We start from the raw sequence: 57,671 nt of genomic DNA on the forward strand, positions 1-57,671 counted from the left end.
TTATTGTAATTTTTGATGTGTTCTCCACCATAAATCAGGCATTTCACCTGCCACTGCCAATTGATAATCTTCGTAACGGCAAGGCACTAAATAAAAACGTTCATTAACTGATTTCGTGCCAAAATAAGGCACCTGCATCCACCAACGGTCTGATTTTTTACTTTTCACAAAAACCAATTCGTGATCTTCGTTTTCTAAAGTCGTACGGTATATAATATACGCTGATTTAGGAATCAAAGGTGCATCGTTTTTGCGATTATAGTATCCATCAATAAAACACCAAATCATCTGCGAAACCAACATTGCTGTTTGTTCCATTGGGTCGAATGTGGGATTAAATTCATAAAATCCAATCGAACTACATTTATCCGACATCCCCGCATAACGCGCGAGTTGACATGCTTCATCTCCAAATAAACCATTGGGAACCGCATTAGCATTTCCTGGTGCTTCCGAAGCACGGATTGCACCGATATCAAAACTAACCATATCTGCTGCGCGAATTATCGGTTCTGCCTGATCTAGTTTTCCTGCTATCATCCCAACACGCTGCGCGTTGAAAAACAGCTTATTGTACATATTGATAGATTCTTTGCTGACTAAAAAAGTCTGATAAGCAACATTATTCAGATTGAATAAATAATCTGGCTGATGCAAAATCAAATGATTCAGATAGGTCTGTGAGTTCAAAGGCATATCTTCTGTATGCTCTTGATCCAGATCAAATTTCGAATCAATTATTGCCACTTCTACCCGTTGCTCCAAATCTTGATACCCACGATATTGCGCATAGGTCAGGTCTTGCCCCCCACCAATGATAATAGGCAGGATATCTTTCTTTACCAACTCCTCTACTACCAATTTTAATGCAGCATAGGTATCATTAATAGATTCACCAGCTTTGATATTTCCAAAATCGACTATTCTAGTTTTATAATCCCCTTGATACAGATCATATAGATGTTTACGTACAGCATTGGGAGCTTTTGCAGTACCTTTATTATTTACTGCAGCACGATCTTCTTCCACTCCAATAATTGCAAGATTAGGACGATTCTCTTCGTCTTCCCAATTCGGAAATTCATCTTCATATCTTTGTATAATCTGTCCCAATTGAGAATTTAAATACTCTTCTTTGGACGTGAAATCCGACAGCTTTATTGGTGAAAAAAAATCTGCTAATGACATATGTATAAATTCTTAATAACGAAAAAACTCTTTTTGGTATATCGCTATGCAAATATGCATTTATTCATTCAAATGATAAAACATTCCCTACAATCAAATGATATAAATACAGTATAACTTTTGCTTTCCATGACCTAAAAATCTATATTTGAATGGCTAAAAACATTATAAAAGAAAGCAAGTGATATTAGTAACTGGAGGTACAGGTTTTTTAGGATCAACGCTCATAAAATTGTTAATCGAACAAGGTCACGCTGTGGTGGCTACAAAGCGTGCATCTTCCTTCATTCCGGACTCGCTCAAGGCATCATCACTGATTCAATGGGTAGATGCAGACATCACTGATTACTTTGCTTTAGCGGATATTTTCAAAAATATTACGCATGTTTATCATTGCGCGGCCAAAGTTTCTTATCAAAAGGAAGATGCGCAAGAATTATATTTAGTCAATGTTGAAGGCACTTCCCATATTGTTAATCTTTGTGTGGAAAACAATGTTAGGCTGGTTCATGTAAGTTCTATCGCAGCATTAGGAACAAGCAAAAACAACAAACCAGTCAATGAACTGGACAAATGGGAATACGATCCAAAAATGTCTAATTACGCCTTATCAAAGTACAAAGCAGAATTAGAAGTTTGGAGAGGAATAAATGAGGGTCTTGATGCTGTTATTGTAAATCCCTCTGTCATCATGGGTATTGGATCTTACAAAAAAGGTTCAGGTGCCATCTTCGAATTGGTCAATAATGGAATTAAAATATTTACAGGAGGATCTGTAGGTATAGTGGATGTGGATGATGTGAGCAAGATCATGGTACAACTTATGAACAGTGAATCCATTTCTGGAGAACGATTTATCTTGAATGCAGAAAACATTAGCAATAAAGAATTATTGTACCGCATCGCGAAATTAATTGATAAAAAACCTCCAACGATCAAAGCCAACAACTTTATGTTGTCTGCCGCGTGGAGATTATCCAAACTCTTATCCAAAATCACAGGAAAAAAACCAGTCATAACCGAAGAATCAGCTCGTGCTGCATCCGAACTTTTGGCTTATTCTAACGAAAAAATAACACAAGAGTTAAATTATTCATTCAAACCACTGAATAAAACGCTTCAAGAAATAGCAAACGCATATTATAACAACAACTGTACACAAACAATCTAAACATCGTGAAAAATTATTACATCATTGATTTCGACAGTACGTTCACACAAGTGGAGGCATTGGACGAGCTAGCTCGTATATCATTAGAAGGTAGTCCAGATCAAGAGCAGGTATATAAAGAAATCGAACGTTTTACCAACTTAGCGATGGAAGGTAAAATCTCTTTTCGCGAAGCTTTAGCAGGTCGTGTCGCTTTATTGCGCGCCAATAAAGAACATTTGCAAAAGCTTATTAAACACTTAAAGAAAAAAGTTTCTAAATCATTTGACCGCAACCGCGAATTTTTCAAGCAAAATGCTGATACAGCCTGGATTGTATCCGGAGGATTCAAGGAATTCATTGTTCCCGTAGTATCACCTTACGGCATTAGAGAAGAAAACATTTATGCCAACACCTTCAAATTTGATGATAATGGCTACATTATTGGTTTTGATGATACCAATCCATTATCCAATGAAGGCGGTAAAGTACAACTTCTAAAAGATCTTAATATCCAAGGCAAAATCTATGGTATTGGCGATGGATATTCTGATTTTCAATTGAAAGAATCCGGATTAATTGAGAAGTTTTTCGCTTTTACGGAAAATATTTCGCGCAAAAGCGTTACCGATAAAGCGGATCACGTTACGCCAAGTTTTGATGAATTTTTGTACGTAAATCAATTGCCTTCTGCAATTTCTTACCCTAAAAACCGTATTCTTTGTTTAATCGTGGGCGATGTGCCAGAAATCTCTGCACATATTCTAAAACGTGATGGATTTTCCATCCGCGTGAAAGAAACATTTGAAGATAAATACACAAAAGATGTAGGTATGCTTTTGTTGGGTAATGGCGTTGAAATTTCAGATGAACAACTATCACGCTGTGATAAATTGAAAACCTTAGGTTACTTGGGCGATGTAAAAGGTCGTGTAAGTAGAAGAATCTGTAATGAAAAAGGTATTGTTGTTTTCGATGATAAAAAGGAGAAACCTACAAATGCGGAATTCGTTCCTCGTCGTATGGCTGATTTTATCAACAATGGCGATACTGATCAAAGCCGTAACTTTCCACACCTGATTTTACCAAAAAAATTAAAAGGTCACCGTTTATTACATATCCACAAAAACGTACCTGGTATCTTAGCACGTATAAACAATATTTATGCTGATAATGAAATCAATATTTTATCACAGTTCTTGATGACTCGCGGAGAAATTGGGTATGTGGTAACCGATATAGATTCGAATTACGATAAATCATTGATCAAACAACTGAAACAAATCGAAAACACGATTAAATTCAGAATCTTATATAAAAACTAATGATAAAGGCTTTCGAAGGAAAGCCTTTTCTGTTTAAGATGATTTTATTTCGTATTTTCAGCGTCAAATTATATACCATGGAAAGACTATTTATCTTGATGCTGAATTTTATCTGTGTGACTAGCTTTGCACAATTTAAAGAGCCTGCTGATCCTAAAAAAAAATTAGCTAACAATGGAGCTTGGGAAAAATTATCGACAGGAATTCAATTTGTGTTCATCGATCCCGACTACAGCTTATCCAAACATAATGTACCTACACAGGAGACTAGCAAAACTTGGAAAACAGATGCTTGGGCAGGAGAAACAGTCAGTACGCAATTAGCTGTTTTCAGTAAAGATGCTAACGTAGATAATTCATCTTTAGAACTATCTTTCTCTAATTTAAAATCTAATAAGAACATTATTTACAAACAAAATATTCACTTCTCTCCTATTGCTTATGTGATCAGCGATGATCCATCCAAATTGGGATCAGCATGTGGTATTAATATCATCTTGGATTCCACATTGGTAGCAGATAGAATACTAAACGCTACGACAATAGAATTTAATTCCAAAGAGACAAGACCTTTATGGTTGAGTATTGATATTCCTAAAAATACTAAACCCGGTCTTTATAATGGAACTATTACAGTCAGCATAAAATCTGCCAAACGAACGAAAAAACTTAATCTTCCTTTTACCATAAATGTGCTTTCGTATAAATTAGCAGATGCAAAAGATTGGTCCTTTTATCTTGACCTGTGGCAAAACCCGTATTCTTCGGCTCGTTATTATAATTTAGAACCTCTTTCTAAAGCGCACTTAGATAAAATCAAGCCGATAATGAAACGTCTAGCAAATGCTGGGCAAAAGAATATCACGACCACGTTGATATATGACCCGTGGAACAGCCAAACTTTCGACAAATATGACGCTATGATTCGTTGGATTAAGAAAAAAGATGGAAGCTGGGAATATGATTATAGCCTATTCGATAAATGGAATGAATATATGCAGAAAGAAATAGGTATTTCTGCATATATCAACTGTTACAGTATGATTCCTTGGAACTTATCTTTTTATTATTTCGACGAAGCAACTCAACAGCGTGAAGTACTGAAAGCAAAACCAAGCGAACAAGCTTATGAAGACCATTGGCTACCTTTCTTAAAAGATTTTGCAGCACACCTAAAGCAAAAAGGTTGGTTCAATAAAACGACGATTGCTATGGATGAAAGGCCGATGAAAGATATGCAAGCTGCTACAAACATTATTAAGAAAGCAGATCCTAATTTTAAAATCTCCTTAGCAGGATATTATCATCCAGAATTGTCAGATGATATTATCGACTATACCATCCCATTCTACGAAACCATGACTCCTGAGGTGTTAGCAGTACGTAAAGCCAAAGGTTATATCACAAGAGCATACACTTGTTGTACGGAGACATACCCGAATACTTTTACAAGTTCTGGATACTATGAGCCGATTTATATGATCGTAAACACTCTTCAACGTGGTTTTGATGGCTATTTACGCTGGGCTTATGATTGTTGGAATGAACAACCTTTAGAAGACACAAGATTTGGTTCTTGGGCAGCAGGAGATACTTACTTAGTTTATCCTGATAATGAAACGAGCATTCGTTTTGAAAGACTGCGTGAAGGTATTCAGACTGTAGAAAAAATCAAGGCACTAAGATTATCATTAACTCAAAAGGGCAAAACTGAACAGCTTAAAAATTTAGAAGAGCAAATACAACAATTCACCAACAAAAATATAAATCGCGATTTGATTCCCTCACAAGTCAAAAGCTTAAAAAATTTATTAAATTCACTTTAAGATATAAGAAAAAGAAACTATGAGAAAGACAATTTTGTCACTAGCTACTGTGGCTATGATGTTTTTAGGAACAGAATTAAGCCAAGCGCAGGTACAATTACCTCCTGCTAGTAGTACGACCACCATTATCCAAGGTCTAGGTATCAAAAATATTATTTTATCGTACCAACGTCCCAATGCAAAAGGTCGTAAAATATTTGGAGATCTAGTGCCTTATAATGAAGTATGGCGTACTGGTGCTAATAATATTCCTACGCTAACATTGGATGAAGAAGTAGAAATTGAAGGCAACAAAGTTCCTGCAGGGACTTATGGTCTTTTTACTATTCCAACTCCTTCAGAATGGACGATTATCTTGAGTAAAAATCCTAAACAATGGGGAGCTTATCAATACAAACAAGAAGATGATTTTTTGCGCTTCAAAGTTAAGCCACAAAAGTTGGCACATAAGGTAGAAACATTTACGATTTTATTTGAAGATGTGACGATAAATTCCACAAAAGTTACTTTGGCTTGGGAAAATACACAAGTAGCTTTCTCTATCAAAACAGATCAAAGCAAAGAAATTATGGAAAGCATCGAGCATGCCATGCAAGGTGAACGTAAGCCTTACTTCCAAGCTGCTCAATATTACTACACTAGTAATTTAGACATCACTAAAGCTGCGGAATGGGTAAAATTAGCAGATCAAGGAAATACAGGAGCTCCACATATCAAATATTGGAAATCATTGATTTTGAATAAAGCTGGAGATAAGGCTGGAGCGCGAAAAGCCGCTGAAGAAGGTATCGAAATGGCTAAAAAAGCGAACAATCCAGAATACGTTAAGTTAAATACACAAGCTTTAAAAGAAGCGAAGTAGTAAAATAGTATTCCTCACAACAATAAAGCCTTCTCTAGTAGGCTTTATTGTTTTAATGCGTTATATAATATCTCTACGGGATGGAGGGCAGTTTCTTTTGTGCCATCGTGAATTTGGTGGCGACAACTTCCACCGGTAGCGACCACAATTGCTTCAGCTTCCTTGGCTCTAACTTTTGGAAATAGGACCAATTCTCCAATTTGCATGGAGATATCGTAATGTTCTTTTTCATACCCAAAAGCCCCAGCCATACCACAGCAACCCGAAGGAATTATCTCTACTTCATTTCCCGCGGGAAATGACAATAAATTAGCTGTACATTGCTGCAGTTTCCAAGCTTTTTGCTGACAATGGGTATGTAATAATATATTCTGATTTAGCTTAGTAAAAGATTCTTTCTTAATATTACCCTTTTGAATTTCCTTCCAAAGAAATTCTTCCATCACCATAGCAAATGCCCCAATACGCTGTGCCTCCTCTTCTAATTCCTCATCTACCAAATCCACATATTCATCCCGAAAACACAAAATTGCCGAAGGCTCAACACCGACTAAAGCTATTTCGTCTGTAAGACGGGGAGCAAATGTTTTGACATTTTTATTCGCTAATTTGCGAGCGTCTCGTAGCATACCTTTGGATATTAATGCTCTTCCGCTAAAAGGATGATCAATTACCAACACTTCATAACCTAAAGCTTCCAACAACAAGATAGCTTTTTTGCCCAAGTCTACATCGTTGAAATTTGTAAATTCATCACAAAAGAAATACACTTCCTTTATCGGTCTTCTATCTGTCCAAAGTGGTTTTTCGCGTTCTAAAAACCATTTTCTAAGCGATTTTTTTGCTATCGCCGGAATGGTTCTTCGGTAATCAAAACCAACAATGTCTTTTACAATTTTGCTTATTACTGAGTTGGAAGTTATCCAATTATAGACTCCCGGAATATAAGACATCAATGCTGTCAGCTGATCTACCTGACCAACCATGCGCGTACGTAGCGGAAGCCCGTTTGCATCGTGGTAAGCCTGCAAAAAGTCAGCTTTGACTTTCGCCATATCGACACTCGACGGACACTCTATTTTACATCCTTTACAGCTCAGACACAGATCCATGACCTCTTTGATTTCTGGATGATCAAAGGGATTTTTTTTATGGGAATTGGTTAGAAACTCCCGCAAGATATTCGCTCGAGCACGTGTTGTATCATGTTCATTACGCGTTGCCATATAAGAAGGGCACATTGTTCCTTTGGACAATTCTGTCTTACGACAGTCCCCAGATCCATTACATTGTTCTACGTGCTGCAGTATATTCTGTCCTTTATAACGAAATGTAGAATTAATGTTTCTAGGGGAAGCATCAGGCGAATAGCGTAAGAATGTATTCATTGCAGGAGTATCCACGATTTTTCCTGGATTAAAAATTCCATTTGGATCCCAAGTAGTTTTTATCTGCTTAAGCAATTGGTAATTGTGTTCTCCAATCATGTAAGCAATGAATTCCCCACGTAGACGGCCGTCACCATGCTCACCACTCAGCGAACCTTTGTACTTTTTAACCAACTTCGCTATTTCAAATGCTATATCACGAAATAACTGGTTTCCCTCTTGAGTTTTTAGGTTGATAATAGGTCGTAAATGTAGTTCACCAGTTGCTGCATGCGCATAATGCACCGAATACAGATTATACTTCGAAAGAATCTGATTAAATTCTGCGATATACGCGGGTAAATCTTCTACATCGACAGCGGTATCCTCAATTACTGCAACTGGCTTTTCATCTGATGGCGTATTGCTCAACAATCCAAGCCCTGCTTTACGCAAATCCCAAACCTTCTTTTTATCTGCGCCAACAATTAAGGGGAAATAATAACCATACCCCGATGCACGCATATCTTTCTCAACAGCTTCAACTTTCTCCAGAATATCAGCCTCATTCTCGCCATCGTATTCTACAATCAGAATAGCTTTTGGATTTCCTTTGACAAAGAAACGATTTTGCTGTTGCTCTAAATTATTTTCAGTACAAGCCAAAATATAATCGTCCATCAACTCGCTTACCAAAGGTTTATGCTTCAAAGCAATTAGATTCGCTCGCAAAGCATCATCCAGAGACGCAAAATGAACACAAAGCAAGCCTGTTGGCTTCTTGGAAAGCTGATTAACGTGAAGTTTTATCGAAGTAATAAATAAAAGTGTGCCTTCCGATCCACAGATTAATTTAGAAAAATTGAATTTTTCACTACCTGATGTAAAAGGATCAGTTTCCAAAAGCATATCAATTGCATAGCCTGTGTTGCGACGCTCAACTGATTTCTTTGGAAACTCCCGACGAATTTCTTCCTGATTACGGTAATCACTCAAAACAGATCGTATTTGCGCATACACTTTACCTTCTAAGGTTGGAAGTTCACATTTAGCTAGAAATTCATCGAAAGTCAAATCCGAAAAAATAACTTTCGAACCATCAGACAAATAGCCTTCTACTTCCAAAGTATGCTCTCTGGTACTTTTATAAACCAAAGAATTGGAGCCGCAAGAATTATTTCCAACCATTCCGCCAATCATGGCACGATTTGCCGTAGAAGTTTCGGGGCCGAAATACAATTCATAAGGACGTAAAAACATATTCAGTTCATCACGAATTACTCCAGGCTGTACACGTACCCATTGCTCCTCTTTATTGACTTCCAATATTTGGGTAAAATGTTTTGAAACATCCACTACAATACCGTTTCCAACAACTTGACCCGCAAGTGAAGTACCAGCAGTACGAGGAATTAAGGAAGTTTTATTTTCTAGCGCAAAAGTGATTAATAGCTGAATATCCGCTTCCGTTTTTGGAATGGCAACAGCCAAAGGTATTTCTCTATACGCAGAAGCATCTGTTGCATACAACAAACGCATTTTTGTATCGAAAAAAAGATCGCCCGAAAGCGATTCCTTTAATACCTGCAACTTTTCTTCCACCTTACGAACCTTTTATTTGTGTGGTATATGTACTTTCAAAAATCTTGTCTGCATTATTGGTTTCAAAACCATCACGACGATGTTTTGGACGGAGTTCTTCTTTGGGTAGGTGCGCAAATTCGGGCAACACCGAGCGTTCTGCAAATTCTACATAACTTCCCGCTATTTTTAGGGTCTTACCATCGGAAAAAGTAGCGTCATATAAAGCCGAAACAGTACTACTTTGACGCAACAACTTGTCATCACTCGTCTTGATTACACCACCCGAATTATTCAATTTTACCCCGATACTTAGTAAGAAATCATTGAATTCTTCTAAGGTATTATAACCATCCTTCAACTCATGAATACTTATAGTATAGTGATTCAAATAATAGCGATTGTAAATCACCCAAGCCGCATATTCACTTTCATTCAGTAAAGTTTGGTATTCTTCGGAAGTAGGTAAGCCCCATAGAGGTTTTTGCAAAAATGCAGCAGCTTCCTGTCCATTACTTAAATCTAAATCATCCACAGGATCCGAAGTAATAGGTGATGTATATTTATAAATAATATCTTGTGCTGCTTGACTTAGCTCTTTGACACGCAATTCTGAAACGAAAATACGAGGATAGCCCTCTGCAGGTGGCGAAAACCAATACGCGTCCAATTTTTTACCTTCGAAATAATAATAATCTCGTTTCACATAACCATAGGCTTTAAAAATCTTTTCAAAAGAAGCGATACCAAGATTTGGAATCCCCAACGTTCGAAAAGCAATATGGTCATTGACAATATCATCTTGGGATTGAACGACACCTTTATCCAATAGGGCTTTTGAGATTTTATCTACATCCGCAACATTTTTACGATAATGCTCGAATAAATCATTCAAAACAATATCTAAAGGATTATTTTCTTCAAAATGCATGGCACCAAAATTTAGCGTTTATACTAAGGTAAATTTAATAAAAACATTTTGATATTCGTACGGACTAAATATAAAAAAAGAGAATATTATTCGGGTTAATTCGCAATTGTAAAAATTTAATTCACTAAAAATTTATAGTTCGTCCTTCAAGAGTTCTTCTAATTCTTCAGCGCTAAGATTCATATTTATATTTCCATCTTTTGCAAAAGAAATCTCGCCAGTCTCTTCCGAAACGATAACAGCAACAGCTTCCGAGACTTCGGTAACACCGATGGCTGCGCGATGACGCAAACCAAACTGAGGAGGTAAATCTTCACTATCCGACAATGGAAGCACACAACTAGCTGTCATTACCCGAAAATCTACAATCACAACAGCCCCATCATGCAAAGGACTATTCTTGAAAAATATACTTTCTAATAAGCGTTTGGATAAAGGCGCATCAATATATTCTCCACTAGATTGGTAATATTCTTCATCAAAATATCTAGAAAACACAAGCAATGCTCCTGTCTTCGCTTTAGACATACTTCGACAAGCGTCTACTATGATCTTTATCTGCTCAGAATGATCTTCATTTGTTTTGCCTTTATTAGCAATGAAATTCAGGAAAAACTTTTTTCGTCGCAACGAAATATTCTTCCCAATATGAAGTAAAAAACGACGAATTTCCTGTTGAAACACGACGATAAGCGCAATAGAACCTACGGAAATAAAGCCTCCAAAAATCTCAGTCAACAGGCGCATTTCCAACTGCTTCACGACCAAATATATACCGTAAAACAAACCTACCCCCAACAAAATATTTACAGCAATAGTCCCTTTGATCAGACTATAGACATAATATATAATCACAGCGACCAACAGGATATCAATAATATCCAGTAACCGAAATCCTTCTAATATATTGAAACTTAATCCATCCATTTCTATGCAATTTAAAAAAATTATAGCAGGATTTATTCCTCCAATCATCCAAATGATAAACTTTCTTTACCTTTGTGGTTTAATCTGTTAAACTATGACAAGACTTTCCGTAAATATTAATAAAATTGCCATGCTGCGTAACTCACGTGGAGGAAATGTACCCAACTTAGTAGCCGCTGCCTTAGCCTGCGAGCGTTTTGGGGCAGAAGGAATCACAGTCCACCCACGCCCAGATGAGCGCCATATTCGTTATCAAGATGTATACGATCTGAAATCAGAAATAAAAACGGAATTTAATATTGAAGGAAATTGTCTAGAGCAAAAATTTGTGGATTTAGTATTAGCAAATAAACCTGCTCAAGTCACTTTGGTTCCTGATGCTTTAGGTCAACTAACTTCTAACCATGGTTGGGACACGATTAAAAACAAAGTGTACCTGCAAGAGATGGTTAAAGTGTTCAAGGATGCTGGAATTCGTGTGTCCATTTTCGTGGATCCTATAGAAGAAATGATCGAAGCTGCAGCTGAAACAGGTACAGATCGTGTTGAATTATATACGGAGGCTTATGCCGCAGAATTTGGTTTTGACAAAGAGAAAGCAATTGAGCCTTATTTCAAAGCGGCATTAAAGGCAAGAGAAGTAGGCTTAGGATTAAATGCTGGACATGATTTAGATTTGAATAATTTAGCCTATTTTAATCAGCATATCCCAGGATTATTGGAAGTAAGTATTGGCCATGCTTTGATTTCTGATGCTTTGTATTTAGGTTTAGAAGAAACCATCAAGCGCTATTTAGCTGCATTAAAAGCTTAAAATAATGTTTATAAAAAAAGGAAAGTCGGATTGAATATCAATCAGACTTTCCTTTTTTTTATTTAATTAGGTCTTACTTAATACCTTTAAAAATTCTATTCCAACGAATCTTCGACAAGAAGGAACCGTCCTTATCCCAACTCAACCATGTAAATAAGGCTTTACCCACAATGTGATCTTCTGGCACAAATCCAAACGCACGCGCATCAGACGAATTGTCTCGATTATCTCCCATCATCCAATAATAGTTCATTTTGACCGTATATGTAGAAGTTTTCGTACCATTGATATATATACCATCATTACGAACTTCTAAGGTATTGCCTTCATAAATACTTATAATCTTTTCATAGATAGCAAGATTATCTGCATTAAGTTCGACTACCTCGCCTTTCTTAGGGACTTTTAACGGTCCAAAATTATGGAAATTCCATTCATAATGGTTCGTATGTGGAAATGCAGAAGAATTATTATCATAATTTTCTACTTTCACAACATTGGACCAACTTTTTACTTCTTCAACTTCTTCTTTCGTAATGTGCAAAACATATGGTTCTCCGAAAATATTACCAAATTCATCCTTCTCAAATTCCATACGCTTATCAATAAGTTTCTGTGGATTTAAGCCAGAACCATCTGTATAAATTAAATAAGCATGTTGGACATCATCCGAGTCATAACCCACCCCATTATTGACATACAAAACACCTTTACGCATTTCGACTACATCTCCAGGAATTCCTACAGCACGTTTGATATAGTTTTCTCTTTTATCCACTGGTCTAAAAGTTTCCTCTGGGAAATTAAAAACCACTACGTCGTTACGTTCAATATTTTGAAAACCTGGCAATCTTTTATATGGTATGTGGATTAATTCAGAATAAGCTTTACCACCTGTAATTGGCATCGTGTGATGTGCAAAAGGAAATGCTATTGGCGTATTTGGAATACGTGGACCATAGTTTAATTTACTTACGAACAAGAAATCTCCTACTAATAATCTTCTTTCCATCGATCCTGTAGGAATCATATACGCTTCTATCAAGAAACCGCGAATCAAGGAGGCTGCTACTGTCGCAAAAATGATTGCGTCAACCCATTCACGACCTACTGATTTTTTATAGGGATATTTTTTCTTGAATTCTTCTGTAGCAGATTGACCTCTATATTTTACATTTGCATCCTTACCCCACATAGGCAATACGATGAAAGGAACTAATACAGCAGCTGCAGTTTCCCAAAAACGTTGTTTTCCGAATGATTTAAGAAAATCTAAATACAGACTATAAAAGATAAATATATTGACAATTGGGACTAATAATAAAGCAACCCACCATGCAGGTCTGCCTATCAATTGTGTCATTACATATTCGCGATAGAAAGGAATAATAGCTTCCCAGCCTTGTTTGCCAGCCTTTTTAAACAGCAAAAATAATCCGTAAAGGGAAATTACTGTTAAGACTCCAAAAATAATATACCACATATTTTATATTTTACATAGAAACCCACTAGGTAGAAGGTATTCGAGTTTATTTATTAAAATCAAAAATTTCTGTTACCTGATAAAAACCTTTTTTACCATACAACCATTCTGCAGCAACAACCGCTCCTAAGGCAAATCCATCACGATTGTGTGCTGTATGCTTGAACTCAATCTGATCAACTTCAGAACTATACAATACTGTATGCGTACCCGGAACCTCCTCAATACGTAAACTTTCAATTAAAAGCTCATTAGGTTGATTAACCACTTCTTCATCCGAGCCAACAACTTGATTAACCCAAGTCTTTTTCACGTCACTGTTATCGATAATTCCTTCGGCAATAGTAATTGCAGTACCACTAGGTGCATCCAATTTATGGATGTGATGAATTTCTTCCACCTGTACATCATATTGTTGGTAAGGACTAACGGCTTTAGCCAGTAACCTGTTAATATGAAAAAAGATGTTCACACCAATACTGAAATTAGAACCATACAACAAAGATTGATTAGCCTCCAAACACGTTTCTTTTACTTCTTGCAAATGTTCATACCAGCCTGTAGTACCAACTACCAAAGGCAAATCTGCTTCGAAACACAAACTTATATTAGCTAAAGCTGCATCTGGAGTACTGAAATCAATAGCAATATCCGCATCAGCTAAATCTTCCGCTGTAATAGATTCTCTATTGTGTGCATCAACTATCAACGCTATTTCATGGCCTCTTTTAAGTGCAAATTTTTCAATTAGCTGCCCCATTTTGCCATAACCTAGTATAACGATTTTCATATTTAAGGTTTATCTATTTAAAATTAAACGTCAACTTCACCCCAGGGGTAAATTGACGGCCAAAGTTCATATTATATGCCAAAGCAGATGTTGGTAATAAGGTTGGAGTAATCTTGAATCCCAAATCATCTCCTATATTGTAGCGGAAACGCAACATAGAATCAACATATGCCTCCAATACATTTAATCCCCACCATCCAGCAGTGACCAAAATAGTCATATCACGATAGCGACGATAGTTATCTTTTGCTCGAATCAAACCATCCAAACTCTGATATCCTTCCAAATCTGGATCTCCTGTAGCTCCATTATTATCAATTCGGTAGGCTGCTTCCTTTACAAATTTTTGATAATGCCAGTTCCAAAAATCAAAAGTTAAATATCCTGTCAAAAGGCCACCATAAATAATTGGCAATTTAATCCAAACATATTTACCCCCGTTTGTGATCTGCCCCCAGCCTGGTGCAAGTAAAGATCTTTTCCATGCTACAGTAGACAACTGTTCTATTGCTAGACGTGTGGAATCTTTTAAGATATCTTTATAATAATATTTCTCGCGTTCTTTCTCCGCCCTTTCCCTTGCTTTCCGCTCCTCACGAGTTTCTTTCTTTTTGACTGTATCCTGAACAGCTTTTACACTATCCAATGCATTTGCAGTGGTATCTAAAGCGACTTTCTTAGTTGAATCAACTTGCGAATAGCCTCTAAAAGTGCACAGTAAAAAGAAAATTAAGACTAAATATTTCGGCATTACCAATCTAACAATTCTAAAATACGGCTCAAATCATCTTCCGACTCAAAAGGAATTTCAATAGCTCCTTTTCCACGAGAATTTTTCAAATTCAAACGTACACGCGTCGAAAATTTCGAGGCTAAATCATCTTCAATTTTTTGATATTGAAAATCCAATTGCTTTCCTACCCCTTTACCCTTTTTAGGCTTAAGTTGCTCTTGAATATTACGGACTAAGATTTCGGCCATACGTACAGAAAGATCTTTATCAATAATCTCCTGATATACAAAAAGCTGTTTGTCAATATCACCTACATTAATCAAAGCACGTGCGTGCCCCATTGATATTACACCATCACGAATACCTGCTTGTATCACTGGTGGTAATTTCAATAGGCGTAAGTAATTAGTCACTGTAGAACGGTTTTTAGAAACACGGTCTCCCAATTCCTCTTGCTTTAAATTACACTCCTCTATCATGCGTTGAAAACTCAAAGCTACCTCGATAGCATTTAAATTTTCACGTTGAATATTTTCAATCAATGCCATTTCCAACATCTGTTGGTCATTAGCAGTACGTACGTAAGCTGGAATTTCTGTTATTCCTGCTAAAATAGATGCGCGTAAACGACGCTCACCTGAGATGAGTTGGTATTGATTTTTACTAACCTGTCTTACTGTAATCGGCTGAATCAAGCCTTGCAACACGATAGATTCGGAAAGCTCTTTCAAAGCAGCTTCATCAAAATCTGTACGCGGTTGAAATGGGTTGACAGCAATTTGTTCTATTTTAATAAAATTAATACTGCCTGCCGAAGGTGCTGCTGTGTCACCAATCTCGCCTTTGGTAGTACTAGGAGATACTTTCAAATCATCCTGCAATAGCGCACCAAGTCCTTTTCCTAATCCTGTTTTACGTTGTAATGCTGCCATTATACGATTGCTTTTTCTTCTTTATTATGTTCTACCAATCCGTTCTTTTGTAAAATCTCACGAGCTAAATTCAAATAGTTAATTGCACCTTTACATGAAGCATCGTGCATAATTACCGAAATACCAAAACTTGGAGCTTCACTTAGACGTGTATTACGTTGGATAATTGTTTCGAATACCAGATCAGTAAAGTGCGTACGAACTTCTTCAACTACTTGATTTGACAAACGTAGACGCACATCATACATCGTCAACAAGATACCTTCAATCTCTAAATTCGTATTTAATCTATTTTGAACGATTTTAATCGTATTCAATAATTTACCCAAACCTTCTAAGGCGAAATACTCACATTGTACCGGAATGATTACGGAATCCGAAGCTGTTAAAGCATTAATGGTAATTAAACCCAATGATGGTGAACAATCGATTATAATGAAGTCATAATCATCTTTTATCTCATCCAACATTTTTTTCATTTTGTACTCACGCTCATTCAAATTGATCATCTCAATCTCCGCCCCTACCAAATCAATATGTGCTGGCAATAAGTCCAAATGAGGTGTATCGGTAGCTTTGATAGCATCACGCGGGTTCAAATCATTCACCAAACACTCGTACACACTCGCTTTTATACCACGAGGATCAAAACCAATACCCGAAGTAGAGTTTGCTTGTGGATCTGCATCCACCAACAAAGTTTTATATTCTAAAACTGCCAAACTTGCGGCTAAGTTGATTGATGTTGTTGTTTTCCCTACACCGCCCTTTTGATTTGCTATTGCAATTATTTTTCCCATGAGATACCGAACCTTTACAATTTTGTGTTATCAATTGTAGTTCTCGCATAAAATTAACATTTACCGCATGTACTAAATACTTAAATGATGTTAAATTTACTATTTTTGAGAACTCCTGATACTATTACTCAGGATGCTAAGATACAAAAAATTGACATACGATTAGACAAATCGCGCATCGATTACGATAAGTTGCAACATCACAATGAATTTAATTATATCGGGTACAAATAGGCTGGGTAGTAACTCTTTAAAAGTAGCTAACTACTACAAAGCAGAATTAAACCGCAAAAGCGAGCAATGGGAAATATTCTCCTTGGAGGATTTACCACATGATATTTTATTCACTGATTTGTACGGAAAACGATCTGAAGCCTTTTCTGCTATACAAGCTAAAGTTTCCGCAGCGCAAAAATTCATTTTCATCATCCCAGAGTACAATGGAAGCTATCCTGGTGTATTAAAAATATTTATTGATGCTTGTGCATATCCTTCTTCTTTCGCTAATAAAAAAGCGGCCTTAGTGGGTGTTTCTACTGGAAAATATGGAAATATTCGTGGCGTCGACCATTTTACAGGCGTATGCAATTATGTCCGCATGCATGTACTTCCATTAAAGATACATGTTCCACACATTCAAAATGAACTAGATCCATCTGGATGCTTTGTAGACCCTATTACACTAAAGTTTATTGATGAGCAAATTGAGGAGATTTTGAGATTTTAATTCCAAAAAAATTAGAACAAACAATTTTCACTTTATCCCAAACAGCTCATCTACATAGTAGCTATCCAATAAATTTGAATACAAGATATAGACGGTAAACATTTCATAAATTGGCCATAAAAAAAAGCACCAATTTCTTGATGCTTTTCATTTGTGATGTGGAGGCTACTGGATTCGAACCAGTGACCCTCTGCTTGTAAGGCAGATGCTCTGAACCAGCTGAGCTAAGCCTCCTAGAATGATTGGTGGAGAATACTGGATTCGAACCAGTGACCCTCTGCTTGTAAGGCAGATGCTCTGAACCAGCTGAGCTAATTCTCCGTAGAATGTTTGGTGGAGGCTACTGGATTCGAACCAGTGACCCTCTGCTTGTAAGGCAGATGCTCTGAACCAGCTGAGCTAAGCCTCCAAACATTTTTTTATTCTTTTTCAGAACGAGCAACCTTATCCTGATTGCGTGTGCAAATATAGCCCTAATTTTTAAGTTTCAAAATGTTTTTGCAACTTTTTTACTGTCTTAAAGTGTAATTTCCTAATAAAAAGATAGATAAATTTTAGTCATAAAATTTCCAAGAAGCACCAAATCTAAAGTTTGCTGGATTCATAGGATAACGACGAACTGTATAATATCCTTTTGGATACAAATATTGATTGGTAAAATTATTACTGATAAATAAATTTACACGCTTAATATTCATTGTTGCCCAAAAATCAACTATAGGATATGTAGAAAATTCTAAGCTTGTATTCGTATTATAAAACTGTCCTGTGTTGATCGAGTAAGAAGGAGTTACGAATGGCGTATTGAAACGGACATCCGTACCTATACGTAAATTCAACACATCAAACCATCTAGCATCATAGTAGAAACTATGCCAAGTATATAATTCCGGAGTAGCAATGATATTCATGGCATCTGACTTTTGATAGACTACACGGTTATCCAAATGGAACTTTCCAAACTTGAAATTTTGCTCCACAGTAGCTTTTATAAAATTCAAATTACCATATTGAGCGGCTTCAATCACCTTATCCAGTCTGCCATCATCATTAGGATTATCTACCTCCTTGAAATAGGTGTAATTGTTAATTAAGAAGTATTCTACACGTCCCTTAAATCCTAATTTAGGGTTGCTGTACATGAAAGATAAATTCTGTGTTTTGGTTTTATCTAAATTATTGTTCCATTGATGATAGGTATAATTCATACGGTTGAATACCATTTCGGGAGATTTATTTTGGGAATAAGCTCCTAATGAAATCTTCCCCACCTTTTCACCTATCAAAATATCAGCTTTCGCCTCATACAAATAATCACCAAAATTGTGCCCCACTACGATTTGATTCACACCCAAATTAAAATTAATGCGATCAGAAAATTTATAACTCAAATCTCCCTTTACAGAGGAATTTTGATAAAAATCTGTGGAAATACTATCTGCATACCAAATCAAATCGTTTTGAAAACCTAGATTTAATTTAGCCTCATTTTTCAAAACTGATTTAGGACGTAAATAAAATGCATAGGTAAATTCATTTGAAATCGTAGTTACCTTAGTGGTATCGTGCACTTCTTTAAAATTTCCAAATGGAAAAGCACTGTATGTATCATCCTCATTTTTATAAAACACAAATCGTTGTTGACGAATATGAGTATTGTGCGCAATAGCGTTAGTAGGATGAATTTCCATTTCGGGCTGATCTTTATTAACCGTATCCAATCGACCTATATAATAGGATTGGCGCAGGAAAAAGCTATTATCATTCCACTTATTATAAGGTCGAGTCTGGCGTTGACCACGCAAGCGAGTACCTACCGAATACCAAGAACTTACTTTAGGATCTCTAAATACGGTATCATTTAATACAGACCCATTTTCAGGAGCGTCCAATTTATTGAAAGTCATATTAGCAATCATATTATAACGTTTGCTTGGTGACTCATACCAAGTATTCACTGAACCTTTCCTGTCGTTGTAATCTTGATTATAAAAATATCCATCCGTATTAGTCGCATGATAATCTACACCTATATTCCAGTTTGGATTTATATTTTGGGTAAGTTTTGCTTTGAACACTTGATCTGCAAAAAAGAATCCTACAGCATACAATTCCGAATAACGCGCTCTTGCACGGTAATACTGTACAGAATCGGAAGTCAATAGATAACGTTCTAAAGCATGAAAACCAGGCTGAAAACCAATCTTCTTACTGGGCTGAAAAAGTAAATCTCGTGTTGCCAACCCGTACGAGCCGAGATTTATACTTGGATTCCAAGGAAGGTTCTGTTTATTATAATATTGAAAATTGTAGTGTGTAGTATCTATTTGTTGGGTATAGGTAGCATATTTCAACATATTCAATGTAGCGTAACGTACATATTTTGCTGAAAACACAACAGAATCTTTCTTATTATCTTCTTTTGCTCGGGCAGAATCTAATGCCGAACTAAATTCATCATTGACCTGTGCTTGGACGGCAAAAGTTAGTGACAAGAAGAATACTATACTTAAGAGGCTACGCAAAAAATTACTACTCATCTATTACTGGAATATATTTCGCAAAAATAAAGAAATTATGATGTTATTGTAGTGCAATTAACTCTTTTAACACCTGTGTCATTTTTGGCTCTACTCCTGCGGCTATTTTAACTACCTCAGTGAGAGAAACAGGCTGCAGGTCCTCATGAAAACCTTCGTCCGTAATAACAGAAATGGCAAACACAGGTAAGCCCATGTGATTGGCTACGATTACTTCAGGCACTGTACTCATTCCCACGATATCTCCCCCAATTAGTCGCATATAACGGTATTCGGCACGTGTTTCCAGATTAGGACCAGGTGTGGACACGTAGACTACTCGATGCGCATTAACACCCAGTCTCATTGCAATCTCTAAACCCTGTACTTGCATCTTTTTATCATAAGGAGCGCTCATATCAGGAAAGCGAGAACCGTAATTTTCATCATTAAAACCGCGCAATGGATTATCTGGCAGCAAATTAATGTGATCGTCGATAATACCGATATCACCTTTTTTGATTGCCGGATTCAATGAACCAGATGCGTTTGAAACGAATAGTTTCTGAATACCCAAGTCTCGCATGACTCGTACAGGAAAAGTTATTTCTTGCATATTGTATCCTTCGTAGTAATGCAATCTTCCTTGCATAGCCACGACCTTACGACCATTCAAAATCCCAAATATCAATTTGCCTGTATGGAATTCCACTGTGGAAATCGGAAAATTAGGAATATTAGAATACATCAATTGATGATACACCTCAATTTCATTGACTAGCTTTCCTAAGCCTGTACCTAAAATAATACCAAATTCGGGAGTGAAATCGCCAATACGTTGGCGAATAAAAGAAACCGTGTCGTCTATTAAATGATACATGTGCACAAAAAACTAATACTCAAACTTAGTGTTAATTTTTTGCACACACAAATCACTTAAGCGCAATTATTTAGTGAGAAAGTGCTTTCTCAGATGCCTTTCCTGGAGAAGTAATCAGCAATAATATAAATGTAATAATGGCATTATGGATAATTAAATCCAGACCAATTACATAGTTTGTATACACAGGAATAATGTACGTATTCAATAAAAATAAAATCAAAGGCGCAAGTATCGCGATATAAGGCACCAATTTGTCATTAACTGCTCTTTTTGTAAACATTCCGAATACAAATAAGCCTAACAATGGTCCATAAGTATAACTAGCGGCAGTGAAGATCGCATTCACCACTGAATCATCGTTTATTAATTTGAAAACCAAAATTACCAGCAACATTAAGACCGAGAAACCAAAGTGTACATAATTACGTTGGCGCACTAACGCAGGATCATTTGGATTCTCTTTTTTATTGAAATTCAAGAAATCTACACAGAAAGAAGTTGTCAATGCCGTCAAAGCTGAATCGGTAGTAGCAAAGGTTGCCGCTGTCAATCCCATCATAAAGATGATAGCCGGAACAATGGACAAGTGATTCAATGCTATTTCAGGATATAAATAATCACGAGTGGCTAAAGAAGCGATATCAATTCCATTTTTCTCTGCATAAATGTACAAAAGCGCACCTACAGCCAAAAAGAAAATATTGATAACCACAAATACAGAAGTAAACGTAATCATGTTCTTTTGAGCCTCCTTGATGGTACCCATAGAAAGATTTTTCTGCATCAAATCTTGGTCAAGACCTGTCATTGCAATAGTAACAAACATACCTCCCAAGAATTGTTTCCAGAAGTTTGCTTTACTACCTACGAAATCTTCCCAAAAGAAAATTTTAGAATAACTACTTTCTTTTACCGCTTCAAACGTATCAATGATACTAAAGTCTAATCCTCTTGCCATAAAATAGATAGACAAAATAACAGCTGTAACAAGAAAAGTCGTTTGCAACGTATCTGTAATGATAATCGTTTTAAGACCGCCTTTGTTTGTATATAACCATATTAATACCAAACATATTGCAACTGTAACTGCGAAAGGAACATTCCAAGCATCAAAGATAAAATGTTGTAAAACAATAGCTACTAAGTATAGACGGAATGCAGAACCAATTGTTCTAGAAACCAAGAAAATAGCAGCACCAGTTTTGTATGTTAAGAAACCAAATCTTTCTTCTAAATAAGTATAAATAGAAGTCAAATTCATTCGGTAGTATAAAGGTAATAACACGTAAGCAATGATGACAAATCCTACTGCATTACCTAATACGAATTGGAAATAACTAAAATTCGAAGCTCCAACAGCTCCCGGAACGGAAATAAAAGTCACTCCAGAAAGCGCCGTGCCAATCATCCCGAAGGCAACCATATACCATTTGGAATTACGGTTAGCCACAAAGAATGTAGAGTTATCAGCCGATCCTTTGGATGTAAAGTACGAAACCGCAAGCAATACCCCGAAATAGATGACTAAAAAGGATAATAATATTATAGGTGACATATATAGTCGTTAAAGTTTAGTATTGTTTTTTATAGAATGCTTCAATTGCCTGACGTACATTTCCGAATTTTTCTAATAATTCCGTTGCTAAGGCTTCTTCCGCTCCAGTTTCCGCCATGACCATACGCACACCACGACCTACTAACTTGTGATTAGACAATTGCATGTCTACCATTTTATTGCCTTTCACGCGACCCAATTGGATCATCACAGAAGTACTGATCATATTCAATACTAATTTTTGTGCAGTACCTGATTTCATACGAGTAGAACCTGTAACAAACTCAGGACCCACGATTACTTCTACTGGATACTTTGCGATTTCAGCAATTGGAGAACCTCCATTACATACTACACATCCTGTAGCGATACCTCTTGAATTGGCTTCTTGCAAACCTCCGATTACGTACGGTGTAGTTCCAGATGCAGCAATACCAATAATAATATCATTTTCTGTTATTACATATTCATCCAAATCTTTCCAGGCTTGCTCCAAATCATCTTCAGCAAACTCTACTGCTTTGCGAATAGCTGTATCGCCACCTGCAATTAGACCAATCACCCAATCAAAAGGAACACCATATGTTGGAGGACATTCAGAAGCATCCAAAATACCTAGCCTACCGCTCGTACCCGCACCGATATAGAAAATACGACCACCTTTTTTCATGCCTTCTACCGCAACTTTTACTAATGCCTCGATTTGAGGAATAGCACGTTCTACCGCAAGAGGAACAGTCTTATCTTCGTTATTAATATTTGTAAGTAATTCTAGGACAGACATTTTATCTAAATCCTGATAATTGGAATCTTTCTCTGTTGTAATAACCATCTAAAACGAAATCTTTAAATAATTCTTTAATATCGTAAATATGCAACTTTTTTACAAAACACGCAAAAAAACGCAACTATAAATTTTCAACCATTACGAAAATATATTTTTTTGACTGCAAATTCGCTATGATTTCCACTAGTCTATAATATAATTTATCCGTACGTCCTGGATCTGCAGTCAAATGGATTAGAATGCTATATCCATTTAATTCCTTTTCTTGTTCATACCCCCTTTATGTGATAATATTAACTACCGACATATAATCAGGTAGCCATCTCAGGATAATTATAATCTGCAGGATTACGCAAACCTGAGGTAAAAATCGTATACTTCACAAACCTATTTCTTGCGCCGAATCTACAATTTTTTTATTGTACCATTCATAAAGAGTTATAAATATACTATTAATAGGTATAGCAAGCTTTTGCCGATTAATCGTATTGTTTTTCCTATCTCACAAAACTCCTTCTTTGTAACAATAAAAAAACTGTCTTAATTTTCCCAATGAGCATATAAAAGATGCTTATCAGAATGCTGTCCCAATGTAATTTCCATTTTTGGCCAATTGCTTTAACACCTTTGCCGATTTTTTCTCTTCTAAAATAAAGAACGATGTTTGGTCCTTATATCAAGGTTAGTACGTTAATTTCACAATTTTTCCATCCATAGTACTTGCAATCACAAAGTTTTTGGTCACCAAAGTAGGGTTCACCATTGCATTCGAGATTTTATACTGCCATACAACCTCACCATTTTTTGGATTAATAGCTGAAACTAAACCTGAATTATTAGGTACTATGACTAAGTCTTTATTGCTGTAAATTGCCGAAGGTGTCAGTTCATAAGGTAATTTCAACTTTGATTTCCAACTTACGTCCATATGATCGGCTGTAACTGGTACGCCTATTAATTCCCCATCCATCGTCTTAGCGTAAACATATTTTTTGTCGAATGACAAGCCCATCGATTCACGCACACGGTATTGATCTTTTTTCTCTCTCCAGATTACTTTACCTGTTTTTAAATCCAAAGCAGTCATAAAACGATCTGGCGCCACCACAAATACTCTATTATTGGCTACTACTGGATAACATGCTGCAGCAGAAAACATTCTGTTTACATGACCATTATTCCATTCCCAAACCAACTTTCCAGTATTTACATCCAAAGCATAAAAACCATTACCCCACGAGCCGAAGATTACTTTTCCATCGGCAATGGTTGGTAAGGTAGATACAAAGTTTTTCACCTGATCAAAAGTCCAAACCACTTTGCCAGATTTTAAATCAATACATCTAAAAACCCCATCAGATGCTCCGATATAAACTTTTCCTTTATAGATATTTGGAGATCCTAGCACTGCTTTGTTCGCTTGTACTTTCCACACTTGTTTACCTGTTTGGCTATTTACTGCATAGATAGAATTATCGGTAGAACCCACCACCACCATTCCACTGGCATAATCTGGAGTAGAATAGATTTTTCCTCCTGTTTGGAAAACCCATTTCCTCTTTCCAGACTTTAAGTCTAACGCAAAAAGCTCTCCTATAGTATTCGCAGTGAAAGCTAACTTTCCGTCAGAACTAAATCCTGCACCCAAATCGCCATTATTAACATATTCCCAAGCTACTTTTGCTTTGGTATGGCTATTCACTGAGAAATCAGGTCGCTTATAATTATTCGCAAATTTTAATTTTTGCAAAGGTAATTTTAACCAAGAATTTTGTGTTCCAACACCAGGATTACGTTCATGGAAGAAAACAGAATCTTTGGCAATAGTAATAATATTATAACCTCCTACTTCTGCTTTAGCACGCAAATTAGACCTTCCCATCACACCCGGAATATCATCCCAATTGTACAATTTGTTGATGTGACCGTGACCACACAAAGCAAATTGAATATTGCGTCCTTGTAATCTATCCACGAGTTCATACCAATTATTCAAGGAAGAATCTAGTGGATAATGATTAATGGAAATCAAAGGCGTATCCTTATTTGGGTTAGCGGTGAATACAGAATCCAACCACACAATATTTTCACGTGGAATCTGACCTGGACTCATACGCATATTGGGACCAGAAGTAGTACCTACAAATTGATAGCCTTTGTGCTCAAAGAAGAAAGTTTCTCCACCAAAAACTTTTCGGAACGAATTTGCTCCACTCTCTGACCAATTGCTATCGTGATTACCAGGAATCACATACAATGGAAGTTTCAAATCATCTAAGATTTTCTTTACTAATTTTAATTCTTCGTCCGCGCCGAATTCTGTCGCGTCTCCAGAAAGAATAACAAAATCGATATCTTTTTGACGATTCAAATCTTCTACTGTTCGTCGTAAATCCTCTTCACCAGTCTGTCCGCCAACATGCGTATCTGTGATCTGTGCAAATTTGAAAGGAGTTTGTGCAAAAATTGTCGATAGACAAAAACTAAACGTAAGTGCTAATAATGATCTATTCATAAGTATTTTTTAAGGGTACGCAAAGATAGCTTTTTGAAAAACTATAAGTTATTTTATTTATAGTGGTATAACCTAAATATATAAGCTATACCACCAAACAAAATTTATGAATACCAAAAAATTACCTACTAGCATCAAAAGATGCTTTTAACAAGCTATTTTCTCCTTTAGCATCTTGGCTATATTCCCAAAACATTACGCCATTACCTTTAGATTTTGCTAATTCTGTTTTTTGCTTAATTGTTGCTAGTCCATTATAATAATAATTCACACCGGATACGGAAAAGACATCCAAATTTGGGTTAGCTCCTGCCGCGAGCAAAGCTGTGTATGTCATAGATGTATTATCCGCATTTTTACCATATAAAGGCACTCCCAATATTATTTTTTCTTTGGGCACAAGTTTATCATTTAACCATATATCAATAACCCGATTTGCCATTCCATAACTAGAGTGATGATTAGGTTCGGCTGTGTCCGTCCCAATTCCATCATAAGCCATTAAATTGACAAAGTCTACTGCCTCAATTGCTCCTGCTGTAATTCCATCTTTCACTGGGCCTGCATACAATCCTGCAGTTACGGCCATACTTAAGTATTTATGCCAAGAATGTAATTCCGATGAAAGCTCCTGTACAAAAACTTCAAAAGTAACGTCTGATCCATAATTTGCTCTAGGGTATTCCCAGTCTAAGTCAATACCATCCAAATTATATCGTACAGCGAAATCAACTAGACTCTTTACTAATTTCTTTCTCGTTTGCTCATTTGCAGCTATTGTTCTAAACATCAACTCATTACCCTGAATTGATATAGCAGTTTTGACATTATTATCTTTAGCCAATTTATTTAAAGCTTCAAAATTAGCATGATTGGTTAAAGTTTGTAATGTACCATCTTCTTTTGGATTTAAAAACGCAAAATGTAAATGAGTTACATATTTAAGTTTAGCTGAATCCAAGTTAGCAAGATTAGTATTGTGATAAATATATGATATGCGCTTAAATGATTTATCTGCCATATATTCTCCTGACGGTTTTTCAACAGTCGATGCCCCATAGCCATCAGGAACCCATATCACTTCCTTTTGACATGAAGATAATATTGATAGCGAAGCTATACATAATATGATTAATTTTTTCATAAATAACTTTTTTGAAGAATGTTGCTTTCTTTAATTTCTTAAAGAAAGCAACGAATTTATCTTTTAACTTGATCAATAGCTAAACCATAAGGTGCATAACCTTTAAAAATGAATTTTGAAGCTTCTGAGCCATTTAAATTATATGCTTTAATACCTGAATTCGCAGCAGATGGGCCTAATGTTGGAGGGTTACCACTTCCATTTATGTCCGTATGATGACGGTATCCGTAGTACAAATAACCGTTTCCATTTTCATCCACATCGATATCCATATTGGTGATATAAACATATTCACCTGCTGCTCCTTGATCGCTGAACCCACCAGAACCGATATTCATTGTCCAGTTATTATCCACAGCAACTATATTGGAGCCGTCTATATTAGCCCTATAAACTCCGATAGACCTACCCGCATCAGCTCTGTTAGTCGCAAAGTAAATATGACCATTTATCTGATCGACAGCGAATGTTCTAATAGCATGGGCTTGAATATCTGTAGTAAATTTACCTATATAATTACCATCGTAACCGTATTTATAAATTCCCTTTCCGGTAGTACCCGCATAAGACACCCATATTTCATTACCAACCTCTTTAATATCAGAAGCAAAATAAGTTGAAATACCTTCTCCAGCTATAGTCGCATTAATATTGAATTTAATTCCTGGATATGCAGCTTCAGAAGAAGAAGCATTTAATACTCTCACACCCCAGTTACGACATGTCCACCAGATATTTCCATACTTATCTACTGTATTCATCCATGGATCATCTCTATAATCTACCGTTGCCGATGGCACAGGTTTAGTAATAATATTTTCGCCCGTTCCATCAAGATTATAAGATTTGATTACCCCATCTGCCACAGCAGCAACACCAGATGAAAAACGAGTACCTAGTCCAGCTTCTGACATATACAATTTATTACCTTTTACTGTCAGACCAAAAGCATTATAACCTGTACTTACGCCTATCCATTCTACTTCACTTTGAGATTGAGTAGTAAGTTTGTATTTATAAATTCTTCGAGTATAAGCATCAGTAAAATAAATGGTTTTCGCTAACTCTCCCTGTACAAGGACAGTGACTTCTGTAGATAAAGTTTCCTGTCCATCATTAATGGTCAATTTAACTATTTGAGGACCTTCTGTAGTAAATATTACTTTAGGTTTTTCTAAAGAAGAAGTCTCACCATTACCGAAATCCCAACTGTAGGTAACTGCCAGATTTGGATATTTAAACACTTGAGCAGAGAATTCGACCTCGGTAAAAACCCCAATATTTTCAGGCACAATAATGCTTGGTTGCTGTTTTTCGATAACGATTTTCTTAACCGTTTCTAATTTATTATTTCCTTGCCAAGTAATTAATTTAACTTCATATTCTCCAGGCAATTCATAGAATGCTGAATCTGGAACCATTTTATCAGATTGAAGATATTCAACCGTATCTCCTTGAGACGTTATACGCTTGGCTCCGTTAAATTCCCATTGAAATTTATCCGCATTCTTAGAACGGTTAGTAATACCAACTTTACCAGGTGCAAATACTTTAGTAGTAGGAAAATCAAAGTTAGATAGGTATTCTCCCTGTTGGCCGATTCCTATAATTTCATTTTTAGCACATCCTGCTAAATAACATATAGCCATTAGCAGATATAATATTCTAAATATTCTCATAATCTTTAGATTGTGTTTTCAAATGTACGTGGTGTAGAAGCAGTTACTGCGCCCGTAGGAGTAATTGACTCAACATCAATCGTCACATTATATGAACCTTTTTTAATAACAGATTTAGTAATCTCCAAAAGTTTTTGACTTGTTAAACTAGTTTTTAAGTTATTCATTCCTGAGGATGACAGCATGTAAGTGCCTCCATTAGTGAAATGAGTACTAGGTGCCTCTGGAAACAATAATAAATAGTCATCCTTTGTAATATTATAGGCTAATAGACTTTTAAGTACTGCAAAATCTGTAGCCGACAAACTCGTCAATAGGGCGTTGTCGCTCGGATATTTACCATCTAACCTTTCCACCTTATAAGGTGTTCTAATCACATAATTATTAGAAGAAGTAACCCAATAATTATCCAAATCCTTAGCTTCGACTGTATTCCAGACCGCTTTGCTTTTAATAGTATCTGACAGGATCAACGTAGAATATGTATTATTATTCAGTACTTCATCTTTGGTATTAATAACTGTTCCTTTTTCAAGTTTCAATTCTATTCCAAAGGATTCAAATACAGTTTCATAAAAAACTACTTTATCAAACTTATCGTCTCTCTGCCAGGTAGAGGCAGTCACATAAACCGTATCTCCAATAGCTGGTCTTGTATTATTATAGCTTACACTTAATTGTGCAGAAAACTCGCCATTTGTTGTTCCTAACTCAGTAATAGGGTTATTCTTTTCACAACTGATAAATCCGCATGAAGACACAACGAGCAATATATATTTTATTATATTTTTCATTTTTCTATCCTATTTAGTTTTTTAATGTAGAATTTTCAGCCCACCACAATGGAGTAAATACCCAATCACGTGCTCCTGCTCCCAAGCGCTCTATTTCTTTAGGATTGTACACATATTCTGTTTGAGGGTCATACACAAATCGCTGAATATATCTTCCTCCCCATTCTGCTAGTGCATATCGTGGATAATACAAATCAGGATAGGCAGTTTTACTATAACCGTATCTCCTTATATCTACCCAGGTTTCTGCTTGAAGATATAATGCTATCCATTTTTGCATCATTATATCAGCAATAGTCAAATTAACAGCACTTTGGGCTATTTTATTGGAGCCTAAGAAATTAATAATCTGTCCTTCTTCGACTTGCAGTCTTCTAAGATTCGTCTCGACCCCTTGTTTGTAAGCATTTAGTGCGCCTTCCTTATCGTTCAAGTAGTATAAGGCTTCAGCTTTTATAAAAAGTAATTCTTCTTTAATCATATAAGGATAAGCAGAACTATCAGCTGTCCAATACCCATTATAAAGGTTTGCAAAATCTTGATAAACAGTCCCCGAAGGTAAAGACACATCTCTTAAGCCTTCTGACATTTTTGCACCCAAATATTTGTTATTAGCTCCTGGAGTAGTTAATTTATAAAGACGAGGATCATAAGTATTTGTGGAAGCATTCACAGTCATCGCTTTCATAAATACATCAGTAGGCAAAGAATTCACTAAATCATTTCTGATATCGGCAAATTGCCATTCTGGATTAGGTCTACTCTCACCCCATAGATTTTTTTCATAAGTCAGATCACTTTTCGCAGGGTATTTGAAAAGCGCATCATCAAAATTTGCCAATGCAGTGTTCGCCGCGTTAACGACCTCTTGGTAATTATTCTTAAAGTTAGCTGTATGCAATTTCATACGAGCGCGAACACCTTCTGCTAGTGCTATCCATTTTGTATAATTTCCTCCGTAAATCAAATCTACGGATGAATTCATACTTCTTGCTGCAGCACTTACATTTCTCAATTCTGCAATACCCTCATTCAATAAATTTTCAACGCCTACATAAATATGTTCTTGAGAATCGTACTTTGGATTGAATGTACCGTTGTATGCTTCATCAAAAGGCATTTCACCAAATACATCCGTAGCCGACAAATAACTTAATGCTAAAAGTATTTTGCCCACGCCGATGTAATTATTATCACCATCCTCTGTAGCACGTAACAACATACCAGCAGGGCCTGCAATATTCGATCCTACATCAAAATAATGCCATCTCCAAGCCCCCATGCGAGTTATAGAATTATAATTCCAAGTATCGGTTTGCGCGTTGCTATTACCTGTTCTAGTAGTTACATAATAACTATGATATGAAGCAAATCTTGCTTGAGAATATAATGAATACGCCAAATTAGCTTGTATCGCTGGTAATCTTTGATTAGAAGGAACGGTTACAGGTTGAACTGGATTGTAATTCAAATCCAACTTATTACATGAAGTAATAGTAAAAAGTCCAACCAAAATGGATAAAGTATATATATATCTTTTCATAATTATTATAATCCAATGTTTAAACCAAAAGAAAAAGCACGTGGTAAAGGAATAGCTCCATTATCCACACCCATTGTACTTGCTCCACCAGCACCACCGGCATTCGGTCCTGCACTATTTACTTCAGGATCTCCTCCCGAGTAATTGGTAATCACAAATGGATTTTGTGCTGAAAATTCTAATCCTAAACGCTTCACACCCAATTTACTTGTAAATTTCGTTGACATTGTATATCCTAAAGTGATATATCTTACGCGAGCCCAATTGACTTTTTCAACGAAGTTTGTACCTACTTGATAATAGTTATTGGCAAAGAAACTGTAGTTCAATACTACCGGCTTCTCGTTTTTAACATAACTTCCATCTTCTTGTGCTACTACACCGTTAAAAACAAACTCTTTATCTCTCCATTGACCCACATCATATCCAGTTCCCACAGACATCATGCGTTGACGAGATGCGTTTAAGATATCTCCACCAAACCTAAAATCCCACATAAATGATAGATCGAAGCCCTTGTAACTTAATTTATTTAACCAACCTATATTGAACTCAGGCTCTCTATTACCAATTGTTTTTTCTGTTGCATCAATGATAGGATACCCATTTGCATCAACAATTACATATCCCTCTTCAGTGCGTTTATAATCTGTACCAGAAATTCCTAACACAGGTTCATCCAGTGCTGAAGCAGCCTTTCCTGCATTTAATTGTGCGTTGGTGTATGGGAATCGAACAATATCTCCCGCAAACTGAACCATCTTGGAACTATTTTTCCACGCATTGATTGTAGAACTCCATGTTATATCTTGATTTTTTACAGGGATAACATTTAATGATGCTTCAATCCCCTTGTTCCATAAAGATCCCGCATTGAAAGTCATGATTACATATCCAGAAGGTAATGGAACCCGCGGAGTCATAATCATATCTATACTCTCACGCTTATAGTAAGTCAAATCTAGATTCACTCTTCTTTTGAAGAAACCTAATTCGGTTCCTACCTCAAATTCTGAAGTACGCTCCGGACGCAAATCTGGATTACCTCCAGTAGCATCTACTACGAAACCGCCACCAACGGTCGCGACTTGCTTAAGATTAGTATTTGTTTTATAAATCGGAGCATCTTTACCCACCTTAGCATAACTAACTCTCAGTTTTCCGAACCAATTATCCGAATCCACTAACTCCGAAAATGTAAAGCTTCCTGAGTAAGAAGGAGAATAAAATTGTTGATGCTGAGGTGATAGTGTAGAGGTCCAATCATTTCTACCCGTTATTCCTAAAGTTAATACGTTTTTGTACGAAACGCTCAAATCTCCATAAACAGCATATCGTTGTCTACGCGTTAAGCTTTCAGACAAAATAATACCATCGCGAGCAATCACGTTAGGAGAAAAAATGTCAGGTACTAAAAAACCTTCTCCATCATATCTTACACCACTAGCCTCATAATAATCACTATTTGCACCTAAGATTAAGGCCAAATCAAAGTCCTCTAAAAATTTCTTCTGTACTGTAGCATTAAAGGTTGAGGTAAGATATTTTGAATTACTATTAGATTCTGTTACTCTACCTTCATAATAGTCTCCTGGAGTCCCTGGAGTTACAACCGTTCTATATTTAGAAGATGTCCAATCCTGACCTAATCTATAATTTAATTTTAGCCAATCAGTTGCTTTATAGTCTATACTTCCGTTTACAATAAATCTATCAACATCGTTATTGCGTGGATTTCTCATGACACCCCACATTGGAGAGATACGTGCATTTCTCCCATTATCCTCATTTTCTATATAAGAATACAAAGGTTCACCATTGGGCTTTTGATACTCCAAAATATCATATCTCAATGGATACGTTAAAATATTATTTATCCAACCACCTGCACTTGCACCTCCTAATCCTTCTTGGATATCATTCTTGACATAATTTCCAGACGCTGTGACGCTTATCTTCTCACTTAATTTAGCTGTACCTTTCATCAAAAAGCTAATTTTCTCTTGAAAAGTATTAGGAACCATTGATCCTGCTTTTCGATAACCTCCTGACATATAATATTGTAGGTTTTCGGACCCCCCATTTATATTAAGATTAGCATCGTGTGTCAAAGCCGTTTGGAAGAAACGTTGAACATTATTATAAATTGTCTCATCATACCTAAACTTGCGACCCCAAGAAGAACCGGAAGATTGATCATATGTACCACCTGTACCCGTAGTATAAATTGTCTGCTGTCGAGGAAGTCTACCCATCGTTTCAACAAAAGCTTTATAAGTACCTCCAATTTGCATTACGCCAGCTTTACCTTTCTTAGTGGTAATGACAATTGCACCAGATGCCGCATCGATACCATAAAGTGCTGCTGCAGCTGCTCCTTTTAATATTGAAATATCTTGAATATCCTCAGGATTGATATCGGCGATTCTATTTACAGTACCATCAGAGGAAGAATTGTTTACTCGTATACCATCCACAATCATAAGTGGTTGATTATCTCCTGTTAAGGTGGAAGACCCTCTCAAAATAATTTCAGTAGGCAAACCAGGCGAACCACCCGAAGAGGAGATTTGGGCACCGGCAATTTGTCCTTGTAATCCATTCAAAATATTACTTTGATTGGATGCTCTTAAATCATCGCCTGACACAGTTTGCACACTATAGGTTAAATTTTTCTTATTTCTTTCTATCCCCAAAGCAGTTACTACTACTTCACCTAACGAATTATCAAGAAAATCCAATTTAACATTTAAGGTTGCATTAACTACTTTTACATCCTGAGTAGAGTATCCTACACTAGAGAAGCGTAGCGTAGAACCTACAGTTGCTTTAATGGAATATTTACCATTGGCATCAGTGACAGTGGAAAGTCCTGTCTCAACCACTTGTACCGTTACTCCCGCAAGAGGACCTGAATCATCAGACACAACTCCTTCTATACTGCTCTGAATATCAGCGCGAATGAAATAAGCTTTCTTCGCATTAAAATTGGTTTCCAAATTTGCATTTTCAGCAAACGAGTAGCTTGGAATCGTTAATCCTAATGCAATTGAGAATAGTAGATTTTTTCTCATATTTAGCATATTGTTTTATTGATTAGATGGTTTATAATTTTCTATAATTGATATAGCGACACTTTAATGCATAGCAACATTCAAAATGACTCCATGAATCATTTCAATATCATTCTTTAACCGAGAATGCAACGCAATACGTATTTGTAATATCTTCATAAAATAGGCTTTCAAAACTCTCCTTATTAAGAGAAAAAAATCATTTTTTTGCATTTTACACATTTCCATTTGCAGGAATACGCGCATATCATAATGGTAATTCGTCAGTAATCTAGCGTTTTATAACGTGTAATATTATAAAAAACGCAAAAACATGAACTAATATAAAACTTTTATTTTTAATCTATCTAACATTTAGAAGAAAATTTATTAAAAATTATTACAACATGAATAAATATGCATTTATTGCGCCTAAATCAAATATTTATAATACGCACAAAAACGCAAAATGTTACAATTTTTCAAAATCTAAATTTCAACTCACTATAAATTTTAAATCCTTATATCCTTCCATAAAAAAAGGTGCTTATATTTCTATAAGCCCCTTTTTGAGAATTAAAATTTTATCCTATTGCCATCCTGGATTTTGTTTCAGTTCTACACCATAGTTTTTGTATAATGCGATCTGATCCATAGGAATTGGTTCCAAGTAATATTTATCTGCTACTTTACGTCCTGCTACAGGAGATGGAATGATGTATCCCTCTGCATTTAACGTAATCGTTTTAAGCTGATCAGCTGTATATTTAGACTTGTCTACATATGCACCCATATTGATAGCTGGGTTAATCTCTGTATCCGCATATTCTAATTTTTTCCATCTTCTCAAATCATCTAAACGGAAACCTTCGAAGATTAATTCTGAACGACGCTCTCTTCTGATTTCCCAGATTAAGCTAGAAACAGATTGATCACGATTTGGATCATCGTATACTTTGCCAGCAACCGCAGGTTGATTACCAATTACTTCCAACTTAGGAAGATTAACACCTGTACGAGCTCTCAATTTGTTGATTGATTTGTCTAACACTTCCTGCGTCAACTGACCTAGTTCTGCACTAGCCTCAGCATAGTTAACCAACACTTCGCCGTAACGTACAATCGGTGCATCTGTAGTATTCACATACGATGTACCCATTTGATCATCTTTGTACTGCTCATTTAAGAATTTCAAAGTCGAATAACCTGATGACGAATAGTTCGATTGAATTCCTTGCAATCTCAATTCTGGAACTACAGTACCTTTCATACGACCATCACGGTTAGCTACAACATTAGCAATACCTTTATCTCCTTGATAAACAGCAGAGATAGCGATAGGAAGACCATCCGCAGCTAAATAATTTTCGATAGCATCTTTAGAAATACCAGACTGTGGCTCGCGGTTGTTGTTTGACATCAACGCGTGAGTTAACAAACCCGCCTCATATTTCTTAAACATGATGATCTCTGCATTTGTCGATAAATCTAATGAAGAGAATACAGCTCTGTAATCCCCAGAAACATTAAATAATCCAGAGTTGATGATCTCTTCAGCCGCCCATTTAGAAGCTTCTAAATATTTCTTAGCACGGTCTTGATCAATGTTGTGGTATTTTTGCCAAGTACCTTCAAATAAGAAAACTCTAGACATGTATGCAAGGACTACATAACGGTTTACAGTCAATTTAGCTGTACCGTCGTTTGCTCTTACATTAGCTGCCGCAAATTCAAAATCTTCCAATACTTTGTCCATCACGAACGTGCGAGAATCTCTTGCGCGGTATAATTCAGGATCTGTTTCAGATAAAACTTTGTCAATGTAAGGAACATCACCAAAAGTGTTCACAAAGTTTGCATACTCCAAACCTCTGAAGAAACGACCAACACCTACCCAGTGATTTTTAGCTTCTTCGGCCATATTAGCAACAGGCACAGAAGCAATAAAATGGTTGGCTTTGCGAATACGACCAAACGGTGTTGAAGCCGAAGTAGGGTTGTTGCTTGGTGTACCAGACCAACCTCCTCCAGTTGTAGGCACATTCAACGTAAATTCTGACGGTTTTAGTGGCGCGAAATCATCATTCAAAGATTGTCCTGAGAAATAATTTCCCCAAGTATTGTTTTTACCATAACCTTTGAAATATGAGGCATAAAAACCATACGTATATGTACGCACATTATTTTCTGAAGACCAGAACTCTGGATCAGAAAGTTGGTCCAAAGGTTCTTTGTCCAAGAAACCGTCTTTTAAAAATTCCTTACTACATGAGCTCAATGATAATAAGGCTGCAAATGCTAAATATGTAATTTTTTTCATTACGTGCTTGGATTAAAATGTTAACTGAAGACCGAATGACAATGTACGACGGTAAGGATACGAACGACCAAAAGAGTTTTTGTCATTAGCACCATCTGCTGTATAGTCAGTTTCTGGGTCAATAGGAACGTTTAAGTTGTCTAATTCAAACAAGTTTTCGCCTGAGAAGAAGACTCTTAATTTTTGAATTTTTGCTCTATCTAACACCGTTTGTGGAATGTTATAACCTAACGTCACATTTTTCAAACGGAAGTATGACATATCTAATAAATACTTAGACTGTGGTAAGAAGTTGTATTTTGTATTAGATTCCGCTTGATATGCTGGTGCTGGATAATATGCATTAGGATTTTCTGGAGTCCAATAATCTAATTGATGTACATAGTAAGCATCCGCGTATCTCCAGCCTGGAATAGCTAAGTCACCACCTGCCCAAATATCACGTTTAGCAACACCTTGGAAGAATAAGCCTAAATCAAATCCTTTGTAACCAAAATCAGCTCTGAAACCATATGAATAACGAGGGCTTGAGTTACCGATAATTCTGCGGTCACCTGGATTAGCTACTGTACCATCACCTACGCCAATCACACCGTCACCATTCAGATCCTTGAATTTCACATCACCAGGACCATAAGTGAACGTATTTGATTCGTAGTAGCTTTGGCTAGGAATACCTGGCTTCAATACTGTTTTACCATTTACGACCTCGAAGTCATCATTTGTGAAGAAACGATCAGTTTGGTAACCCCAGATTTCACCGATAGTTTTGCCTTCATAGTTTGAAGAAGAACCATCCGAGTTCACCGTTGCTACACCTGCATATTTAGTAATTGTTTCTTTGAAATCAGATAATTGCCCCGATAAACGCATGCTTAAACCATTGTTAAATTGGTGGTTATAAGCTAATTCCAATTCCCAACCGTTTGTTTGCATCTCACCATAATTTCTCTTAGGAGCTGCAGCACCAAATGAAGACGGCAATGAAATACCTTGAGAAATCATATCTGATACTGTACGTCTGTATTTATTAAACGTAACGTTGAATTTGTTATTAAAGAAAGCAGCGTCAACACCAACTTCTTTTGTAGTAACAGTTTCCCAAGTTAAGAATGGAGAAATTACAGAAGGTGTTGTCAATGTTGTTAGGATCTCATTTCCTACTAACCAATCCGAAGCTGCTGAGCTAAATGTTGAAATAAACAATGATGAAGCAACGTTTTGATTACCAACAGAACCCCAAGAACCTCTAACTTTCAAGAAAGAAAGGAAGCTTTTTGACCAGTCCATATAATCTTCTTTAGATACTACATAACCAACTGAAGCAGCTGGGAAGAAGCCCCAACGGTTATCCGATCTAAAGCGAGAAGATCCGTCATAACGACCTAGTAATTCAACTAAGTATTTATCTTGATAATCGTAGTTAACACGACCAAAGAAACCTAATGTAGACCAATGTCCAGCAGCACTTTCACCAGTAGTAGTACCGTTTGCCAATCCTATCTGACCATAATTGTAGTCTAATAAGTTCATACGTTTAACTGCTTGTGATTCTGTATCTACCAATTCTGCATTAGCACCAGCCATTACTTTCACATTATGGTTGCCATAATTTTTCAACCAAGTTGCAAACATATTCGCCACGTGTCTATCTTCGTAGATATTTCTGAATTGTGTATAGTCATAATTAGCATCAGAATAAAATCCTTCAGTGAAAGTAGTTTTATTCCAGAAATCCCAACCATATACTTTTCCACCTGTTTCGTGGTTTCTACGTGTATTGTTAGAGTAAGTATAATCTCCTTCAATCGTCAATCCATCGATGATTTTTGCTGTACCACCTAAGGTAAAACGACCAAAATTAGTTTTATACGAGTTCATGGATGCTTGTTCTACATCATTGATCGCATTACGCATACCAATTCCATCAATAGTACCATAAGGATAGTTGGCAGGCCATCTATACAAATAGAACCAAGGATCATAAACAGCTTTGTTGTATACGAAAGGTTTAGAATACTCTGAAGTAGAATATAAAGCTTTTACGTATCCAGTCAACCAGCTTGAGATCTCTGTATTTACACCCACATTTAAATTGTAACGAGAGTGTTCGTCTGGATTAACTTTAAGTACACCTTCTTGATTCATATAACCAAGACCGATATTATAGTTTGTTTTCTCTGAACCACCGTTAACAGACAAGTTGTGGGTTTGTTGAGGAGTCCAATCTTTCATGAACATATCCGCAGCATCCCAAGTTCTGTGGAAGTACAAGAAACCATCTTTTACTTCATAGTCTCTTCCGTATACCATTTCAGAACCCAAGTCCTGGCCTCCATATAATTTTTCCCATTCCGCCATTTTTTCTACAGCGTAGTCATCATAACGAATACCTAAGTTGGCGAAACCTGTTGCTCCTGGAGAATATCTTCTATATGTATCTAAAGCAAGCTTAGCACCTGCTGAACCTGAAGCAATTTCTGGTGTAGTAGTAGGCGTTTGGAAACCAAAGTTGTTGTTATAACTCAATGTAGTTTTTGCACCACGCTTACCTGATTTAGTTTTAATCAAGATCACACCATACGCTGCTCTAGAACCATAAATAGCTGCAGAAGCATCTTTGATAACTGACATGGATTCAATATCATTAGGGCTAATCAAGTTCAGACTAGGCACCTCGACACCATCAACCAAAATCAATGGAGATGCTCCACCTGAAGATTCTAACGAACCACTTACGCCACGTAAACGAATAGTAGGATCACCACCTAAATCACCACTTGGAGTAGTGATATTCAAACCTGCAACCGCGCCTTGCAAAGCTCTACCCGCGTCAACTACAGGACGATTTTCAAATGTTTTTGACACATCAACTGTCGTAACAGCACCTGTCACATTAGAACGTTTTTGAGAACCGTAACCCACAATAACAACCTCTTCTAATGCTGTATCTTCTGTCTGAAGAATCACATTGATCGAGTTCGATGATACTTTCACATCTTGTGAAATATACCCAATACTCGAAAATCTCAATGTTGACCCTAGCGGCGCATTAATTTTAAATTTACCTGCAGCATCTGTAATAGTGGATCCCGGAACCCCTACCACCGACACTGTAACGCCCTCGATCGGACCATTAGAATCCGATACTGTACCTTGTACAGTATTTTGTACTAACCTACCGTTAAAATAGGCAGTAGCTGCATGCAGATTTGTAGCATTCGCAACTTTAGCTGTAGTAGCTTCTGCGGTAACTGTCAATCCTAATGCAATTGAGAATAGTAGTGTGTTTCTCATATATAGCAATTAAATAAACCGAATTTCATAGTAAATAAAGATCTACCTATCTAGTGTGTGAATAGATAGACCTTTGGAGATAGATGTTTTTCTAGTATAGATTATTCAAAATCTTTGTACAACAAATACTGTCTACGCATTTGCTTGTATTCTTTTAAATCCTTAGCCCAAGAAGCACGAATTTCTTTCTCTGACTTACCAGCAATGATTTGCTTACGCAACTCATCGGTACCAGCCAATTTGTCGAAGAATTCTGCTCTTGTAAAGAATTGGCTTTTATCAGGCATTTTCTGATAAAAATCTAGGATATATTTTAGTGTGAATTTTTGCTTATTTGGATCCAAATCTCTTAAATCAAGACCGTACATAGTTTGTCCTTTTCCTTCCACATGTTTCACCATACCAGCTTTTTCACCTGGATTGTAAGTAAATTTACCGTAAACAGGATTATCATACCCTACCACTTGGAATGGCCAATCCGTACCACGACCGACAGAAATCTCTGTACCTTCAAATAAACATAAAGAAGAATACAAACGAACGGAAAGATGATTAGGTAGTGACGGAGACGGCACGATAGGTAATTCGTACATCTTGTTGTGATCCCAATTTTGAACCGGAACAACTGTTAATTTACATTGACGACCATTTTCTAACCACTTTTCACCATTGATCATATGTGCCAATTCTCCCACAGTCAAACCGTGAATCATAGCTATTTTATGGAACGAAACATTGGATTTGAATTTATCATCTTTGCGCACTGGTCCATCCACCTGATCTCCACATGGATTTGGACGATCTAATACGATTAGTTCTTTATTATGCTTCGCACATAACTCCATTACGCGGTGCAATGAAGTAATATAAGTATAAAAACGAGCACCTACATCTTGTAGATCAAAAATCATGACATCTATGGAATTAACAATAGAGTCTTGTTTTTCATTTCCTCCATATAATGTATATAAAGGCAGGCCAGTTTTGCTGTCCTTATCATTGTCTACTTTCTCACCACGCTCAATAGTTCCTCTGAATCCATGCTCAGGAGCAAAACCAAACTTTAAATCTACTCCTTCTGCTACTAAAACATCTACCAAATGTTGCTTGCCCTCTCCAACTATTGTAGTCTGGTTTCCCATAAGGCCGACTTTCTTTCCTTTTAATTGAGGAAGGTAAGCGGCTAATTGATCCGCACCTGGAACTATTTTTTCAGATTCTGCTTTTGCAACAGTAGTTATTTTTTCTTCATTTCTGGATTTTGATGACTGGCATAAGCTGCAAGACATCATGGACATACATAATAAGGCTGTTGACAGCAGAATTGAGCTCTTTATCATATTTAATTGCAATTCTTCTTAGTTAATACAAACAATTAGATTATCTCGGATAAAATTACAACAAAAACGCACAAATAAGCAAGAAGTTGCGTTTTTTTATTCAATTTTTGGCAGTTAAAAATAACAAAACCGCATAAAAATGATAATTGTTAAAACAACCAAACCTAAAGATGTAATCCCACTAATATATTATTAAACTCATAATACGGGTTATAAAATCTTTATTAAGTTCAGTACTTAGTGTATTATAGACACAACAAAGTAACTTTCATGTTACGCTATCGATTCCCTAATAAAAAAGCCTCCCTTGTGAGGAGGCTCCTGGTTGTTATCAATTATGAGTAAGTTCTATTCCGCAGTATCCCACCATACTGGATAAGAAAGGATCGTTCTAGCACTAGCTTCTGGATTAGATGCTAACCAGTTTTCTGAATTGTAGTTACGCTCGTGCGAACATTGTTGAATTCTTCTTGGCCAATATCTTGGGTTTTGAGGATCTTGAGAAGGATAACATTCTGCCGATGCAGAGTTAAATTCGTATGGACGACCAAAATCTGGATATACTACACCAAACTGTGGATGAACAGCTGAATAATCAAATCTTCTCATATCATTCCAGTTCTGTACAGTCATAGACATAGCAATTTGTTTTTGCTGCATAATTTTAGCCATAGTCAATTGAGCGCCAGTCTGAGCCACCGCAGCACTATTCAAGAAATTAGTAATTTCTGTTTCCGTTATAATTTTCTTTCCATAGTGTGTTTGGGGATAATCTTTAAGTTTAGCATTCATAGCTTCCATATGCGCCCTAATACCCGCTTTGTATGCCGCTAAAGCGTTCGTCACATCACCCTTACGGAATAACACTTCCGCTTTAATAAAGCACATTTCATGATAACCCAACAAATGTGCTGGAGCATCTGCTCTTAAATAGAAACTACCCGTTGAGCTAATATTGATAGTGTTATCATTAAAGTTCGGATTGTCTAATGTCATACCATTATAACGATTAGCTAAATATTGATCGTTTTTATTATCTGGAAATTGAATAATCCAATCAAAACGATCTGCATAGATTGGCAAATAAATAGAATCACCAACACGGCTTGCATTTGTGCTCGTGGTGAACCAACGATTTTTATATTCAGGGTTAGCGCGTAAAGCTGCGGATGTAGCTCTAGTTCCACCAAGAGGATTTGTAGCCGTTACTTCCGCTGGTTTCACTGCCATAATTTCAAATGCTACTGGTCCTGATTGCGTACGAATAGTCGAATTAATAAGATCTACACCAGCTGATAATCTAAATTCCTTTGTTCCATCAGCTTGATTAAACTCTGCACTTGGTATGATTCGCGTAGTACGAGGGTCTTGTACTCCAGATCCACCTGTGTAAGTATTAGTTAACAAATCCTTATACCATTTGGACATTCTTGAAGTAGTACCACCCGCATTTGTATGTTGTAATGCCGCAACTGTTCCCGATATATTAGTCGCATCCGTATTCATAAATTGCACTGTAGTATTATCTTCTACACTAGCTGGCGCTTTACTTAATGCATCTAATATAGCATCTGGATCATAAAAAGATTTTTTAGATAAATTATTTAACCACCTAGCTTTCAACCCGTAAGCTAATTTAATCCATTTCTGATTATCCCCACCGTTCCAGATATCACCATTGGATAGAGGAGTAGCCGATGCTGGCTGAGCTTTTGACAAATTCTCAATGGCTTTATCTAACATTTCTAAACATCCGTAGAAAATAGTTTTTCCATCATCGTATTCTGGCGTAATGTCCGATCCTAACGCGTGAGTATATGGCATCTCTCCATACAAATCTAACATCAACATAAAACCCCAAGCGTGAATAAGTTGCGCAGCTCCCACATAATGCCATGCTTCTTCAGCTGTTGCTTTGTCAATAAGTGGCTCTAAGTTAGTCGCTGTATACACAAACCACGCTTGATATGGCCATGTAGTTGAGGCTAATGGGAAATCCCATCTTATAATTAAGTCATTATTGGTAGAACCAGTTGTTTTCGTAATATTTTGAGTGATCCAAGAAGCACGCGTTCCTGAAGATTCATACGCGTCAACAAATTGCATCTGAATAGATCTCAAACGAAGATCCGGACTAGGAACTACGTCACTAGCCTTACTTGGATTTTCATTTACATCCAAGAACTTTTCACATGATGTAAAATTCAACGCTAATAAAGCTCCTAATAAATATGTTAATCTTTTCATGATAAGCTTATATTAAAAAGTAAAATTAAGTCCAAACGATACACCAGCTAAAGCAGGGATACCATTATAATCAATACCCACAGAACTAGATCCCACAGCACCTGAACCCGCCGCTGAAGTTTCTGGATCCATTCCTTTATAATTTGTCCATAACCATAGGTTTGTACCTGTAAGGGTTGCTGTTAATCCTTTAATACCCTTCAGACGACTTAAACTTTCTTGTGATAGTGAGTAAGATAATGTTACAGATCTCAATCTCAACCAATTCGTATCTGTCATATAATTTGTTGATTCCAAATTATAAGCAGATTGCCAATAGTAATTATTAATCAGATTTTCTCCACTTACATCTTGATTACCTACCTTATACATTTTACCTGCCTCATATTCAAAAGTTTTCACCTCCGAATAAGTAGGTACTTTTGTTCCATCAGGATTTGTTGTTTCTCCCGTTTTTACAACACCAGTAATAGTTAATTTTTCGCGGTCTGCAGAACGTAAACTTGTACCATTATTGGTCATATAATAATCTGTTCCGTTGTAGATATCACCACCGATTCTATAATCCAATAAGAAGGATAGATTCCAATTTTTATATTGAAAATTATTATTAAGACCACCAAACAATCGAGGTTCGCGGTTACCAATTTCGTGTGTAACTAAACCATCTGATGTAGGCATTCCAGACTCCGCATTTAATACTAAATGTCCTTCAGGGCTTCTCAACCATTTAGAACCAGAGATAGCCATGAAATTACCTCCGTTGAATGAAGCTGCTTTAGCGTTACCAACCTGAACATCAGTCACGTATAATATTTCCAATCCTGGCAATAAGTCTTTTACTTTACCTTTATTTCTTGAGGTATTTAATACCAAATCCCATTTAAAGTCTTCTCGCTTAATTGGGTTTGCGGAAAGTGATAATTCAAGACCATTATTTACGATTGTTCCCGCATTAGTATACATTAAAATATAACCTGTAGCCTGACTCGTACGCGGTTGCATTACCTGGTTGATACTACTATTTTTGTAATACGTAAAGTCTAAACCTAATCTATTATTTAAGAACTTAAGATCTACACCATACTCTTGAGATTCTGTAATTTCTGGAATCAACTCTTTGTTACCTCTCAACCAGTCATTACGAACACCAACTCCTGTACCACCATTATATAAAGTATATTCTGCAGGGGATACCACATATGTATTTGTAACATAAGGATCAGCATCCTTACCCACTCTTGCCCATGAAGCACGTAACTTACCAAATGATAGGATATCTTGATTAGGAACAAATTCAGTGAACACAAAACTTCCTGAAGCAGAAGGATAGAAATATGAACGGTTAGCTACAGGTAAGGTAGAAGTCCAGTCATTTCTCCCAGTTAAAGTCAAGAACAAAAAGTCTTTATAGGAGGTTCTATACTCTCCAAATACCCCAACTAATCTTTTCTGACTCAATGATTGCGCTGCCTGACGATCCGTCGTTGCCGCATTCATATAAGAATAGAATCCTGGAATAATGAAATTCCACGCCTTTCTTCCATTATAGTTTACATCCGATTTTTCCATCGTAGTACCTACCAATAGATTCATATCAAAATCACCAAATTTCTTTTTGAAATTGGACATGATATTCGAACTAATAAATTCAAAGTCACGATCATTTTCAGATAATAAACCTTTTTGGTAAATCAAAGAAATACCAGAGCCCGGCTCCGAAAAGCGAGTAGTATTGTTGGTATATCTATCTATACCAAATGTATAGTTTATAGTCCACCAGTCTGCCACATCAACAGAACCCTTGATACCACCTGTTAACCTTTTAGTTTTGTCTTTACGGGGCATTTTGTTGAGAATCCAATATGGGTTATCGTAATCATTCTGAACCAATTCCCAATCAAATAATCTATATTTTGACCCATCTTCGTTCAAATAATGAGTCATATCCAGATTTCTTGGCCATATGTAAGCTGCCTGAACAGCACCTTCACCACTTGATCCGTACAATCCACCTGAAGTCAACGAACTCAGTTGATCAGCAACAGAATAAGCTACGTTTGCCCCGATTTTGAAGATGCCATACTTTTGTTCGCCATTGAATCTAAATGTAGTTTTATTGTATTCAGAAGCCTGCATGATACCATCTTGACGATAATCGGACGCAGAAAGGTAAAAGCTGCCATTTTTTGAACCCCCAGAAACATTCACGGAATTGTCCCAAGTATTGGACCCTTTGAAAAAATTTCCAATGTTATCGTATACTGTTTCGCCTGCGGCGTATTTAGCACCCCAAGACCCCATTGTCGTCGTAGCATCTCCTTCTAATAAGGTGCCATTTTGTTGATAGGCTCCTCGCTTATAAGTTCCTTGCTGCTCTGGCAATCTATTTGCCCAGTTTGCTACCAAACGAGTATTAAAACCTACACTAGCACTTCCTTCTTTTCCTGATTTGGTCGTAATTAAAACAACACCAGCTGCAGCTCTTGAACCATATAAGGCTGCCGCGGCAGGCCCTTTTAAAACCGAAACATTTTCAATATCTTCTGGATTAATATCCATTACACGGTTACTATATACTGAGTTAGTAGCCTGAGCACCATCAAAGCCACTATTGCCATTAATGTTCGTAGAGTTGTCATAAATAATTCCATCTACCACAAACAAAGGCTGATTGTCTCGCTCTAAAGAAGTACCACCCCTTAAGATAATACTTGCCCCTGCTCCTGCTCCACCACTCGTCTGAGTAACATTGACCCCAGCAATTTTCCCAGCCAATGAGTTAATAACGTTGGCCGTCTTATTTTTCATCAATTCTTCTGCATTCAAATCTTGTACAGCGTATCCTAATGCCTTCTTTTCCTTCTTGATACCCATCGCAGTAACTACAACTTCTTGAAGGGCTTCTTCGGACCCCTGCAAAGTAATAGTATACACATTATTTGCTCCAACTTCTTGTACAAATTCTGAGCTGCCCACTGATCTGAATAAGAGTTTTTCTCCAGGTGATGCCTGAATAGTGAAGGAGCCATCCGAATTGGTTTTGACAGTGCGGTTTGTCCCCTGAACCACGACTGTAACATTACCCAAAGCCTCCCCAGTAGGACTTAATACCTTCCCAGAAATAGACTTTTGTTGGGCCATCAAACAGGATGCATATACTGCTACCCCGAAAAATGTGAGAAGAAATCTTCTTTTCATACGTTTGATAGTTGATTTAATAATAGTTATTTAGTTAACTTATAAGAGTTAGTTTTTTGATATAATAGTAGATTCATAATTCTTTTAACATATTTCAATAAATAACTGAAAAAATATGCATAAAAGCGCGATAAAAAGATCAATCTTTCTGCAATGTATTAATTTTTAATCTTATTCTCAACATAAAACAGTACAAAAACGCAAGAATTATTAAAATATTACAAAGCAATAAATGAAACCCTATCAAAAAGTTTTATTATTTAAACAATGGAGAGTTTATTTACAATAAATCATTTGCATAAAAAAGATTTTCTGAAAGAAAACAAATGAAAGAAAAAAAGCTCTCCATAATTGGAGAGCTTCATTATTAGTTTCTATAACAGTAAAAATATTATGTTTAATAAATCCTGAACTTGGGACTCTGACTTTTATTGCTCATTATATATTATTTAATGATTTGAGCTTCGTAATCGCTTTCATTACCAAGTCGATCTACCGCTTTGATAGCTATTGTATTCAGTTTCTTACCATTTTTGGATGAGGCAAATTTTTTAGAAGAGATTTGATTCTCGACGATTTCCCATTCCCAAACATCACCATATTTAGCATATACAACGTACTGTCTTACCTGCTCAGGCTGTTGGTGTAACCATTTAACGAAAATCTTGCCTTGCTCAGGTGTAATTAAAAGAGTTGGCGCCAATAATGGATTCGCTTTTAACCAAGGTGACTTTGGAACTAAAGATTTCTCCTTATAAGGACCATTTGCAATAGTGGACAACATTTCAGCGTTTTTAGTTAATCCAGCAATACTCCAATGTACTGCCCCTGGACTCTTAGGAACAATTGTGCGTGTAGCATTTATCTGATTAACAATTTCAGTAGGTTTATGTGCAGCTTTTACTTCTACTGTATTTAATCCAGGCCACAAATGTCTTCCAAAAGTATTTTCAGATTCCCACCATTTCAACAAGGATGTAAAACTTTGTCTAGCGGGTTCTATAGGCCAATACAGTTGAGGTGTGAAATAATCCACCCAACCTTTGTTTAACCATAATTTTGCGTCAGCATATAATTCATCGTATTGCGAAGAACCTGTGATTCCGGCAGGATAACCTGGTTTCCAAATTCCAAATGGACTTAACCCAAATTTCACAAAAGGTTTTTCCGCTTTGATTTCTTTGTAGATACGTTCAATAAAATTATTAACATGCATCCTTCTCCAATCACCTCTTGATAATTGACCTCCATTCGCTTTGTAAGCATTCCATGTTTTGCTATCTGGAAAATCGGATCCACCATTGTAGCTCGCATACGGATAGAAATAATCATCAAAGTGAACACCGTCAATATCGTAACGTGTTACAATATCATTTACCACGCGTGCAGCATGATCTTGCGTACGAATGTCCGCTGGATCAAACCAGTACATACCATTATTCAATCGTACCACATAATCCGAAGCTTTCTTAGCCATAGACTCAGATGTTACAGTACCTCCATTAGTATGATGAGCACGGTACGGATTCAGCCATACGTGTAATTCTAATCCGCGCTTATGTGCTTCTTCTACCCAAAATTCTAAAGGATCGTAATATGGATATGGCTTTTTGCCTATTTCGCCATTTAAGAAATAAGACCAAGGTTCGAATTTACTATCATATAAAGCATCTGCCGATGGTCTTACCTGAAAAATAACCGCATTGAAATTGTTATTTTTCAACATATCCAACAAGCGTATAGCTTCTTCTTTTTGTTGTTGAGTAGTCAAATTACGTTTTGACGGCCAGTTAATATTTGCAACAGTTGCTATCCAAGCTGCGCGGAATTCACGTGGCACTTCAGGTAACTGTACAATAATCTTCTCCTCTTTATTAACCTGTTCTTCTTTTTTGGCGGCAGATTTAGATTCAACACCTGCTTTTGTAAGAGGAGCTGCAGGTACTGCCGGAACTTCTACCGTTTCATGTTGCACCTCAGGAACTGAAGTTTCTACGACTGTTTTTAATTCTTTGGATTTACGTGATTTACAAGAAAACGTAATAATAGCTAGTAAACTAAATAGAGCGAATAATCGAATTACATTAATTTTCATAGGATACAAAACTACAGATATAGTTTAATTATACTTCATTATATATGTTAAAAGAATTTATGGTTTCGGAATTTTTACATGAAATTTCATTTCACCTTTTCGCCTTCAAAATAAACCGAATCGACGTCAAAATTGGAATCAAAAACCAAAACATTAGCTAATGCTCCTGCTTCCAATCTCCCCAAATCCTTACGGCCAATAAGATTAACAGGATATATCGTTGCCATTCGAATGGCTTCTTCTAAAGGAATTCCTACATGTTTCACACAATTTTTTATTGCCTGCAACATCGTTAATGCCGACCCAGACAGCGTGCCATCTGGCAAACCATAATGATCCCCATTAAACACATGCTGATAGATACCTCTATCGCATGCTGCCACCGCATCCGTAATCAAAAACAAACGGGCCCCCATCATAGCTTTACTGATTTTCACCGCTTCGTAATCCACATGGATGCCATCTACTATAATCGATGCATGCACCGAAGAATGATTATATGTCGCTCCTGGTAGCCCTACATTACGATGATGTAAAGGAGACATCGCATTCCAAAGGTGAGTAACTGTTCGAATACCTTTAGCAAAAGAAGCTTTCGCTTCTTCCAAACTCGCATTGCTATGACCAGCACTAATTAATACATCTTGTTTTTGAAGATATCCTAAGCAATCATCACTAACTAACTCTGGTGCAATAGTCATCATTTTCACAGTTCCCTCATGACTAGCGAATAATTCCTCCAACATAGAAACATTAGGCTCTAAAATTAGTTCTGCGGGATGTGCTCCTCTTTTTGCAGGATTTAAGAATGGTCCTTCTAAGTGCAGCCCCAATGCAACCCGAGGTTTAGCTGATTTGTACACTTCAATAGCTTCTTTAAAAAGCCCCAATGTATTCGTTGCTAACGTCAAGTAAAAAGATGTACAACCTTGCTTCAATAAGGATTGTTCGATTTTATATATAGCTTCTGTTGTTAATTCTGCGGAAAACAAATGGTTTCCACTTCCGTAAATTTGTAAATCAATCAGACCAGGACAAATATTCTTTCCTTGTACATCGATTTTATCAAAATCCGAGGGAATTTCTGCATTATCTACTATCCCAGCAATGGCATTTCCTTCAATAAGCAACGCTTTATGCTTAAATGTCTTATCCCCCGAGAATATAACACCATTTGTTAGTGCAAATTTCCTTTCCATATTTACAATAATACTAAAAGCTTTTTGATTTGTTTTTACCCGAACAGCATTGTAACTTAGCCTAAATAGAGAAAAATGGGAGACGCTAACAACAAAAAACCTACATCTATACGTGTGATGTATATCATCAATGCGGTAGCTATTATTCTCTTCTTATTCGGAATAATTTATAAAATATTTATAGACAAATAATCATGTCACAAAAAGTTATCATTAATACTGAAAAAGCCCCTGCAGCGATAGGCCCGTATAATCAAGCCGTAAAAGCGGACAAAACATTATTTGTTTCTGGTCAGATCCCTTTGATTCCAGAAACTATGGAATTAGTAAGCTCAGGCATTCAAGACGAAACGCATCAAGTATTTAAAAATATTCAAGCTATCCTTACTGAAGCTGGTTATGGTTTTGAAGATGTAGTAAAAGCTTCGATATTCTTAAGTGATATGGGTGATTTTGTTGCTGTGAATGAAATTTATGCGCAATACTTTACAATCAATCAACCCGCTCGCGAATGTGTAGCTGTGAAGACATTACCTAAAAACGTAAATGTAGAGATCTCGGTTATTGCTTGGAAAGCTTAACCAAAAAATACTTTTTCTGAAAAAGCTGCTTTGTTCCATTTGCAAAGCAGCTTTTTATTTTTTTTAAAAAAAATCTCCCCTTACCCGGTAACAAAAAAATAAACATGTTGATATACTATTGAAAACTGATTGTAAAACATTAAAAATTCAATAGTATGAAAACGAAATTAAACTCTACTTTATTGGCACTTTTAGCTTGTGCAACTATTACATTCTCATCATGTAAAAATGAAACGGAATCTGTATCCTTAATCGCAAACCCCTCAGCTGTAGGTTTCGCTGATCTTCGCAAAAATGCTTTGACAGATATTACACTTACTAAAACTTTTAAAGCAGAAGATGGAATTACTTTTGAAACTGATAAAGGAACAGAAGTAAGAATCTCACCAAACTGTCTTCGTGACAACAATGGAAATGTGGTCACTGGTGATGTGAACCTTTCTTTTGTAGAAATGTATGACCGCGGTAATATGACAGCGACAAACAAGCCACTAATGGGTAAAAATAGTGCAGGCGACTTACTACCATTAGTAACTGGTGGTCAATTCAATATCGAAGTAACGAAAGGTAATCAGAAACTCAGATCAGGATGTCCATTCTTTGTTGATATTCCAGCGGCACTCACAGGAGGGATTGACCAAGACATGAAACTTTGGAGGGGTAATATAGATGAAGATGGTGAACTTACGTGGGATGAGGTGATAAGAGATGCAGCAGGTCAAGGTAAAGAAGCAGGTATAAATGCGAATACAGAATCGGCAACCTACCATGTTTGGGCATCAGAATTTGGTTGGACTAATGTAGATCGATTCTACAACGATTCTAGACCGAAAACTCAAATTAAAGTGACTGTTCCAGCTCAATACAACATGTCGAATGCAGCTGTATACCTATCATATGAAGGTGAACGAAATGTTTTAGCACGCTTGGATACATACGATTCAGTAGAGAAATTCTTTAGCGAGCATTATGGTTACATTCCTGTTGGATTAAATCTTCACGTGATATTCACATCCGAAAGCAATGGATCTTTAGTCTATGCGATCAAAAAAGCAACTATAGTAGCAGATGGCGTAATCAACTTTTCTGAAAGTGACTTGGACATTACTTCAAAATCCAACTTGGCTAATATCATTAATAATTTAAACTAATCCACAATTACTCTAGTATCATTTAGTGAGAGCCATTCTTCGGAATGGCTTTTCATTTATCAACAATTTGTGTTTACTTCGTCGAGAAAATTACTTTTTCGTAAATTAGCCATTCTTAGCAATGGCTGATTTATCTGTAATTACTCCTATAGAATACCTTAAAGGTGTTGGTCCACAAAAGGCCGATGTGCTCAAAAAAGAGTTGCAGATATTTACTATTGGTGATTTATTGCAATATTATCCTTTTCGCTATATTGACCGCACCAAATTTCACAAGATTCGTCAGTTGCATTCAGATTTGATTGGAGCTCAGGTTTTGGGTCGATTGATTCAACTGAAAGAAGTTGGTGAAAAAAGAGCAAAACGTCTTGTCGGTATTTTCAAAGATGAAACTGGCTCCATGGAACTGGTCTGGTTTCAAAGCATCACTTGGCTCAAAAAAAATCTAAAAGTCGGTTCGGCCTATATCATTTATGGAAAACCCACGGAATTCAATGGTCAAATATCGATAACGCATCCAGAGATTGAACTATATAATTCGCAAGAGAAGAAAATCGGTAATCTGACAATGCAACCGGTTTATTCTTCAACAGAGAAATTGAAGAAATTTAATCTTGATACAAAGGGCATTCAACGATTACAACAGACAGCACTTGAAACTACATACAGAAATTTTAGAGAAACATTGCCAGACTATTTGGTTAGCAAACACAATTTGCTTCCCTATCCAAAAGCTTTACTTTCTATTCATTTTCCACAAAATGTGGATGATTTGAATGCAGCTGTTCGAAGAATGAAATTCGAGGAATTATTCTTTATTCAGCTTCGATTACTACGCAACAAACAACTCAATACCCAGAAATACAAAGGCCATCGTTTTGATAAAGTCGGAGAAAAATTCAATACCTTTTTCAACACCCGATTACCATTCCCTTTGACGAATGCTCAAAAGCGCGTGGTGAAAGAAATTCGCTTAGACACCAATACAGGTGCACAAATGAACCGTTTAGTGCAAGGCGATGTTGGTTCCGGTAAAACTGTTGTTGCTTTAATGAGCATGTTGATTGCAATTGACAATGGTTACCAAGCCTGTATGATGGCACCAACAGAAATTTTGGCAACACAGCATTATAATGGTTTGAAAGAATTGTTAGGCGAAGGTATCTGCAACATTAAATTACTTACTGGTTCCACTAGTACGAAAGAACGTAGAATCATCCACCAAGAGCTAGAAGAAGGCACTTTGGATATTCTAATTGGTACGCATGCTTTGATTGAAGATAAAGTAAAATTCAAAAATATTGGTTTTGTCGTAATTGATGAACAACATCGTTTTGGTGTAGAGCAACGAGCTAAATTATGGCGCAAAAATATTATTCCACCACATATGCTGGTCATGACTGCCACACCAATTCCTCGAACTTTGGCGATGACACTTTACGGAGATTTGGATATTTCTATCATAGATGAATTACCAGCAGGCCGTAAACCTATTAAGACAGTTCATTTTTTCGAAAACCAAAGACTACGTGTTTTCGGATTTATGCGTGAAGAAATTGCCAAAGGAAGACAGGTGTACATTGTATATCCACTAATCAAAGAAAGTGAAAAGATGGATTTACTAAACTTGGAAGCTGGTTTAGAAAGCTTGCAAAAAGAATTTCCATTACCACAATATAAAATTAGCATTGTCCACGGAAAAATGCCAGTCAAGGATAAAGATTTTGAGATGCAGCGCTTTGTCAAAGGCGAAACGCAAATCATGGTCGCTACCACTGTAATTGAGGTTGGTGTAAATGTTCCGAATGCTTCGGTGATGGTAATTGAAAATTCCGAAAGATTTGGTCTATCCCAATTACATCAATTGCGCGGTCGTGTAGGTCGTGGTGCTGAACAATCTTTTTGTATTCTGATGTCGGGCAATAAGTTGAGCAAAGAAGGACGAACACGTCTAGAAACTATGGTTCGCACGAATGATGGGTTTGAAATTGCCGAAGTTGACTTAGAATTACGTGGTCCAGGAGATATTTCAGGTACTCAACAATCGGGAGTTTTGGACATGAAAATTGCTGATTTGGCAAAAGACCAACATATCTTAGCGGAAGCTAGGAATTCGGTCATCGAAATTTTCAAACAAGATCCACAACTTGCACTGCCAGAAAATCAACTGCTTGTGCAATATTTAAATCAACGTAATTCAGGCATCTCTTGGGATAAGATTTCCTAGAAAAAACTTTTACCTTTGTTGGATGTTATTTTTAATAACATAGGATTGATGCACTGCGCATCATCCACCGTCTAAAACATATTTATGGCAAGAAGATTTAAATTAATAGATACAGCTCCAGAAAAAGAAACGGCAATTTTAGTTTCGGTCATTACGCCTGATGTGTCCGACCAAATGGCACAAGATTACTTGACAGAATTAGAATTTTTGGTACAGACTGCTGGCGCGGAAACAGTTAAAGTTTTTACGCAAAAACTTCAAAAACCAGAACATGCTACTTTTGTAGGAACTGGTAAATTAGAAGAAATAAGAGAATACGCCGAAGCCGAAGAAGTGGATATGGTTATTTTTGATGATGAATTGACTCCTTCTCAACTTCGCAATATAGAACGTGAATTGAAGCGAAAGATATTAGATCGTTCAAGTTTAATTTTAGACATCTTTGCGAGTCACGCCCAAACGGCACAGGCGAAGACTCAGGTAGAACTTGCACAATTACAATATTTATATCCGCGATTGACACGTATGTGGACTCACTTGGAACGTCAACGTGGTGGTATTGGTATGCGTGGTCCTGGTGAATCGCAAATCGAGACAGATAGACGTATTATTTTAGACAAAATTTCTTTATTAAAAGAGAAATTAAAAACCATTGATAAGCAGAATGCGACGCAACGCAAAAATCGTGGCGACATGATTCGTGTAGCTTTGGTCGGTTATACTAACGTTGGTAAATCAACGATTTTGAATATGATTTCCAAAGCCGAAGTTTATATCGAAAACAAACTTTTCGCTACTTTGGATACTACTGTAAGAAAAGTCGTGATAGAAAATCTTCCTTTCTTACTTTCAGATACCGTAGGATTTATCCGCAAGTTACCACACCATTTAGTAGAATCATTTAAGTCTACTTTGGATGAGGTTCGTGAAGCCGATGTACTAATTCATGTGGTTGATATCTCCCATCCTAATTTTGAAGACCACATCAGAGCGGTAAATGAAACATTGAAAGACATTAATGCGTTGGACAAACCAACTATTACTGTTTTTAACAAAATAGATGGTTTCAAACCAGCGGTAGAAGTGGATGAAAATGGCGATGAAATTAAAGTCACATTAGATGATTTCAAAAACTCTTGGATGGCTAAAAATTCGGATCCAGCGATTTTCTTATCCGCGACAAACAAAACAAATATCGAAGAATTCAAAGAAAAGCTTTACGAGGTAATATCGGAATTGCACAATGCTCGTTATCCGTATAATAATTTGTTATATTAAAAATGAACAAAACAGTAGAATTTAGAGATTGGGGGTTGGTAGATTACCAAGAAGCGTGGGATAGACAGGAAGATATATTCTCCAAAACTTTAGCAATAAAACAAGATAACAGAACAAATAATTTAACAAATCCAACGCCGAACTATTTAATCTTTACAGAACACACGCACGTGTATACTTTGGGAAAAAGCGGTCATGAGGAATATTTGTTATTAGACGAAAAAGGATTAAAGGAAAAGGGAGCTAAATTCTATAAAATCAATCGCGGAGGTGATATTACCTATCATGGACCTGGTCAGATAGTGGGTTATCCGATTTTAGATTTGGACAATTTTTTCACGGACATCCATCTTTACTTACGCACGTTGGAAGAAGCTATAATTTTGACACTTGCGGATTATGGCATTGAAGCGGGACGATATGAAGGTTATACAGGTGTTTGGCTAGATGCCGACAATGATAAAGCACGTAAAATCTGTGCTATGGGCGTGCGTGCTTCACGTTGGGTCACTATGCATGGTTTTGCATTCAATGTAAATGCAGACTTAGCTTATTTTAGAAATATTATTCCTTGCGGAATTGACGATAAAGACGTGACTTCAATGGAAAGAGAATTAGGCCGAAAATTGGATATGGCCAAAGTAAAAGGCAAACTAAAAAATCATATTGCAGATCTTTTTCACATGGAACTAATATAAAAGGGCTTTAATAAAGCCCTTTTATATTTTTATCTAGTTATTAAAAGCTACAAATACTCTTGAGCCTTTAAGATTATATTTTTGTGCAACCGATGTCTCAGTTTCTTGTTCTTCCAAATCATCTATATTCAAAGAAAATTTATGTTTGGTCTTTCCCCAACTTGTTTCTACTCCAACACCAAAAACTTTGTAATTAAAAGTTAAACCTGACGTAAACATATTTGCAAAACCGCTTGAAAATTCTTCATCATAATATAGGAAAGAATAAGAAGGTGCATAACGAAAATATCCGGATACGCCAATTCCTTCTGGTAATTTTAAATGAACTGAAGGACCCACCTGCAATCCTACTTCAGCTTTATGTGTTATCAATTTTTCCTCTCCACCAGTCTCCCAATTACCCTCTTCGTCTTGGTATTCACCTTCTACCAGTTCCATATATTTCGTATAGTTTAAATCAAGAAATGTAACATCAATTCCAAAATGTAATAGCTTTGCAATAGGTTGAGGATGCACAAAGTACGTTTTACCACTACTATAGAATGCTCCGAAATCACTTTTCATTGCCTTTGATTCCTCGAAATATTTACTACTTGAACTTATTTTTGAGATGAATATCCAAAGTTAATGTACTTTTTACCTGGACGCAATTGCGCATGAGAGATTAATGTCGCACAGATTGCACAGATTATTAAAATTAAATTTTTCATAAAATTACAGTTAATTTGTTTTAAGTTAATTTCCGAAAATAAATAGGAAAAACACTTTATAAAATACCTCAAATGGGGTATATTAAACCATTAACTGTTCCAGATAAAAAGAATAAATTGGCGTTTCTTCCGTACGGGTGGCAATAGATAACTCTATATCATCACAATGCGGTCGAAACAACGAATCCACTAATTCCACCGTATTATTTTCACCTGAAAGGTGTCCTAAAATGAGATGTTTCAAGCGTGGAGTTCGATTTTCAAGAAACAATTCTAAGGCCATCGCATTGGAAATATGTCCCCAACCGCTTCGTATTCTATTTTTGAGAAAATAAGAATATCGCCCCTTCAGAAGCATTTCCTCGTCAAAATTACTTTCCAGCAACAAGACATCAGAATGTTGGATCACATGTTTTACATTATCACATCCTCGTCCCAAATCCGTCATTATGCCAATATTAACCTCTCCATCTGTTACTACAAATGAACACGGCTCTTTTGCATCGTGATATTTAGGAATTCCCATTACGGTTAAATCTCCAATCCTCACCCTTTCATCTGGTTGTATAAAATTCACCAAATGTTCAGGCATATGCAGTTTCGAACCTTCATAACTTCCTTTCGTAATATATACAGGAATCTGAAAACGCTTGCTGAAAACCGAAAGTCCGCGAATATGGTCCGTGTGCTCGTGGGTAATAAAGATTGCTTTGATACTTGTAGGATCAATTCCTAATCTTTCCATGCGAATCAACACATGCTTGGTGTTGATACCAATATCAATTAATACCGCATCATTGCCTTTAGCGACATAATAACAGTTTCCATTAGATCCAGAAGCAATCGAGCAGTATTTCATGTTTTTAATTGTTTATAACAGCAACTTTATCGGGATATGTATATACATTATAAGGATAAAGCTTTTTTGCCAAGCTCTTTGCTACTAAACTCGCCAAAAGTAAGGGTACAATAAGCACAAAACCATTAGGCGCTAAATTACATACAATGAATAGAGCTGCAAAAGGAGCATGTATACTTGCAGATAGCATAGATACTGCACCAAAAAGGGCAAAATTCAAAACAATAAGTTCGGTTCCGAAACAATAATTAGATAGCAATGCTACCAAAATACCTAGAAATGCACCTGTTACTATGCTTGGAGCGAATACGCCTCCATCTCCCCCTGCACCTAATGTCAGCGCAGAAGCTAAAGGCTTTAGAAATATTAAGAGAATTAACGGCATTATTAAAATTAAATGATCCGCGCTGGTCAAACTTTGATTCAAAATCTCTTTTAGCCCATGGTAGCTATCTCCATAAATATGATGCAGAAAATGTATTAAGATTCCGACTGTAATTGCACCAATATTTACGCGTAAAAAATTATTCTGAATATTGCTAAAATAATGTTTTGCATAG

41 protein-coding genes and 3 tRNA genes (1 of these 44 running past the window's edge) are annotated in these 57,671 nt (G+C 36.5%); 12 read left to right on the forward strand and 32 right to left on the reverse strand.

The annotated features are described in order from the left end of the window. Positions 1 to 1,188, reverse strand: a complete 1,188-nt coding sequence (locus G5B32_RS04030) for a formimidoylglutamase (RefSeq protein WP_165290283.1) — start codon at positions 1,186 to 1,188, stop codon at positions 1 to 3. A gap of 181 nt (positions 1,189 to 1,369) precedes the next feature. Between G5B32_RS04030 and G5B32_RS04035 the strand changes: the two genes are divergently transcribed. The 4 genes from G5B32_RS04035 to G5B32_RS04050 all read left to right on the forward strand — a co-directional run bounded on the left by G5B32_RS04035 (position 1,370) and on the right by G5B32_RS04050 (position 6,351). Then, positions 1,370 to 2,359, forward strand: coding sequence for an NAD-dependent epimerase/dehydratase family protein (locus G5B32_RS04035; RefSeq protein ID WP_165290284.1), 990 nt, complete (start codon positions 1,370 to 1,372; stop codon positions 2,357 to 2,359). A gap of 5 nt (positions 2,360 to 2,364) precedes the next feature. Further along, positions 2,365 to 3,663, forward strand: coding sequence for an HAD-IB family phosphatase (locus tag G5B32_RS04040; protein ID WP_165290285.1), 1,299 nt, complete (start codon positions 2,365 to 2,367; stop codon positions 3,661 to 3,663). Positions 3,664 to 3,740: 77 nt separating this feature from the next. Continuing rightward, positions 3,741 to 5,489: a DUF4091 domain-containing protein gene (locus tag G5B32_RS04045; protein ID WP_165290286.1), complete on the forward strand. Its 1,749-nt coding sequence runs from the start codon at positions 3,741 to 3,743 to the stop codon at positions 5,487 to 5,489. Positions 5,490 to 5,508: 19 nt separating this feature from the next. Then, positions 5,509 to 6,351, forward strand: a complete 843-nt coding sequence (locus tag G5B32_RS04050; RefSeq protein ID WP_165290287.1) for a DUF2911 domain-containing protein — start codon at positions 5,509 to 5,511, stop codon at positions 6,349 to 6,351. Positions 6,352 to 6,395: 44 nt separating this feature from the next. Here the strand turns inward: G5B32_RS04050 and G5B32_RS04055 are convergent, their stop codons facing one another. The 3 genes from G5B32_RS04055 to cdaA all read right to left on the reverse strand — a co-directional run bounded on the left by G5B32_RS04055 (position 6,396) and on the right by cdaA (position 11,157). After that, positions 6,396 to 9,320 (reverse strand): FAD-binding and (Fe-S)-binding domain-containing protein, encoded by a 2,925-nt coding sequence (locus tag G5B32_RS04055; RefSeq protein ID WP_165290288.1) that lies wholly within the window; start codon positions 9,318 to 9,320, stop codon positions 6,396 to 6,398. Between the two features lies 1 nt (position 9,321). Beyond that, the gene (locus G5B32_RS04060) at positions 9,322 to 10,230 is read right to left on the reverse strand and encodes a DUF1338 domain-containing protein (protein WP_165290289.1); all 909 of its coding nucleotides are present in this window, start codon (positions 10,228 to 10,230) and stop codon (positions 9,322 to 9,324) included. A gap of 132 nt (positions 10,231 to 10,362) precedes the next feature. Continuing rightward, a complete protein-coding gene (gene cdaA, locus G5B32_RS04065; RefSeq protein WP_165290290.1) occupies positions 10,363 to 11,157 on the reverse strand; it encodes a diadenylate cyclase CdaA in 795 nt (264 codons plus the stop codon). A gap of 94 nt (positions 11,158 to 11,251) precedes the next feature. Between cdaA and G5B32_RS04070 the strand changes: the two genes are divergently transcribed. After that, a complete protein-coding gene (locus G5B32_RS04070; protein ID WP_165290291.1) occupies positions 11,252 to 11,971 on the forward strand; it encodes a pyridoxine 5'-phosphate synthase in 720 nt (239 codons plus the stop codon). A gap of 73 nt (positions 11,972 to 12,044) precedes the next feature. Here G5B32_RS04070 and lepB read toward each other — a convergent pair whose 3' ends face one another. The 5 genes from lepB to G5B32_RS04095 are packed head-to-tail and all read right to left on the reverse strand — an operon-like array spanning position 12,045 to position 16,709. Next, entirely contained in the window at positions 12,045 to 13,454 is a 1,410-nt protein-coding gene (gene lepB / locus G5B32_RS04075; RefSeq protein ID WP_165290292.1) for a signal peptidase I, read from the reverse strand. Between the two features lie 46 nt (positions 13,455 to 13,500). Continuing rightward, a complete protein-coding gene (gene dapB, locus G5B32_RS04080) occupies positions 13,501 to 14,244 on the reverse strand; it encodes a 4-hydroxy-tetrahydrodipicolinate reductase (RefSeq protein WP_165290293.1) in 744 nt (247 codons plus the stop codon). 13 nt (positions 14,245 to 14,257) lie between these two features. Further along, positions 14,258 to 14,995 carry a DUF5683 domain-containing protein gene (locus tag G5B32_RS04085; protein ID WP_165290294.1) on the reverse strand — a complete coding sequence of 246 codons (738 nt, stop codon included), beginning with the start codon at positions 14,993 to 14,995 and terminating at the stop codon, positions 14,258 to 14,260. Continuing rightward, on the reverse strand, positions 14,995 to 15,909 hold the full coding sequence (locus G5B32_RS04090) for a ParB/RepB/Spo0J family partition protein (protein WP_165290295.1): 915 nt from the start codon (positions 15,907 to 15,909) through the stop codon (positions 14,995 to 14,997). The genes G5B32_RS04085 and G5B32_RS04090 overlap by 1 nt, the downstream gene beginning before the upstream one ends. After that, complete coding sequence (locus tag G5B32_RS04095; protein WP_165290296.1) at positions 15,909 to 16,709, reverse strand: ParA family protein; 801 nt, start codon at positions 16,707 to 16,709, stop codon at positions 15,909 to 15,911. The genes G5B32_RS04090 and G5B32_RS04095 overlap by 1 nt, the downstream gene beginning before the upstream one ends. 205 nt (positions 16,710 to 16,914) lie before the next feature. Here G5B32_RS04095 and G5B32_RS04100 point away from each other — a divergent pair, with 205 nt between their 5' ends. Continuing rightward, positions 16,915 to 17,436, forward strand: coding sequence for an NADPH-dependent FMN reductase (locus G5B32_RS04100; protein WP_165290297.1), 522 nt, complete (start codon positions 16,915 to 16,917; stop codon positions 17,434 to 17,436). A 159-nt stretch (positions 17,437 to 17,595) separates the two neighbouring features. On the opposite strand, the gene G5B32_RS04105 is transcribed toward G5B32_RS04100, so the two are convergent. The 20 genes from G5B32_RS04105 to nagA all read right to left on the reverse strand — a co-directional run bounded on the left by G5B32_RS04105 (position 17,596) and on the right by nagA (position 49,607). Further along, positions 17,596 to 17,670: transfer RNA gene (locus G5B32_RS04105), tRNA-Val, on the reverse strand. Positions 17,671 to 17,679: 9 nt separating this feature from the next. Next, positions 17,680 to 17,757 (reverse strand) — tRNA-Val (locus G5B32_RS04110). A 10-nt stretch (positions 17,758 to 17,767) separates the two neighbouring features. Then, positions 17,768 to 17,845: transfer RNA gene (locus tag G5B32_RS04115), tRNA-Val, on the reverse strand. Between the two features lie 145 nt (positions 17,846 to 17,990). Continuing rightward, positions 17,991 to 19,976 (reverse strand): putative porin, encoded by a 1,986-nt coding sequence (locus G5B32_RS04120; RefSeq protein WP_165290298.1) that lies wholly within the window; start codon positions 19,974 to 19,976, stop codon positions 17,991 to 17,993. Positions 19,977 to 20,019: 43 nt separating this feature from the next. Next, positions 20,020 to 20,835: a purine-nucleoside phosphorylase gene (locus tag G5B32_RS04125; protein WP_165290299.1), complete on the reverse strand. Its 816-nt coding sequence runs from the start codon at positions 20,833 to 20,835 to the stop codon at positions 20,020 to 20,022. Positions 20,836 to 20,905: 70 nt separating this feature from the next. Next, entirely contained in the window at positions 20,906 to 22,393 is a 1,488-nt protein-coding gene (locus G5B32_RS04130; protein ID WP_165290300.1) for a sodium:solute symporter, read from the reverse strand. A 16-nt stretch (positions 22,394 to 22,409) separates the two neighbouring features. After that, positions 22,410 to 23,225: an N-acetylmuramic acid 6-phosphate etherase gene (murQ, locus tag G5B32_RS04135; protein ID WP_165290301.1), complete on the reverse strand. Its 816-nt coding sequence runs from the start codon at positions 23,223 to 23,225 to the stop codon at positions 22,410 to 22,412. Between the two features lie 637 nt (positions 23,226 to 23,862). After that, complete coding sequence (locus tag G5B32_RS04140; protein ID WP_165290302.1) at positions 23,863 to 25,695, reverse strand: PQQ-binding-like beta-propeller repeat protein; 1,833 nt, start codon at positions 25,693 to 25,695, stop codon at positions 23,863 to 23,865. A gap of 121 nt (positions 25,696 to 25,816) precedes the next feature. Further along, positions 25,817 to 26,839: a glycosyl hydrolase family 18 protein gene (locus G5B32_RS04145; protein ID WP_165290303.1), complete on the reverse strand. Its 1,023-nt coding sequence runs from the start codon at positions 26,837 to 26,839 to the stop codon at positions 25,817 to 25,819. Between the two features lie 56 nt (positions 26,840 to 26,895). Further along, the gene (locus G5B32_RS04150) at positions 26,896 to 28,518 is read right to left on the reverse strand and encodes a PKD domain-containing protein (protein ID WP_165290304.1); all 1,623 of its coding nucleotides are present in this window, start codon (positions 28,516 to 28,518) and stop codon (positions 26,896 to 26,898) included. A gap of 5 nt (positions 28,519 to 28,523) precedes the next feature. After that, positions 28,524 to 29,312, reverse strand: coding sequence for a hypothetical protein (locus G5B32_RS04155; protein WP_165290305.1), 789 nt, complete (start codon positions 29,310 to 29,312; stop codon positions 28,524 to 28,526). 13 nt (positions 29,313 to 29,325) lie between these two features. Next, complete coding sequence (locus tag G5B32_RS04160) at positions 29,326 to 30,855, reverse strand: SusD/RagB family nutrient-binding outer membrane lipoprotein (RefSeq protein WP_165290306.1); 1,530 nt, start codon at positions 30,853 to 30,855, stop codon at positions 29,326 to 29,328. A 5-nt stretch (positions 30,856 to 30,860) separates the two neighbouring features. Then, positions 30,861 to 33,929 carry a SusC/RagA family TonB-linked outer membrane protein gene (locus tag G5B32_RS04165; protein ID WP_165290307.1) on the reverse strand — a complete coding sequence of 1,023 codons (3,069 nt, stop codon included), beginning with the start codon at positions 33,927 to 33,929 and terminating at the stop codon, positions 30,861 to 30,863. A gap of 568 nt (positions 33,930 to 34,497) precedes the next feature. Continuing rightward, positions 34,498 to 36,228 carry a RagB/SusD family nutrient uptake outer membrane protein gene (locus G5B32_RS04170; RefSeq protein ID WP_165290308.1) on the reverse strand — a complete coding sequence of 577 codons (1,731 nt, stop codon included), beginning with the start codon at positions 36,226 to 36,228 and terminating at the stop codon, positions 34,498 to 34,500. 12 nt (positions 36,229 to 36,240) lie between these two features. Further along, complete coding sequence (locus G5B32_RS04175; protein ID WP_165290309.1) at positions 36,241 to 39,525, reverse strand: SusC/RagA family TonB-linked outer membrane protein; 3,285 nt, start codon at positions 39,523 to 39,525, stop codon at positions 36,241 to 36,243. A gap of 101 nt (positions 39,526 to 39,626) precedes the next feature. Further along, positions 39,627 to 40,865 (reverse strand): exo-beta-N-acetylmuramidase NamZ domain-containing protein, encoded by a 1,239-nt coding sequence (locus tag G5B32_RS04180; RefSeq protein ID WP_240898989.1) that lies wholly within the window; start codon positions 40,863 to 40,865, stop codon positions 39,627 to 39,629. Positions 40,866 to 41,213: 348 nt separating this feature from the next. Then, a complete protein-coding gene (locus tag G5B32_RS04185; RefSeq protein ID WP_165290310.1) occupies positions 41,214 to 43,112 on the reverse strand; it encodes a SusD/RagB family nutrient-binding outer membrane lipoprotein in 1,899 nt (632 codons plus the stop codon). A gap of 12 nt (positions 43,113 to 43,124) precedes the next feature. Then, positions 43,125 to 46,313, reverse strand: coding sequence for a SusC/RagA family TonB-linked outer membrane protein (locus G5B32_RS04190; RefSeq protein WP_165290311.1), 3,189 nt, complete (start codon positions 46,311 to 46,313; stop codon positions 43,125 to 43,127). Positions 46,314 to 46,758: 445 nt separating this feature from the next. Next, the gene (locus G5B32_RS04195; RefSeq protein WP_165290312.1) at positions 46,759 to 48,408 is read right to left on the reverse strand and encodes a glycoside hydrolase family 10 protein; all 1,650 of its coding nucleotides are present in this window, start codon (positions 48,406 to 48,408) and stop codon (positions 46,759 to 46,761) included. A gap of 86 nt (positions 48,409 to 48,494) precedes the next feature. Beyond that, positions 48,495 to 49,607, reverse strand: a complete 1,113-nt coding sequence (nagA, locus tag G5B32_RS04200; RefSeq protein ID WP_165290313.1) for an N-acetylglucosamine-6-phosphate deacetylase — start codon at positions 49,605 to 49,607, stop codon at positions 48,495 to 48,497. Between the two features lie 75 nt (positions 49,608 to 49,682). Between nagA and G5B32_RS17525 the strand changes: the two genes are divergently transcribed. From G5B32_RS17525 to lipB, 6 genes are all read left to right on the forward strand, one after another. Then, positions 49,683 to 49,799, forward strand: a complete 117-nt coding sequence (locus tag G5B32_RS17525; RefSeq protein ID WP_317166081.1) for a DUF6728 family protein — start codon at positions 49,683 to 49,685, stop codon at positions 49,797 to 49,799. A gap of 2 nt (positions 49,800 to 49,801) precedes the next feature. Further along, positions 49,802 to 50,188, forward strand: a complete 387-nt coding sequence (locus tag G5B32_RS04205) for a RidA family protein (RefSeq protein ID WP_165290314.1) — start codon at positions 49,802 to 49,804, stop codon at positions 50,186 to 50,188. 155 nt (positions 50,189 to 50,343) lie between these two features. After that, on the forward strand, positions 50,344 to 51,339 hold the full coding sequence (locus G5B32_RS04210) for a hypothetical protein (protein ID WP_165290315.1): 996 nt from the start codon (positions 50,344 to 50,346) through the stop codon (positions 51,337 to 51,339). Positions 51,340 to 51,460: 121 nt separating this feature from the next. Beyond that, a complete protein-coding gene (gene recG / locus G5B32_RS04215) occupies positions 51,461 to 53,566 on the forward strand; it encodes an ATP-dependent DNA helicase RecG (protein ID WP_165290316.1) in 2,106 nt (701 codons plus the stop codon). 84 nt (positions 53,567 to 53,650) lie between these two features. Further along, positions 53,651 to 54,844, forward strand: coding sequence for a GTPase HflX (hflX, locus tag G5B32_RS04220; protein ID WP_165290317.1), 1,194 nt, complete (start codon positions 53,651 to 53,653; stop codon positions 54,842 to 54,844). 2 nt (positions 54,845 to 54,846) lie between these two features. Next, positions 54,847 to 55,542, forward strand: a complete 696-nt coding sequence (gene lipB, locus G5B32_RS04225) for a lipoyl(octanoyl) transferase LipB (protein WP_165290318.1) — start codon at positions 54,847 to 54,849, stop codon at positions 55,540 to 55,542. Between the two features lie 33 nt (positions 55,543 to 55,575). On the opposite strand, the gene G5B32_RS04230 is transcribed toward lipB, so the two are convergent. The 3 genes from G5B32_RS04230 to G5B32_RS04240 all read right to left on the reverse strand — a co-directional run. Then, the gene (locus tag G5B32_RS04230; RefSeq protein ID WP_165290319.1) at positions 55,576 to 56,106 is read right to left on the reverse strand and encodes a hypothetical protein; all 531 of its coding nucleotides are present in this window, start codon (positions 56,104 to 56,106) and stop codon (positions 55,576 to 55,578) included. 228 nt (positions 56,107 to 56,334) lie between these two features. Further along, positions 56,335 to 57,111: an MBL fold metallo-hydrolase gene (locus G5B32_RS04235; protein WP_165290320.1), complete on the reverse strand. Its 777-nt coding sequence runs from the start codon at positions 57,109 to 57,111 to the stop codon at positions 56,335 to 56,337. Positions 57,112 to 57,115: 4 nt separating this feature from the next. Continuing rightward, positions 57,116 to 57,671, reverse strand: partial view of a chloride channel protein gene (locus G5B32_RS04240; protein ID WP_240898990.1) — the final stretch only. The gene runs 668 nt beyond the window's last position; 556 of the gene's 1,224 nt are visible here — the last part of the coding sequence; its start codon lies beyond the right edge, outside the window — the gene reads right to left on this strand; the stop codon is at positions 57,116 to 57,118.

The organism is Sphingobacterium sp. SGL-16, assembly GCF_011043515.1.
Classification (GTDB): Bacteria; Bacteroidota; Bacteroidia; order Sphingobacteriales; family Sphingobacteriaceae; genus Sphingobacterium; species Sphingobacterium litopenaei.

Excerpts from the sequence above, each read along its gene's own strand:
- G5B32_RS04145 (WP_165290303.1), bottom strand. The coding sequence starts at position 26,839 with ATGAAAAAATTAATCATATTATGTATAGCTTCGCTATCAATATTATCT.
- G5B32_RS04100 (WP_165290297.1), top strand. The coding sequence starts at position 16,915 with ATGAATTTAATTATATCGGGTACAAATAGGCTGGGTAGTAACTCTTTA.
- G5B32_RS04205 (WP_165290314.1), top strand. The coding sequence starts at position 49,802 with ATGTCACAAAAAGTTATCATTAATACTGAAAAAGCCCCTGCAGCGATA.
- G5B32_RS04230 (WP_165290319.1), bottom strand. The coding sequence starts at position 56,106 with ATGAAAAGTGATTTCGGAGCATTCTATAGTAGTGGTAAAACGTACTTT.
- G5B32_RS04185 (WP_165290310.1), bottom strand. The coding sequence starts at position 43,112 with ATGAAAAGATTAACATATTTATTAGGAGCTTTATTAGCGTTGAATTTT.
- dapB (WP_165290293.1), bottom strand. The coding sequence starts at position 14,244 with ATGAAAATCGTTATACTAGGTTATGGCAAAATGGGGCAGCTAATTGAA.
- nagA (WP_165290313.1), bottom strand. The coding sequence starts at position 49,607 with ATGGAAAGGAAATTTGCACTAACAAATGGTGTTATATTCTCGGGGGAT.
- G5B32_RS04140 (WP_165290302.1), bottom strand. The coding sequence starts at position 25,695 with ATGAATAGATCATTATTAGCACTTACGTTTAGTTTTTGTCTATCGACA.
- lipB (WP_165290318.1), top strand. The coding sequence starts at position 54,847 with ATGAACAAAACAGTAGAATTTAGAGATTGGGGGTTGGTAGATTACCAA.
- G5B32_RS04045 (WP_165290286.1), top strand. The coding sequence starts at position 3,741 with ATGGAAAGACTATTTATCTTGATGCTGAATTTTATCTGTGTGACTAGC.
- G5B32_RS04120 (WP_165290298.1), bottom strand. The coding sequence starts at position 19,976 with ATGAGTAGTAATTTTTTGCGTAGCCTCTTAAGTATAGTATTCTTCTTG.
- G5B32_RS04165 (WP_165290307.1), bottom strand. The coding sequence starts at position 33,929 with ATGAGAAAAAATCTACTATTCTCAATTGCATTAGGATTAACGATTCCA.
- G5B32_RS04195 (WP_165290312.1), bottom strand. The coding sequence starts at position 48,408 with ATGAAAATTAATGTAATTCGATTATTCGCTCTATTTAGTTTACTAGCT.
- G5B32_RS04175 (WP_165290309.1), bottom strand. The coding sequence starts at position 39,525 with ATGAGAAACACACTACTATTCTCAATTGCATTAGGATTGACAGTTACC.
- G5B32_RS04150 (WP_165290304.1), bottom strand. The coding sequence starts at position 28,518 with ATGAGAATATTTAGAATATTATATCTGCTAATGGCTATATGTTATTTA.
- G5B32_RS04180 (WP_240898989.1), bottom strand. The coding sequence starts at position 40,865 with ATGATAAAGAGCTCAATTCTGCTGTCAACAGCCTTATTATGTATGTCC.
- G5B32_RS04125 (WP_165290299.1), bottom strand. The coding sequence starts at position 20,835 with ATGTATCATTTAATAGACGACACGGTTTCTTTTATTCGCCAACGTATT.
- G5B32_RS04070 (WP_165290291.1), top strand. The coding sequence starts at position 11,252 with ATGACAAGACTTTCCGTAAATATTAATAAAATTGCCATGCTGCGTAAC.
- G5B32_RS04235 (WP_165290320.1), bottom strand. The coding sequence starts at position 57,111 with ATGAAATACTGCTCGATTGCTTCTGGATCTAATGGAAACTGTTATTAT.
- lepB (WP_165290292.1), bottom strand. The coding sequence starts at position 13,454 with ATGTGGTATATTATTTTTGGAGTCTTAACAGTAATTTCCCTTTACGGA.
- G5B32_RS04155 (WP_165290305.1), bottom strand. The coding sequence starts at position 29,312 with ATGAAAAATATAATAAAATATATATTGCTCGTTGTGTCTTCATGCGGA.
- G5B32_RS04095 (WP_165290296.1), bottom strand. The coding sequence starts at position 16,709 with ATGGGAAAAATAATTGCAATAGCAAATCAAAAGGGCGGTGTAGGGAAA.
- G5B32_RS04060 (WP_165290289.1), bottom strand. The coding sequence starts at position 10,230 with ATGCATTTTGAAGAAAATAATCCTTTAGATATTGTTTTGAATGATTTA.
- recG (WP_165290316.1), top strand. The coding sequence starts at position 51,461 with ATGGCTGATTTATCTGTAATTACTCCTATAGAATACCTTAAAGGTGTT.
- G5B32_RS04085 (WP_165290294.1), bottom strand. The coding sequence starts at position 14,995 with ATGCCGAAATATTTAGTCTTAATTTTCTTTTTACTGTGCACTTTTAGA.
- murQ (WP_165290301.1), bottom strand. The coding sequence starts at position 23,225 with ATGGTTATTACAACAGAGAAAGATTCCAATTATCAGGATTTAGATAAA.
- G5B32_RS04090 (WP_165290295.1), bottom strand. The coding sequence starts at position 15,909 with ATGGCAGCATTACAACGTAAAACAGGATTAGGAAAAGGACTTGGTGCG.
- G5B32_RS17525 (WP_317166081.1), top strand. The coding sequence starts at position 49,683 with ATGGGAGACGCTAACAACAAAAAACCTACATCTATACGTGTGATGTAT.
- G5B32_RS04210 (WP_165290315.1), top strand. The coding sequence starts at position 50,344 with ATGAAAACGAAATTAAACTCTACTTTATTGGCACTTTTAGCTTGTGCA.
- G5B32_RS04050 (WP_165290287.1), top strand. The coding sequence starts at position 5,509 with ATGAGAAAGACAATTTTGTCACTAGCTACTGTGGCTATGATGTTTTTA.
- G5B32_RS04130 (WP_165290300.1), bottom strand. The coding sequence starts at position 22,393 with ATGTCACCTATAATATTATTATCCTTTTTAGTCATCTATTTCGGGGTA.
- hflX (WP_165290317.1), top strand. The coding sequence starts at position 53,651 with ATGGCAAGAAGATTTAAATTAATAGATACAGCTCCAGAAAAAGAAACG.
- G5B32_RS04190 (WP_165290311.1), bottom strand. The coding sequence starts at position 46,313 with ATGAAAAGAAGATTTCTTCTCACATTTTTCGGGGTAGCAGTATATGCA.
- G5B32_RS04170 (WP_165290308.1), bottom strand. The coding sequence starts at position 36,228 with ATGAAAAAAATTACATATTTAGCATTTGCAGCCTTATTATCATTGAGC.
- G5B32_RS04030 (WP_165290283.1), bottom strand. The coding sequence starts at position 1,188 with ATGTCATTAGCAGATTTTTTTTCACCAATAAAGCTGTCGGATTTCACG.
- G5B32_RS04160 (WP_165290306.1), bottom strand. The coding sequence starts at position 30,855 with ATGAAAAGATATATATATACTTTATCCATTTTGGTTGGACTTTTTACT.
- cdaA (WP_165290290.1), bottom strand. The coding sequence starts at position 11,157 with ATGGATGGATTAAGTTTCAATATATTAGAAGGATTTCGGTTACTGGAT.